Here is a 57,671-nt window from a genome sequence, read left to right on the forward strand (position 1 = left end):
CCGGCCTTAATTTTGCTCAGCAAGGCGGATTTTTTTGCAAACTCCGTTTCGTTGCGCTTTTTTTAAGCGACAGGCGGGTTCGTTTATAGGTCAGTCCCTGCTTTTTCAGGGTATTCGCCAGCGTTTCAAGCGTACAGGGCAGGGAACCATGCCTTGCCTCAACGCACTGGGCTATTCGGGCGAGCGTCAGGGACTCTGCGCTGGCCGCTTCGACCGCAGTGGCAATCATTTCAGGCGTCATAGCGAGATACCGGCCGCCGGCATGGCCCCCTAATAATCCCGCAATCCCGGAATTGTGCCATGTGTGAACCCAGTTGTAGATAACCCGGAGACTGCATCCTATCTCAGCGGTGATCTGGGACGGCTTGACGCCTCTGGCAAGCATGAGCAAACCCGTTCCTCGCGTACGGACGTCCCGGTGTGGGTGATTCAAGGCCAGTTGTTGCAATGTAATTCGTTCAGACTCAGAAAGTGTTATCTTCGATTTCATAAGAACAGGTGGAAAATCGGGTTATCGGGTTATTGATTATAACAGTAATGCAGATAATTTATCTTATTAACTTATTATCTATTATGATATAATTTTCATGGTTAATTTTTAAATCATATCTATAAAATGGATAATTTATACTCTCCATCTTTCAAATTTACTATAGAGTTTGATGGGTAAATATTAGTAAATACGTTCCTCTCTGATACTATAACCAGATGTTCCTGCAGAATGATGCCTGCATGTAATATCATTATAAGTAACAGAGACATATTCCTCTGGTTGTGCTCCGGCATGATTAATATTGTGTGGATATCTTGTTGAGTAATCGACAATAGAAGCCCCTTTTATCAATATGCGATAATATTTTTCTTGGGCACCATTTTGAGAAGTTCTAACAAATTCGAATTCTAATGTCAGTTTCTCATTGTTTGAGATAGCCATTAATATTAAAGGCGAGGATTTGTCTATAGGTTTTATAAAATCTACGGGATGATGTGAAACGTTTTGTGCACGAGTAATGGAACTATTAAATTCAATTACAAATATTTTATCTTCATTACCTATCTGACATTTATTGCCAATTGAGTCGAGAGATGAGCATCCTGCGGAAATCAATCCTTGTTTGTCACCTTTGAGTGTCAAATAAATTAAGTTAGCCATCTAATTTCTCCTTATGTATGTTTTGTAATTTCATCATTATCAAAAACAATTTTTGATGTCTAGGGTTTATTCATTTAAATTTAGGCATTAATCACATAATAATAAAATATTCCATAATTATGGTTTATTGTTTTTTATATAATATTCGCACAGGTTATCTTTTTTATTTCTAAATTAAGTTTATTAATCACTTTGAAGTTTACCATTTTAATGGGTTTGAGATATGTATAACCTCATAAGAGGATGATTTTCGATAATGGTGTTGAAATTTCAACCCATCACGGATTATACTCAAAAGATAAATTTTTATAATTGTGTTTTCTATTCGTATGATGGAGCTTTACAGGAATATCCTTGAATACCGTGTTTGACATAAAAAATGTGATTAGAGGGAAATTATGGAAAGTTGCTCAAGAAATGATGAAGGATGGGTTTATTGCAGAGATAATAAACCGATAAGTGTTGATCAGGCGCTTGAAAAGAGAATCCTTGTATTAAAACGAATTATACGCGCACTTAGAAAAAATGCAGAACTCAGGGAGGCATGTGGTGGTAAGCGATATACTGGTCTGGATGAGTCTATCTATTATGATCAGTGTGGCAGCCTCATGTCTGCTGATGAAATTTTTGAAAAGAATAGTTGGGTAAGAGGCACTGAAGATTTATTTGTTAATAGTTATCATGGTCTTAATAGATTAGATGATACGTATACTGAATATGCTCCATTTAATATAATAGTGCGGTCTGTCAGGGAAAAGATGCTATCAGTTAATCCACTAATTATGAAAGAAAATGCAGAAGCCATTTATCTATTGATGGAAGCATTGAATCCCAATGAGTTTTTATCTGAAGCGGCAGAAATAATATTATCTTCTATTTTGGATGATATTTCAGGCCAAAGAAAAGAGTTATTGGTTGCGATGTTGGTAGGTAAGGGTTTAATAAAAAAACATAGAGGGTTTGAAACGTTTACTGGTATGGTGGAAGAGAGAACAGAAATAGCATTTATTGATTTTGGTATTAAATTTGTTCCTGAGTTAATAAAAAATAGTATGATAAGAAGTATTATTGTAGCTACTATTGTTCATAACATGGTAAATATAATTTCTATTAAAAATAGTTTTTTTCTCAGAAAAGGGAAAGGAATCATTAAGGGTGCAAATGCTGTGGTTTTTTTATTGTCTAATTATGGAATTGTAGAAAAGTTATCTAAATCAGCAAGGAGATTAAAAATAAACTATCCTTGGGTATACCATAAATTAGATGAAGTTAGACTAACATTGTCTTATCATTTTTTTGAAGATATTTTTGATGAAATACTTAGGTTGTCTGAAGTAACAAGTTCTAATTCAACTGATCGTGCTTTTGTAAAATCTATTGAAAATCTGTTGGATAACTATGCAACATAAGGTAATAATATTGTGAGTCGATTATTATTTTTTATTCTTCTTATTTATATAAATTTTTCTGTTACTGCTTGGGCTAAGGATTCAACTTGTAAAGTTGAACCACCAACTCTCCAAGTTTGTTTGAATTCAGCAAGTAAAGGGGATTCTGAAGCTCAATATACAATTGGTTATTTTTATATGAAGGGCATAGAAGTACCCCAAAACTATGCCACAGCTATGAAATGGTTCTTAAATGCTGCCAACCAAGGCCATATTAAGGCATTAAATAGTATTGGTTATTTTTATAGTAATGGCTTTGGTATTAAGCAAGATAAACAAAAGGCTATGGAATGGTATGTGAAAGCAGCCGAGTTGGGAGATTCTAGTGCACAAAATAACTTAGGTATGATTTATGATCTTGGAGAAATTGTTCCGCAAGATTATCAAAAAGCGATGGAATGGTATCTTAAGGCGGCAAAGCAAGGGTTATCAACTGCCCAGAATAATATTGGTTTTTTGTACCGCAATGGTTATGGAGTATCACAAGATTATCAAAAAGCAATGAAATGGTATTTGAAAGCAGCGGAAGGTGTCAGCCCAGCAGCAAGATTCAATATCGGTTACTTATACCAAAATGGGTTAGGTGTTGAAAAAGATGAGCGAAAAGCGCTGGAATGGTACCAAAAAGCGTTAGAAGCCGATCAAAATTTTACTGCCGCAGAATTGGCTGTGAAAAAACTAACGAAAAAACTTAATCAAAGAAAGTAAAAAATTATCATCTGGTTAAGTGAATTTTTTACTTTTTGGTTTCCATGAAAAATGGTGTGATTGCTGCATTAAGGGCGGAGAAATTCTTATATCAGTTAGTATGCGATTTGATTAGAATCTTAATTCAAGCATCATAGATCTCAATAATTACCGTTATAATTAATGTTTATATATAAAATTTAACTAATTTGTTTCATGAATATATTATGGTGAATTTTTTAGTTTAATGAGAGTTTCAGTTTATCAATAGAACAATAACCATTATGCGGTGTTTATAAGTATAAAGTTAGCTAAAGTATAACTATTTTATATTAATAATATGCTATTTCAGAATATTATCTTGCTCAGGATAGTATAGTACACAAATATGAGAATTCGTTTTTTAGTGATGATTGGTTAAATTTCAGACTGGTTGGTGTGCTTGTTATTTGATCTTGAAATCGAAAATTTTGAGTGATTGACAGTAAATAACGATCGAAATAAGCATTTTTAATAGTTTTTATCTATCAATTGTTTCTTATAAATAGTTAATAACAATTTTTACGACGAAATGAGTTAGTGTATCTTGATTCCATTAGTAATAGGGGTTTTATTAATATTGTTCATATAATATATTTCTGTAAGCTAAATTTATTTAATAGCATTTGGCATGGAGGCCGTGTTTATGTTTTTCCTATATATGGATGCTCTCTCCTCTATAGCATTTAATCAACATATTTATAACATAATGGGTGTTTTTTAACCCGAAACACTTTTTTTGGTTATTTTTATACATGTGTGACTGTATAAATTGACGAAAAGAAGAGAAATTATCATTCACCATATTGTCAAACTGATATTGGGAAGAAAATAGAGATAAGTATATCTTTCTTTTCTTTTTCGACCGTTGGTAGTGTATTTATTAAGGATTTTTGATGTTAAAGGATTGCATTTATTAATTTTTAAATAAAGCGTATTAGATTTTTATTGATATTAATTTATTATTTTTAGGGACTTTGATCGAAAGATGTTTTCTTCTCGATGAGTTTTATACATACACATAATATAAATGGAATAACGAAGTGAATTTATTAATGAGATCTGCTGTTATAGTGGTGGTTTGGTGTTCTATGATTGTTTCCGTATTTGCTGCTAGTAATAATGGTAATATTACCTTTACGGGTAAAGTAACTAAAGGAACATGCTCTACTGCTGTAGTGGGTGATAGTGGTAGTGTCAATATGCTTGATGTTGGCGTGGGGGATTTTACAGCCAAAAGCGACGCTAAAGGTGATACAGATTTTAAAATTGAGCTGAAAAATTGTAAGTCATCGGGTAGCTCTTTAGTGAAGGTCGCATTTACTGGTGGTGCAGATAGTGACGATACAAAAGTGCTGAGGAATAACGCAAAGGGTTCTGCCGCAGTTGGTGTCGGCATTGGTATTTATAAGAAATCAGATGGTTCGCAAATCGCAATAGGAAGTGTACCTGTAGATGTTGATACTTTACCGGCTAGAAATACTGCTTTTAATAAAGAATTACCTTTTATTGCTAAATATGTGGCAACAAAAGATATAGCGGATATTAAAGCAGGTTTAGTGACAGCTAATGCGAACTTTACCGTAAGTTACGATTAGTTCCAATTTCTTACGTTTCTATTTATTGCCTTTGTGATATCCCCACCGTGTTTGGTGGGGTATCCCTTATCTTGAATTTGTGTAGGGATATATCGTTATGTCAAAACATTTTTTGATCGGGTTGTTATTTTTTCTGCCTGTTTTCCTTGCTACCCCTGTCCACGCGGGAATATCACTCAGTAGCACTAGGGTGATCTATGAAGCCTCGCAACGTGAAGTCGCCATTTCCGTCATCAATGACAGCAAAGAAAATGTATATCTTATTCAGTCCTGGGTAGATATTTTTACCCCTACGATTGAATCTTCTGGTCAAAAAACACCATTTTTAGTCACACCACCTTTGTTTCGTTTAGATGGTGAACAAGAAAATCGTTTGCGAATTATTCTCATGAATGGCGCATTACCACAGGATCGTGAATCTGTTTTTTGGCTTAATGTTAAGGCTATTCCTGCCCTGAATAAAAATGATACAAGTCGCTTACTGATCTCGCTGAAAAACCGGATAAAACTTTTTTATCGTCCGGCAGGGCTGACCGAACAACGCGCTGCGAAGGCCTATCAACAACTTATTTTTTCCCGGCAAGCAGGACAATTAATGGTGCAGAATCCAACGCCTTTTTATGTCTCTTTTTATGAGATCACGCTTGGGAAAAGTGCCATACCGGAAACCGGCATGATAGCGCCGTTTAGCCGTCGGCAATGGCCGTTGCCTATAGATTCTGGTAATACCGTTACCTGGAGAGCCATCAATGATTATGGTGGTATCACTGATCCCCAATATCAAACATTATCACTTGTGCAATAACTTATCAGTCAGAAGATGTTTAGAGTCATGAGATTGATTATTCTTGCTGTCTATAAGCGGTTAGCGTTGTTGATGGTCATGTTGTTGGGGGTATTGTTGGTGATACCTGTTGCCGGGCATTCCAGTGAACTCTTTGACTTAAATGCCTTGGAAATCCATGATCCGTCTGCTCCACTACCCGATTTAAGTTATTTTTCTGAAAAAGGTGGCAGTGCACCAGGAATATACAGGGTTGTTATCCGCGTCAATGATCAGGATAAGGGTACACAAGATATCCAATTTGTGATGGGAACCGCGAAGAAACTTCAACCTGTTTTATCAGTTCAGCAATTGATTGACTGGGGGGTTAATACATCTGCTTTTCCAAAACTGAATTCGAATGAGCAATTTACTGATTTATCTGATGTTATTCCTTATGCCGACGCATCATTACAATTGAGCCAACAAACTCTGTCGATCACTATTCCTCAGGCAGCAATGGCAGCAGCAGCTCGTGGTGCGATTGATCCATCACTTTGGCAGCAAGGAGAATCAGCATTATGGGCCAGCTATGATCTCAATGGTGTAAATACCTGGGGTAAAAACGATTCTGGTACGAAGAATTTCTATATGAATTTACGTAGTGGATTGAATTGGGGAAGCTGGCGTTTACGGAATTACTCCACCTACTATCGGAACCTTGGCAAAAATAGTGGTGATAAATCATATTGGGAAAATCTGAATACCTCTTTGCAGCGTGATATTCATGCGCTAAAAAGCCAGCTTGTGATTGGTGGGACAAATACACAAGGCGATTTGTTTAGTGGATTTGCTTTTCGCGGTGTCACCTTGATGTCGGATGATAACATGTTGCCGGATAGTCAACGGGGGTTTGCTCCGGTTGTGAGGGGAATCGCAGAAAGTAATGCTCAGGTTACTATTCGTCAAAACGGATATATCATTTATCAGGCAAATGTTCCGCCTGGTGCTTTTGTGATTGATGACCTTTACCCAACCTCTTCTGGGGGAAATTTGGATGTAGCCATTCGGGAAGCTGATGGGCGTGAACGTCACTTTGTTCAACCATTTTCATCAATTCCTGTTATGTTGAGGGAAGGGCACTTCAAATACAATTTTACGCTGGGAAAATATCGTGATTCGCGTGCAGATGCCTATCAGCCAATCTTTACACAGGGCGGGATTTATTATGGTCTGCCATATGCAGCAACCCTGTATGGCGGTATGTTGCTGTCTTCAAATTATCAGGCGTATGCAGTTGGTTTAGGATACAGTCTTGGTCATTGGGGATCGCTGGCGTTTGATATTACGCAGTCACAGGCTGATATTATCCATAAAGGCCAACAACGGGGTTGGGCCTATCGGGTACAGTATGCCAAAGACTTTGAACAGACAGGCACGAATTTTTCACTGACCAGTTATTATTACCCTTCGCCGTATTTTTACGAATTTCAGGACATCAATAACAGAGCGGCATATGATGAACCATTACATCAGAATAAACATAAACTTCAGTTCACATTGAGCCAGGGTTTGTCGGATTATGGCAGTCTCTATTTTTCCGGTTATCTACAGAATGATTGGGGACGCAGAGGCGTTACCCGCAGTTTAAATGTCGGGTACAGTGTCAGTTATGCCGATATCCATTACACCCTGAATTACGTCCAAAATATGAGTTCAGGTGACTCAATGGCCGATAATCAACTGGCATTTAATGTACAGATTCCCCTCGAACGTTGGTTGCCAAATACAAGTAGCTGGGCGACTTATAGCATTAATCATAATCGTCGGGGTGATATCAACCAATCAGTTGGGTTGAGTGGTACCGCCTTAGGTAGATTAAATTACTCCTTACAGCAGAGCCATGATAATCATGAACAGGGCACTAGCGGCAATATAAACCTTAACTATAAAGGCTGTCATGGTGTGTTGTCTGGCGGATATCACTACGGTAATGATTCACAACAGATTAGCTACGGTCTCAGAGGGGGCGTGGTTGCCCATCGTCATGGCCTGACCTGGTCGCAACCGTTGGGGGAAACCATTGCTTTGGTCAAAACGTCTGGAGCTTCTGGCATTAAAGTCACTGGCTATAACGGCGTTGAAACGGATGGACAAGGTCATGCCGTATTGCCTAATGTCAGCCCCTATCACCGTAATCGTATCGCCTTGTCACCGGATTCTTTTGGGGAGGGCGTGGAGATCGGGTCTAATATCCAGACTGTCATTCCAACGCAGGGAGCTGTGGTCGTGGCTGACTTCCAAACACGAATCGGTCGCCGGGTGCTGTTCACCTTGACTTATCAGGGCAAACCCATTCCTTTTGGCGCAATAGTTACCTTGAATGAAAAAAATACACTTCATGCCTTGACTACAAATCACAGTATTGTTGGCAGTGGAGGAGATGTTTATTTCGGCGGGGTTCCAGAACAAGGCCAATTATCTGTTCAATGGGGGAATGGTCAGTTTGAACAATGTAAAACGCGTTTTCATCTGCCTGAAAGTAAAGCAATGGTGATTTCGCTACATGAAGAGTGTCAATGATGGCTATTTTATTTCTGCGTTAACAATATCTTCTGTATTAATAATGGGAAATATAACAATAAATTATAGAATTAATATGAGGAATGGCCGATGAAAATATTTATTTATCCATGGTTATTGTTGGCTTCTGCGTTTTTTTCTTTCGGTAAAGTGTATGCCAGTTGTTCTGGCGGTGATGAAACATTACCCCAAGCTGAAGCATCTATTCCGTTAGATGCTCCTTTTCTTTCGCCAATTGATGAACTGGTTGTAAGAGATTCTATTAAGACAATAACCTGCGAAAATTTGCCGGCAGATATTACAGATATATCTGTCGGTATAAAAGCCTATGGAGTATTTTCAGGAAACACTTTTAAAAACCGTAAAATTTTTAAATTGGGCAATAGTGGTCTTGGATATACCGTCAGAGGTTCACATAATGTTAGAGAAAATCGAAAATATGTCACTGACAAAGAAGTATTTTCTGGTTTAAATACCCGGAAAATTTATTCTGAGAAGGTACAGGTCAATGGTTTTGCTAATTTGAGCCTTGCACTCAAATTCGACTTCTACAAAATTGGCCCAATCAATCCAGGTGATTATACTTCCCAATTATTAGGGGCTATTGTTATCGTACCCAATCGTGGAGGGAAGACCCAAGAGTTTAAATTTACTGCGAGTAAGATAACAGTTAAAGTACGATCGTGTTCCATTAATGATAGTCATATTCAAGTACCATTAGACACGATCACGCAAATGCAGTTACCCAAAGTGGGCTCAACAGCAGCGGAAAAGGCATTTGATATTCCTTTAAATTGTGATGCACGTATTAAAGTTAACATGCGCTTGCAGGCAGGCTCTCAAGGCGTTTATGACGCCCAAAAAGGCATTATCAAACTTAATCCTGATACCAATGTCGCCAGTGGTGTTGGTATTCAAATTTTAGATGGTAAGAAGGCAACTCCTATTCCCCTTGGTAAAAAAATTAAATATATCGAAACCACAACAGAAGGACCTGTCACTATTCCTTTAAAAGCGCGTTATTATCGGTATGGTAACGTTAAAGCAGGGATAGCCAATGCGACAGCCACCTTTACTATGAGCTATGAATAATATTTCAACTTAGATTAAGTTTATTTATTTTCGATCCTAATACAGGGGATGATTTATTTAAATTTGGCATCGCAAAAATAACATGATCTACTATCGAAGGTATAATGAATATGATGTATATAATGTATATAACACGAAATCTTCCCCCGCAGAGTTAGGCTTGTGTCTGTGGAATGTAAATTAATTTTTATCTGTCACTTTTTGAATATAAGTATATATGCAACGCGTAAGAGAAAGTTAAGACAAAAAATTGGATATTAGCATAAAAATTATGCCTTCTTGTGTAGGGAGGAAAGAGATAAATATACAGAAACAGACCTCTTATCAACGCATCACCTAAGAGGTCTGTAGATATTACTGCTTAAAGCAGTATGAAAAAATCAAACGCTAATCTTATGGCCCGATAGCGCTGAATTATGACGTGCTTGCCCATCAGCACCATAAAGAGAAGGACTGTGATGACTTTTCAGAAAAGCAATTGCCTTACTATTCAACTTAATATGCTGATCCAGCAAAAATCCATTGTGTGTATTTAAATCACGGATACGTTCAACCGTCTGGCCGATTTGCTCCCATAATATTGCCAATCTTTCATGGTTAGCATAAGGCTCATTTATTTTCAGCGTTTCGTTTAGTTGCTGGCGCTTTTGTTCTGCGTGATCAAGTGCTGAAAGCAAAAATGCCTTTTGCTCCGTGACTCGATGTAAATGATTCGCTTCAATAAAACCTTCGCTTAATATGCGCTGTTCTTCTGCCATCGTGTGCGAAAGCGAATTTAAATGCGCACTTTGCTGTTCAAGCAAGAGTTGAAGTTCTTCCATTTATGGCTCTTTATGAATTTGATGGTTTATTTATCATATTCCATATTTTCAAGGGCTTCTCTGAATAGGGCATCAGCAATTTTACCGCTGTCCATCGTCAGTGTTCCCTGTGCAATGGCTTCTTTCAATTGTTGTACTTTCTGGATATTAATATCCTGGCTACTTGGCTGGACGAGCTTTTTTTGCGCTTCGCTCAGTTTGACTTGCGTATCGGCGCTTTTTTCTGCGACAGCCACAGTTCTTCGAGTGATCTGAGCCCCTTCATTGGCATTGCGTTGCTGTAAAGCAGCCATAGCCAGTAGAGGTTGAGTGCGTTCAATACTCATAATCGTAATCCTTTAATCAGGCATTATCTATTTGTCTTAGGTAGCAGGCGATATACCGCTGGCATGCCTGTAAAATCATGGTCTGTTGGTTATATCGGCTTGAAGAAATAAAACTTTAGCCATTTATAACATCATTTTTACACTACCATTTTCTTGGGCTTCACCAGTAATAACCTGCCCGGACTCTAAGCGGACACGGATATTATCAAAACTCGCGGCGTTGTTAATCGCTTTTCCTTCGTAACGCACTTGAAAATGGTGCCCATCTACGGTGACGACTACATTTTGTCCAGCTTTAATCGCCCATGGACGCCGAATCATATTGCGTGTGATGAATTGTCCGGCAGGTATGTTGCGGATAGCAATACCATTTTGTATGGCCTTACTGTTACGGATTATGTCGTTTGGCAGCTTATCTAAAGCTCCCGTTTTTGTTTGGAAATCTTTTTCTGTCAGTACGGTATTGCGATTAATCGTTCGCTTAGAAACTAAATAGGGACCAATGACGTTGACGTAGACCTGAATAAATCGGCGTTGCTGACCGCAAGTCACCGGGATAGAAAGATTGCCGCAATTTTTGTTGCCAAGTGACGGCTGTATTTCAGGAAATTCACAAGTCGGCCAATGTTGCTCAGGCGTTTTGATTTCCACCGTGATTTTATGACCTGGTGTGTGATGAATCTGCCTGAAATAATCATTGATCGATTGCGGTAGATTGCTCCCCCAAGCTAAAGACGTACTAAAAAATAAATTAAGGAAAATGGCAAGGAATCCGATAAGTTTTAATGTCGACATGTCATCCCCCTTAACCCTGTTAGCGAACCATGATTTCAAAAAATATTCAGTACCTGTTGGATGTTAATAGTGTAACTCGATTGATTATTCGTTAATGGGATAAATAGCAATTCAATTTGTTTCTATTCTTCGAATCACCTTTTTCTTCTGGGTTTATTCTGTTAGCTGCTTAGAGCTTGTACCCTGCAAATTTCACGAACAGACCCGAGGGAGGAATATGCTCGATAAATTAGATGCCGCCTTTCAATTTCGACAAGAAGCGCTGGCACTCCGCAACCAGCGGCAGGAAATTTTGTCTGCCAACATCGCCAATGCGGATACCCCTGGCTATCAGGCGCGTGATATTGATTTTGCTGCTCAATTGAAGAAGGTAATGGCACATGGTCGTGTAACGGGGAATGGAATTGGGCTAACTCTGACTTCCGATCGACATATTCCCGTTCAGCCTCAAAAACGTCTGGAGATGGATCTGCTGTATCGGGTGCCACACCAGACGGCCATGGATGGAAATACCGTTGACATGGATATGGAACGCAGCAATTTCGCAGATAACAGTCTGAAATATCAGGCTGAACTTACGATGACGAATGCGCAGATCAAAAGCATGATGTCAGTTCTACAGTCACAAGGATAATGGGAATGTCTCTACTCAGTATTTTTGATATTGCCAGCTCTGCGTTGTCCGCTCAGTCTCAGCGACTGAACGTCAGCGCCAGCAATATGGCAAATGCCGATAGCATTGTAGGGCCGGATGGCGAGCCCTATCGCGCTAAGCAGGTAGTATTCCGTGTCGCCGCGCCGGCAGGGCAGGAAATAGGCGGTGTTCGCGTGAGTGACGTGGTGGATGATCCCACGCCTTTCCGTCTTGAATATCAGCCGGGCCACCCATTAGCTGATGAAAAAGGTTATGTACGTATGCCAAATGTGGATGTGGTCGGGGAAATGGTCAATACGATCTCCGCTTCCCGCAGCTATCAGGCGAACGTTGAAGTGCTTAACACCACTAAGTCCATTATGTTGAAAACGTTGACTTTAGGTCAGTAACAGGAATTCCATTATGGCAATTACCGCTTCAATCAATGATTCATTGGATAATACCACCGTAGGCGAACCCGCTTCCGAAATCAAAACAAAATCACAAAACAGCGACGATATTAAAGGCAGCTTCTTGAAATTATTGATCGCGCAGCTCAAAAACCAAGATCCAACCAACCCAATACCAAACAGTGAAGTAACTTCACAGATTGCACAGATCAGTACCGTTGAAGGTATTGAAACACTCAATAAAACGTTGGGATCCATTGTTGGGCAGATGGGTAACAATCAGGCAATGCAAACGACATTGCTGATTGGCCGAGAAGTCATGATACCGGGTGATAAGATTTTAGTCGGTTCCAGTGAAGAAAAAGGCATCAGCATAACGCGGTTTGGCCTTGAACTGAGCCAGCCAGCCGATAGCGTCAAAGTTAAAATTACAGAAAAAAGTGGCGCAATGGTGCAGGAATTGAATCTCGGCCAATTAGGTGCTGGCGTTCATACCTTAGAATGGGATGGTAAAGACGCAGATGGCAAGGAAGTGGAAAGCGGTGCGTATAACTTCACGGTTTCCGCAAGCAACAAAGATGGACAGTTAATGGCAACTTCGCTGACATACGCCGAAGTGCAGGGCGTCATACGGGATAAGGATGGCACTAAATTAGATTTAGGGCTGGCAGCGGATACGGTAACTATGGATAAAGTTCGTCAGATTCTTTAATTAAATGGAGGACATATGTCTTTTTCACAAGCAGTCAGTGGCTTGAATGCCGCAGCGAGTAATTTGGACGTTATTGGTAACAACATCGCAAACTCGGCGACATTTGGCTTTAAATCCAGCTCGACAACCTTTTCGGACGTTTTCGGCGGTTCAGAAATAGGCTTGGGTGTTAAAGTTTCTGGCATGGTTCAGAACTTTAAGGATGGCTCAACCACCACAACTAACCGTCAGTTGGACATGGCAATCACACAGGGTGGTTTTTTCCGCCTGCAAGATTCCAGCGGTAATATTTTCTATTCCCGTAACGGTCAGTTCAAAATGGACGCAAATCGTAATCTGATCAATATGCAGGACATGAAACTGACTGGCTATCCGGCGGTACAAGGTCCCAATGGTCCCGAAATTCAGCAGGGCGGAGCACCGAGGCCAATTTCAATTCCAACTGATATGTTGAATGCGAAAGCAACGACGAAAGTCGAGCTGAAAGCGACTCTGAGATCGATGGATGATGCTAAAACAAAAGGCACATTCGATCCAGAGAAGAGAGATAGCTTTAACCACAGCGCACCCATGTCAGTTTATGACAGTTTGGGTAATAAACATGATCTCAATGTGTTCTTCGTGAAAACAGCAAACAACCAATGGGAAATTCATGTTAATGATAATTCTGTCCCCGGTTCTACCGCTGCAAAATTGGGCGATGTGACATTTGATGGCCATGGTCAAATGGTCGGCACAGGAAACGCATTCACCTTCAATATGCCAGCCCTGCATGGTTCACTTCCTGCTGAAATCACTATCGATTTTAATGGCAGCAAGCAACAGAATATTGACCAGTATTCTACCTCCAATCCGATACAAAATGGTTACGGGGCAGGTCATTTCACTAAGTACAGTGTGGATAATGACGGCAAAATTTATGGTGATTATTCCAATGACCAGAAACAAGTTTTAGGTCAGGTAGTGCTGGCAAACTTCGCCAACCCTGAAGGCTTGGCTGCGCAAGGCGATAACGTTTGGGCAGAATCCGGTGCATCGGGTAGTCCGGTCGTGGGTATCGCAGGCTCTGGTAACTTCGGTAGTCTGATCAGTGGGGCGCTCGAAGCCTCTAACGTGGACATGAGCCAAGAGTTGGTCAATATGATCGTCGCCCAGCGTAACTATCAATCCAACGCCCAAACCATCAAGACGCAGGACCAAATTCTGCAAACGCTGGTCAGTATGCGTTAATAAGCTCAGGCGAATAGTTTTATGGATCACGTCATTTATACCGCTATGGGAGCGGCGCGCCAAACGTTGGAGCATCAGGCTGTCACGGCCAACAATCTGGCCAACGCATCAACCCCGGGCTTCAAGGCTCAGCTTGCTGCATTGCGTGCCGTGCCGATTGAAGGTGAAACCCTGCCGACGCGTACATTGACCGTTGCCTCCACCCCCGGCATGGATAGCCGTCAGGGGCCAATGAATTATACCTCCCGTCCGTTGGATGTGGCTGTTGGACAAGGCGGCTACTTAGCAGTCCAGCTCGAAGATGGGGCAGAAGCCTATACCCGCAACGGTAGCATCCAAATTTCACCTGAAGGGCAACTGATGGTGCAAGGGCGCATGTTGATGGGTGAAAACGGGCCGATTGATATTCCACCGCAGGCTGAATTGACCATTGCGGCTGATGGTGCCATCTCTGCTTTGATTGCCAGTGATCCGCCTACATTGTTGGGCCAGATTGGCAAATTGAAAATCGTCAAACCGGAAGCCGGACAAGTGGTACGCGGTGATGATGGTTTGTTCCACTTAACGCCACAGGCGCGGGAACAGCAGGGTAATGAATTGGCCGCCAGCACGGAAGTGAAAATCATGCCGGGTGTATTGGAAGGCAGTAATGTCAATCCAGTGGAAAGCATGGTGAACATGATCGCCAACGCGCGTCGCTTTGAGATGCAGATGAAAGTCATACACAGTTCCGATGAAAATGCACAGCGGGCTAATCAAATTCTCGCTATGAGTTAATCGGGGAGGATAAATTCATGATCCGATCTTTATGGATTGCCAAGACTGGGCTGGATACTCAGCAAACAAATATGGATGTTATTGCCAACAACCTGGCAAACGTCAGCACCAATGGCTTTAAACGTCAGCGCGCGGTATTTGAAGATTTACTCTATCAAACTGAACGTCAGCCAGGCGCGATGTCGTCTGAACAGACTAACTTGCCATCGGGATTGCAGATTGGTACGGGTGCACGTCCAATAGCAACTGAGCGTTTGCATAGTCAGGGTAACTTGGCGAAGACCGATAACGTCAGAGATGTGGCTATCAAGGGGCAGGGCTTCTTCCAGATCCAGATGCCGGATGGCACAACGGGCTATACCCGTGATGGTTCATTTCAAGTGGACCAAAATGGTCAGTTGGTGACAGCCGGCGGTTTTCAGGTTGTACCTGCAATCATCGTTCCAGACAATGCCACCAAGATGAGTATTGCCCGTGACGGGATCGTCAGTGTGAATGTGCAGGGGCAAAGTGCGCCTCAGCAAGTTGGGCAATTGACACTGACCACGTTCATCAACGAAAGCGGTTTGGAAAGTATCGGTGAGAACCTGTATCTGGAAACCAACAGTTCCGGTGTTCCCGTGGAAAACGCACCGGGTATCAATGGTGCCGGATTGCTCTATCAAGGCTATGTTGAAACCTCTAACGTCAATGTGGCGGAAGAGCTGGTCAATATGATTCAGGTTCAGCGAGCCTACGAAATCAACAGTAAAGCGGTATCAACGTCTGATCAGATGCTGCAAAAACTGTCTCAGTTATAACCTAATCACGAATAGTGGGGGGAATATGTCCCTCCACTATTTCTGCGATAAACTTAAGAGCATAGAAGATGGATACAATGCCCGTTGCCGAAAGCCATGCTAAAAACCATGTAGCTTATGACTCTGCCGGTTTACGGAAAAACCGGGAAAATAAGTGGCGTATCAGCATATCTGTGGCGGTATTAACCTTGTCGGCACTGACATTAGGGGGCTGTGCTTACATACCGCACAAACCGCTGGTGGAAGGGCAGACAACCGCAAAACCCGCCGAAGCACCTGCTCCAATGCCAAATGGTTCCATTTTTCAGGTTGTCCAGCCGGTTTATTACGGTTATCAACCCCTGTTTGAAGACCGTCGTCCACGCAATATCGGTGATACGCTGACTATTATCCTGCAAGAAAACGTCAGTGCGAGCAAAAACTCCTCAGCCAACGCCAGCCGCAATGGTAAAACAGGTTTCGCTGCTGCTTTAACCCCCCGTTTCTTGCAGGGATTGATAGGCGGTGACAAAACCGATTTGGGCATGGAAGGCAATAGCGAGTTTGGCGGCAAAGGAGGGGCAAATGCCAACAATACATTCAAGGGCACGATTACTGTGACTGTGAATAAATTGCTGGCAAACGGCAACCTGCATGTCATAGGGGAAAAACAGATCGCCATCAATCAGGGAACGGAATTTATTCGTTTCTCTGGCGTAGTGAATCCTCGCACTATCACTGGCAACAATACGGTTAGCTCCAACCAAGTTGCAGATGCCCGCATTGAGTATGTTGGTGATGGTTATATCAACGAAGCGCAGCATATGGGCTGGTTGCAACGTTTCTTTATGAATATCTCACCGTTTTAAAAGAGGGTGGTCAGGATGAAAAAATTAGTCGCCAGCCTTTTTACGTTTTTGCTGGTTCTGTTCAATACATTCGCGTCTGCCAGTGCTTTTGCGGAGCGCATCCGCGATCTGACGACCATTGAGGGCGTTAGGGATAACGCGCTGATTGGTTATGGTTTAGTCGTTGGATTGGATGGGACGGGTGACCAAACCATGCAAACGCCTTTCACAACCCAAAGTTTGAGCAATATGCTGTCACAGTTGGGGATTACTGTGCCGTCCGGTACCAATATGCAGCTTAAAAATGTGGCCGCCGTGATGGTGACAGCAAAGCTGCCACCTTTTGCGCGTTCAGGGCAGAACATTGACGTTGTGGTCTCCTCATTGGGTAATGCTAAAAGCTTACGTGGCGGGACATTGCTGATGACGCCCTTGAAAGGGGTGGATAACCAGGTCTATGCGTTGGCTCAGGGAAATATCCTCGTGGGTGGCGCAGGTGTGAGCGCCGGTGGTAACAGCATTAGAATCAATCAGCTTGCAGGTGGGCGTATCTCTAATGGCGCGGTGATTGAGCGAGAATTGCCAACGCAATTCGGCCAGAAAAGCACGTTGAACCTGCAATTGAATGATGATGACTTCGGTTTGGCTCAGCAGATTAGCGATGCGATCAACCGTCTGAAAGGAACAGGAACGGCAACACCGCTGGATTCCCGCACCGTGCAGTTGCGTCTGCCAATAGAAAACAGCGAACAGGTTAAGTTTCTGTCTCAAGTTCAGAACCTGACTATTCGTGTTAATGATGGCGATGCCAAAGTGATTTTCAACTCTCGCACCGGTTCAGTGGTCATGAACCACAATGTGACATTAGATAGCTGTGCGATTGCTCACGGTAGCCTGTCTGTCACTGTTGAACGTCAAACGGTCGTTAATCAGCCTGATACACCATTGGCGGGGGGAAATACCGTCGTGACCCGCAATACGGGCGTTGGCATTCAGGAACAGGGCGGTGCATTGCAAAAAGTCAATGCCAGTGCGAACCTGACTCAAGTTGTACGTGCGTTAAATGCACTGGGTGCAACGCCAACAGATTTAATGTCGATTTTGCAGGCGATGGAGAGCGCAGGCTGTCTGCGTGCAAAATTGGAGATTATCTGATGAATGACTTTCTGACGATGTCTAATGCTGCTTATGATGTTAACTCGCTGCATTCACTGAAAGCTAAACTGTCACAGGAACCACAACAAGGGCTACGGCAAGTAGCCCAACAACTGGAAGGCGTTTTCGTTCAGATGATGCTGAAAAGCATGCGTTCCTCATTGCCGCAAGATGGCATTTTGAGTAGTGAACAGACCCGCTTTTATACTTCGATATACGATCAGCAAATTGCTCAAGACCTTTCCCAAAAGGGACTGGGGTTTGCTGACATGATCGTTAAGCAATTCTCTGACGCTAATAATATGCCGAGTGAATTGGCGGGCGCCACGCCGATGCCACTGGATAATGAAATCCTGCACACATTGCCGAAACAGGCATTGGAGCAATTTATGCGCCGGGCGATGCCTGACCATTCCTCTTCGGCCTTCACCAATGGTTCAGCCCAGTCGAAGCCATTGCCAATGAACAGCGCCAGCTTTGTTTCCATGCTTTCCTTACCGGCCCAGTTAGCAAGCCAGCAAAGCGGTATTCCTCACTTATTGATTATTGCTCAGGCCGCACTGGAGTCAGGTTGGGGGCAACGAGAAATTCTGACCGCAGAAGGCAAGCCGAGTCATAACCTGTTTGGCATCAAAGCGGGGAAACACTGGAAAGGGCCTGTCACCAATATCATGACGACGGAATACATTGATGGTGAACCGAAGAAAATGCAGGACAGCTTCCGTGTGTATGGTTCTTATGTGGAAGCGATAACGGATTACGTCAAGTTGCTGACAGAAAATCCCCGCTACGCCAAAGTCGCGCAATCCACGACGGCAGAGCAGGGCGCGTATTCCTTGCAGGACGCAGGATATGCCACCGATCCCGGTTATGCCAAAAAACTAGTGTCACTGATCCAGCAGTTAAAGAATACCGGCAATCAAATGGCAAAAGCCTATGCCTATAATTTCGATAACCTGTTTTAAATGACAGGTGGCGGAATTAAGCGCATTTCTGCTCAAGGAACAGAGAGATGTGCCGATAACTGTAACAGTGAATGACCTCCTATAGAGGGAGGATTAAAGAAAACGTAAAAGGATCTACACATGTCCAATAGTCTTATGAATACTGCCATGAGTGGTATTAACGCCGCGCAGGTGGCAATGAGTGTAGTGGCTAATAACATTGCCAACTCTAAAAACGCGGACTATAACCGACAGACTACCGTGCTGACACAAAATAATGGAACCATGACGTCGGCGGGCTTTGTCGGCAATGGTGTGGTTGTCAACTCCATCAATCGTGAATACAGTGAATTCATCACTAAACTACACAATGAGGAACAAACGAAACACGCTGCCCTGAAATCTTATAACGAGCAGATCAACAAAATCAACAACTTATTGGCAGATAGAGACACCAGCCTGTCCAACTCAATCGGCGAGTTTTTCAAAAATATGAAAAGGGTTGAGGGGGGGGCGGAAGACAGCGCTGCCAGAACCACTGTGCTGGACACAGCAAAAGTTTTGGTCAGTCGGTTCAAAAGCGCTGGTGACTCTTTGCGTCAGATAGACGGCAGTATCAATGATCAAATTGAACAAAATGTTCGAGATATCAACAACTACGCGGAAGAAATTGCCAAGCTGAACAATGAAATTACGCGTATGCGCGGTATGGGCACGGGTGAACCACTGGCATTGCTGGATAAGCGTGATGAAGCCGTTAACCGCTTAAACCAACTGATCGAAGTCAATGTGGTTCAGCAGGATCGCGGCATTTATAATGTCTCATTCGGTGGCGGTATGACACTGGTATCGGGCAATAAATCCTACCGATTGGAAGCTATTCCTTCCAGTACTGACAGCGGCCGCATCACACTGGGTTACAACAATGGCGTAGCGGGAACCAAAGAGATCGATGAACGCTTTATCTCTCAAGGTGCACTGGGTGGCGCATTACAAGTGCGCAGGGGAGTGGTGGATTCAACGCGCAATGAATTGAACCAACTGGCACTGGTGATGGCGGATCAATTCAATCAGGTACAAAACGGCGGTTTTGATCTGGACGGCGAGAAAGGCGTTGATTTCTTTAGCTTCACTAACCCTGAAGTCGTTGCTAACGGTAAGAATAAAGGTTCGGCTGGATTTACAGTGGAATATGCTGATACCACTAAGGTCAAAGCCAGTAACTACACCCTCAAATTTGAAGGGGGAGACTGGGAAGTTCAGCGTGCCTCTGACAACGCGATGATCCCTGTGAAAAAAAACGGCGATACGCTGGAATTTGACGGTCTGAAAGTCAAAATTGATTCGGCTAAGGCAGAAAATCACGACAACTATATGCTGAAAACGGTCAGCAACGTTGTGACAAGCTTAGAGGTGAATCTGAAAAATACCAACCAATTGGCGACCTCCGATGCCAAAAATTCCGGCCAAAGTAATAACAACAATGCAAAGAAATTCCTTGCATTGCAGGATAAACTTTTAGTTGATGGCAAAGCTTCCTTTGCCGGTGGGTATGCCTCACTGGTCAGTAAAGTAGGCAGCGCGGCGAATAAAGTTCAGGTCGACCTCGAAGCGCAGGGGCATATTGTTAAGCAAATTAATTCAGATCGCCAATCGATTTCCGGCGTCAATATGGACGAAGAATACGGCGAATTGCAACGCTTGCAGCAGTATTATCTGGCAAACGCTCGTGTGATCCAAACCGCAACAACCTTGTTCGATGCGATTTTGAATATTCGTTAATCACCGTTTGGCTGAAGATAAAAAGGAAATGATATTGTGCGTGTAAGTACGAATCAATTATACACTCAAAAAATGAATGGGATCTTTGATGCTCAATCTAAGTGGATGAAATTGAGTGAACAGTTGTCCAGTGGTCATCGGGTAATTAATCCGTCTGATGATCCTTTGGCGGCTTCGCAGAGCATCATGGTTTCTCAATCTGAGTCGAAAAACCAGCAGTTTGCCACAGCTCGCAACTTTGCCAAAAGCACTATCTCCTTACAGACGAGTATCATCGGCGATGTTATACAAACTACCTTCAATGTTACAGGAACATTGGTGGCAGATGCACATAGCGATCAGGATCGTGCATCTTATGCACAGCAGTTGAAAGAACTTAAAAAAGCGTTGCTGAATTTAGGTAACAAGACTGATGGCAATGGTCGTTATATTTTTGCTGGCTATAAAACGGATGTTCCTCCTTTCGTGGAAGATGACAGTGGGAAGGTGAGCTACGTCGGCGGTGATCAAGAAATTACCCAGAAAGTAGATGATAACCGCTCAATGATTATCGCCCATACCGGGAAGCAGGTATTTTTATCTCAGCCTAGCAAACCTATCAAAGAACCTGATAACAAAACCAACAGTGAATCAGATGTTTTTGCTTCCATTGATATGGCAATCAAGGCACTCGAAATCTCGTACAGCACGGCGAGTGAGGACGAGAAGAAAGAAGCTGAGGAATTGATGGATAAAGCTAATCGTGGTATCCGTAATAGCCGGGAAAACTTCTATTCCGTGCAAGCCGTGTTGGGTTCGCAGCTTCAGGAGCTGGATAAATTGGATGCGCTTGGCAGTGAACGTAGTATTGCTAATCAAGCGCATCTGGGAGAATTAGCTGGTGATGATTTGATAGGTATTATCACTGATTACCGACAACAACAAACGGCACTGCAAGCTTCCTTCATAGCGTTTACCGACTTAAAAGGCATGTCTTTGTTTGAGATGCATCGCTAATTAAGATTGGTATGCTATTTTTATTTTAAGCCCTTAGCTTCTTTTCCCGTAACACGGGGGAAGATAAGGGCTTATTTGTTCTCTTTATTTTGTCATTTTTCACTTACTGGCAGTATGTTCATTTCTGTTTTCTTTCTTTCTTTCATTTCCTTTCATGATTCAAGAACTGTTATCGTATTATTTCAATTTGTTGTTATCAGATTTGGCAGTTTCTCTATATTTTCAACATGTCTTCTACATAAGAAACTGATATTTTAAAAAGTCGTAAAGTGTAATTATTAAACAATATTTGTATAGACAATGACTTGTAAATAAATGGCAATATAAAATAGATAAAAAGAATAAAAATTCTAAAATTGTAGTTTATGTCAATGATTTATCCTTTATTTATAATTATGGTGAATGATTCTGGGAAATATGCAGTAATCGACACGATTAAAACCAATTTTTCCCGTAGATTCACGAAGGAAAGATGATCCGTTCCATAAGGCGTAAAATCACTCCCATCCATGCTTAATTTCGGTTTTTTTATTTAGTATATTATTTTATCTTGTGATCGAGATCTTATCTTTGATAGGAAAGAGAAATAATACATTAGCTTTTTTGATATAAACATTCTTGAATGTGCATTGGTGGTTTCTTGTCTAGGGGTAGATCTCATCTTACTATTGATGATAAGAATAAATAAACATGAAAACTATAAGTATACTCTTTTGTATTATCTTTATTTTGTACAGTGCAATATTAATTGGGTGCTTTTCGACGGTTGATCATGACTGGATGATTGGGAAAGAGGGAGTCAATACGGTTTGTGATGTAGTGAATACTTTTGTAGTTAATGACGACAGAACATTAACAGCACCTCTGTGTTTGGTCTTTTTATTACCTGTTATGATTCTTTTTATGATGAAGGGAGTAAAAGGATTTGCGGAGAATAAATTACAGTCGATAGTGTATTTTTTGACAGTGATGTTTTCAATTGGAAATTGGTATTGGATGTTTTTTGGTCGATTTGCAGATTGTCCGTTCCCTCCAAACTGACTATGATGATTATTGGAAGGTAATGGTGTTGAACATTATCTCCCAATAAGAATTATGCAGAATAAGCCATTAATAATTTATTGCCTGTTCCTGCCTTGATTGGAGTGAACGGCATTTTCATCTTGGCGGTTTTTTAGGGGCATCGTTGCTTGATGCTTTTTTAAAGAAAAAATGGGTGGTCAGGCAATTGGACAGCCGGAAATTGGTATTAACAGAATCAGGGAAACGTGGGCTTAAGCAGAAGTTTCGCGTGGAAATAGATAGCGGCATGGTTCCCTATGATGAATATTTTACCCAACGTATATAAATAATGTTTAATGTAAAATGAATTTTAGCTATATTCGTTTTGATATTAATTTAAATTGTTATTATTGTTTTATTTTATGAAGTCAATGTTCTTCTGATTACTGTTTTCTAAAGTTTATTTTTTATTACTCATTTGATTTTATTGTAATTTTTTAGATTACTTAAAATAACAGAGAGATAAGATTTGAAACAGGCTTCTTAACTTTATTTGTTGATTGATACTCGATATCATTGTAATGTTTATGGCGCTAATTCATTGCCCACGTAAAAATGAACATGTTAATTATAAATAAGAAAATTAATGGAATCTCTTTATCAGTCGTTATTTAAGGCATTTTGTTTATAGTTTAAGTGAGGTTATGTTAGCGAATATGAAAAATCATCAGTATTCAATGCAACAAGTTTCTTCTGAACTGATTCATAAGGTTAATAATTACAAATGCAGTAATGACTGTATCAGTCCTGTTTTCGGGTTTTCCAGGCTTTGGATGTTTTTACTAATTTCAACAAATATAGGAATTCATAAATCTGTCATTAAATTTCAATTAAATGATAACTTGAACAATGAGAAAATGGCTTCTGAAAACGAGGAGCGATTAAGTTTATTTCTTTATCGGCTGCATCTTGAAAACAGCGGGTATATAAGCATAATGGCCGCTATCAACTTGGGGAGTCTTATAGAGATGTTTATCCGTAAGTATGGTTTTATGAGTAGCAGAAGTGCTGTTTATTCTTTTTTGTTTATTAAAAATTATATTATATCAAAAATAACTCATCTTATTTCATATGGTTCACTTTATCATAATGACTCTTTAATGAAGGGTATTATCTTTAATTTTGTATCGCGTTATTCTTCATCTTTTATATTCTTCAATCTTAAAGCTGCATCATTGTTAGCGGCTTTACTTCATACCAATCTCACTGTTATCTGTATTCCTGAGGATTCTTCTCCTCTCTGTTGTGACGTAACTCAAAATTTATTAGGGATGGCCCCAACTTAATTTCAATCGAAAAATACTGTCAGTAATAATTATATTAAAAATAACCACAAATGCTATTGGTCATTCTTTAGCACCATAGTGAAAAACTGACAGAAAATTATTTCTCCGGTTGAATGATAAGTTTTGTATTTTTGTCAGTCATTTTATATGTCATTTTTTTGAGGTTCTGAATATTCGTGTCATGGCTTGCAAAAATATGGCACTGAATGTTGTTGAATCGTTATTGGGATCCTTTACGGTTATTAAAATTAAGCTCCTGAAAACTTGATAGTAGATAGACAAAATTGCATCAAGTATAGGCAGAATTTGCTCTTCACCAAAACGAGTATTTAAACCATGAATAAGCTGATTTTTGAGCTGTCTCGGTCACAGCAAGCTGTTTTCAAAATGGAAGCGTTTCATTTGACTGGCTACCCGTTTTATTTGAGTGTTGCGGTACGTTTAAACGGGGATATCTCTCTGGACAGGCTGACTCAGGCCGCTGAAACGACTCAGAATTCAATGGATATATTTCATATTGGATTCGTTAAAGATCATGCGGAAACAGATCACTTGGCAACACAGTGGCATGGCATCCGGCGGCTCACGCCTCACGCGGAAGTCATACAAGTCGATTTTAGCGGTTACCCGGACCCTAGACAGGCTTTCGAAAGTTGGGCAGAGCGCCAGACGTTGATAGAAGAAGATTTATCACTGACACCGGTGCGCGTTTTTGCCGTGCGTTTTCAGCCGGAACAGACAGGGTGGTTTATTAAGGCGCATCATGCAGCTACAGATGGTGAGGGATTGTCAGTACTGATAGAACATCTGATGAGTGCGCTGGAAGAAGAAGAGCCGGATACGGAATATCTCCTATTTTCGGTTAACGCGGAGGGTGAGCGGAATTATGAAAACTCCCGGCGTATGCAAAGAGATGAAGCGTATTGGCGGAGTATTTTCAGTGACAATACCGGTAACGAAACGGAATCAGCTAATGCCGGCAAAATAGCCAGCCGTTATCCGATTGGTGACTATCGCAGACTAACGCCTCGATCCCGGCGTGTACGTTACGAACTGAGCGAAGCTGAAAACGATATGCTGCGCCAGTTTAAAAGTCGTGGCGGCTCCATTTTCAGGCTGTTTTTCGCGGCAGTCGCGTATACACAAATGGTTATTGAGGATGGCAATGGCGCTTTATTGCAGGCACCGATGCTTAACCGCTGGAGTCATGAAGAGAAACGCTCTGCCGCTATGGCAGTGGCACCGGTTTTGATCCCCGTATCTCGTGAAGCGGGGGAGACGGTGACAGATTGTTACCATATGCTTAAGCAGCGTTTGCAAAAAGCGGTTGCTCACTCACGTTATGCGCCAGGCGCCCGATGGAATGAATTTGCATCACAAGATTGGAAACGGATCATTCCCGCTTTCGGGGTTTCCTATCAGACTGGCATTTTCCGGAAAACGGTCTTAGGTGCTGATGTATCAATTGACCATATGCAGGCAGTAGAAGCCCTGTTTGCAACCATTCATATCCATGACCGCTTTGAAGGCGGGAACTTCAAATTTGAAGGTGATTTCCGCAAGATCTGGTCATTAGATCAATGTCACATGTTTCTGAAAACAGTCACTGATTATGCAATGGAAGCTGTCGGCGAAATTTTGGCACAACAAGAAGTCACGCAGACACCATTAAGTGAAAAAGAGCAAGAAACCCGCTCTTGGAAAGAACCTCTGACAAAGCCGATCGGCGTTCATTTATACCATGCGTTTGAACGTTATGCTGATAATCCGTTATTCAGGCAGGGTGCTGATGCCGTGACTTACCGTCAGGGATTGAAATGGATTAACCAGTTCAGGGAACAGTTGCGTGCCATACGAAATGAGCATGATCCGGTACTTATTCTGGGAAGACGGACTCCTGAAACTGTACTCGCTTATCTGGCTTGCCTGATTGAAAATGTGACGGTAGTTCCCGTTTGCCCGACCATGCCTTTAGCCAGGTTATCGACTATTGCCCGTAATTCGGGGGCCTCTCTCTGCATTTATACGGGAACCGACCATCACCTTGCAGAAATGCTTGGCTTGCGTTTGTTACGTGTTTCCTTGGATAAGGCAGGGCTTGATGTTGCATTGAATCCAGTAACATGGACAGAACAGACACATTGTCACCCTGCTTATATTCTCTATACCTCAGGATCGACCGGAGAACCTAAAGGCGTGGTGATTTCCCCGATGGCGCTGGCAGATTATGCCTTGGCGGCTAAGGCGGCTTATGCTGCGCAAACGCCATTTAATGCGCCTTTATTTACCTCCTTTGGTTTTGATTTAACACAGACCGCCATTCTGGTTCCGGTTTTGTCGGGCGGATTTATCCAACCTCATGAACAAGATATCCGTGATAACCCTGAATTGCTGCAAACGTTGCTGGCTGATGAGTCATTGACGGGCGTTAAATGCACGCCATCCCATCTCTCATTACTGATTGAGCACAGCCCGAAAAGAAGTCATCCGCTGACTTTTGTTGTGGGTGGAGAAAATTTGTCCTCTTCTCTGGTGAAGAAAGCACTCGATTATTTTCCTGCGGGGAGCAAAGTCATCAATGAATATGGGCCGACAGAAACAACAGTCGGATGCTGTATCTACTCAGTGAGTAGGGAGGAAAGCTCTCTTGACGGTAGTGACAAGATAAACACTGCGGTTATGCCTATCGGTACGGCGTTGGGTAAAGCAGAGATATCGATAAAAGATTCTTGGGGACAAAATATGCCCCGTGGATTCAGGGGTGAAATCAGTATCAGTGGCCCGGTGCTGGCCACGGGATATCTCAACGACCGAATCCAGACGCAGGAAAAATTTGTGTGCGGTGCTGATGGATTAAGCCGCTGGTATCGTACTGGTGATTTAGGGTTACAGGACGAGCAAGGAATATTTCATTGCCTTGGGCGTATTGACGATGAATTTAAGGTCCGTGGCTACCGGATTCACCCGGCGGAAATAGAGAAAGCGGTGGAAAGTGTACTAACGAGTGTCGGGGAGAACGCTAACTATAGTTGGGAGTTGAAGGCACTGAAACTGGTGGTTGATGAAGCGGATGGGTATGAAACAGTCGCTTTGTGCAGCAGTCAAGCCATACCGCATGACAACCCGGAATTTCAGCGTAGCCTGAAAACGAAAGTTCCTGATGCTTGGTTGCCAACGCTGTACTGTACCGTACAACCCTGGCCGATTAATGCTAATGGTAAAGTTGATATGGCGGCGCTGACCGCCGCAGCTCAGGCTACGTTGATGGCGAGTGGTTCTTCCCTGCCCGGTTCAGCCAATGCACAACGGCAGAATGGGACGGGAACCTATCAACTGCCTGTCTGGTTAAATGCAGCGTTTCTGAAACCAATCTGGCCACAAAACGTCGATCTTACCATTTCATTTCTGGAACAGGGAGGCGACTCGATCAAAGCGATCAGGCTCGTTGCATTGTTAGCCAGAGAAGGGGTTCGGATTGAGGCAAGTGAACTGTTGACGTTGAATTCCTTAGGCTCTGTTCTTGAAAAAGCCTGCGCAGCGGCGTTGGAAAATGGAGTCACTGATTCGGTGATATCAGAAGAGCTTAAAGCAAGCTGGATTAAGCACTTACCCAGTATCGGCTGGTTCCGGCAACAATGTTTTAAACATGGCAATCGATTGCAACAAGGCATGGTGCTTGAGTTGAAATCTTCGCTCTCGGCTGAAGAAATAAATGCGGCCGTCTCAATGGTTAAAGCAAAGCATAAAATTTTTGCTTTGAGGGCAAATCAAGATTTGAGTGAGTTTTACTTTGCATCTCCAGAACCGGAAGTGTATGACTGCGGTACAGTGACAGAAGACGAGATTCTGGCGCCGGGTGAACACCTTGAAAACCGATTGAATAAATTGCAAAGCAGGGTTTGTCTGGCGAAACAACCTAGCGTGCATTCGGTCGTATTTGATCCGGTTTCACACAAAAATTATCTGATTTGGGTTTGTCATCACCTTATTTGCGATGTGCATTCATGGATTTTCTTATTGGATGAGTTAGAGCAAGCTATCAATGGCTCTTCATTCCAGCATGCGAACGCAGAGGGAACGACCCACGAGCAAGGCGCATTCCTTTGGGGTAAATGGTTGGCAGAACACGTTCCTGAGGTGGATTATGTGCCTTATGACGATACCTTCCATCACCCCTCTGTGACTCCGGTGACTTTGGCGCTGTCAATTTGCAGTCATGATTTGCGATTGATGGAGCAACGCTTTAAGGCTGAGCGTTCACAATTGATCGCTGCTGCTTTGATGGACGTTATGCAGGATAACGAAATATTGCCTCCGCAGCTTGTCATCCTGTTTGAAAACCACGGGCGTTTATTCTCTGAAGCAGGCATTCCCGCAACTTGGAACGCAGAAATGGCGAATGCGGTAGGTTGGTTTACCGGCTTTAATCAGTTGACCCTTAACGTTTCATCAGAGCAATCATACCAACTTTCCCAGGCTGCTTTTTTGCGAAAATTAAAATCGGGTTTCTATGAAGATAAGCCGAGCTGGAAAGCACAATTAGGGCTGAATAATCCGGGAAAACGGCCACACATGTGCATCAACGACATTGGCTTGGGATTAGAAGGGCGCGGAACATGGGGGCATTTCGATCTGGTTCAGTCCTTGTCGGGAGGTTTCCGGCATCCTGACGAAAAGAGTGTGGCCGACTTTGACATACTTATTCGTGATTGTCGTGAGTCTGGCTCTGTTTTAGTTGAATTGAGGTTGGGTATTCCCAACGCTAATGGTGATGATGCGCAGCATTACTTGGCACAATTAAACGAAAAACTATTATTAAGCGAAAAACTATTATTGAGCGAAAATCAGCGACTAACCGAAAAGCCATTCATACCTGCCGATTTTCCTCTTTGTCAACTTTCACAATCGGAGCTTGATCTCATTATTAAGGGAGCCTCAGCATGAGAACCGCTATCGATTCAGCGAATACAGTATTCAACGATAATTATATTGAAGAACTGCTACAAGTGACGCCTCAAGCGAATGGGTTACTGTTTCACGCATTAAAAGACGGAAACAGCGCTTATCACATTGGTGTGGCATTCAGCTTGAAGGTGGATGCCGATAAAGAAACCCTCCTTGAAGTATGGCAGCAGATACAGCAGTCACAGCCCGCTCTCAGGTCGGTTTTTGTCTGGGAAGGCATTCGCGTTCCCCATCAGGTTATTTATTCTTTGCCCCGAATTCCGTTCGAATATATCCGTGTTGACCCGACAGCTCCAGTCCCGTCAATTAAACAGCGTTGCCTTGATTGGCTGGCACATTCTAAAGCCACGCCTTTTGCGTTGAACAAAGAAGTGTTTCGCATTGTTGGCTTCCACGATATTAAGGCGGGAACGGTAAGCCTGGCCTTCTCTTTTCACCATATTCTGATGGATGGCTGGAGTAGTTCGCTGTTGATTTCCCTCTGGTTGCAGGGATTACGTCAGCAAAAAATTGTTCCTCTGGATGCACGTATCTATTCACAACAACTCTGGCAAGGATTAAGCCAGGAAGCGTTGATGTCCAGTCGCGAATATTGGCGAGAGGTGTTTCAACATTTGCCTGATGGAGAGTCTTCTGCAACAACCAAGCTCTTGGCTGAACCCCTGTTCCGGGCCATTGGTCATGATGCGGCTGAGAAAGCAATAAATGAAAAAATCGTCGTAAATAGCTTATGGAGCGAAGAACGTAAAGCGGCTATAGAATCACTTTGCCGCCGCGCGGGGGTAACGCCGGCCAGTTTTATTTATCTATGCTGGGCATTGACGCTGGCTAAATTCACCTTCCAGAAAACCATTACGTTGGGTTGTACATTTTCCGGCAGAGGCGGAGCGTTGACGCAAGACATTGACCGTCAGCCCTTAGGTCTGTTTATCAATACCGTACCACTTATCCTTACGCTTGAAGGTGAATGGAATGTAGAAGCTGCTTTGCGTTCTGTTTTTCAAGCGCTACAACAGGCGCAACAATATGAAAAAACGCCACCTTTATTGATCCGCGAGGAGGCGGGAATACGTGAAGAACTCTATGACTCCATTGTGGTTTTTGATAACTATCCCATTGATGCCACATTGAAAGATGCCAGTTGTGGTGCCTTCGTGACGGATTTATACAGCGAAGAAACGACGCATTTCGGTTTGACATTAACCGTTTCTGGCGTGGAACAATGGTTAGTCGAACTCAGTGCCGGAGAGGTTTTCACGGGGGCATCTGATGCAGTAAAAATGGCGTTTAATGGGTTTGAATCGTTGGTGGAAGATCTGATTAATCACACCACAGATACCTTGATTGAAGATCTCATCTTAAAACTTAATGCAGAGAGAGCAGAAGAACTCTCTTTGCGCATTGGGGAGATCAACGAACAGACGCCGGATATCAACTCATTGCTGACACGTATTTATCAGCGTCTTAGCGAATCACCTCAAGAAATCAGCCTGATCCATGGACAAAATAACATCAGCAATCGTGAGTTATTGAAAGGAGTGAGTGTCGTACAAGAACAGTTACGGTTATCGGGTTTTATTCCGGGAGACAGAGTTGCTGTCCATCTTGAAAAAGGATTGTTATCGACTCAGGCAATACTCGCAATATTATTCAGCGGTGGCAGTTACTTCTATGTCAATCCGAAAGATCCACTGCAACGTAAAGAGATCCTGTTAACGTTGGCAGATTGCAGCATTGTTTTATGTGACGCTTCCTTTAATAAAGAACTAGGTTTTAACAAAGAACTAGGCGCAGGGAGCGGACGTTATTTGCTGCTGGATATTGAGGAAAAGATTTTACAGCCATCTACGGCGGAGCCGACGCTATGGACTCACCGACGGCCTGAAGATGAGTTTTACTTTATATTCACGTCGGGAACGACAGGCACGCCTAAAGGAATTGCGATCCGTAATGAATCGGTTGCAAACCTGCTGGATTGGTTTATTAAAGAGACGGTGCTGACAGCCGCTGACAGAGTGCTTGGTCTGACCGATCTGAATTTCGATCCTAGTGTAGAAGATTTATTGGGTAGTTTTGTTGTTGGCGCCACGCTGATCTATCCATCGCCGAATGTGTTACTGGAGAGGCTGGCGTTCATTGGACTGTTGCAGTCTGAATCTATCACCTTAATCAATTTTATTCCCGGAGCCATTGCGCAGCTTATTCAGGACGCGCCATTCTTGCCTGCCATGAGATTATGGATATTCGGGGGTGAAGAATTACCTAAACGTCTTCGGGATGATTTGTTGCAGCAAGGATACGCCGTTAGCAACCATTATGGTCCCAGTGAGACGACGGTGGATTGTCTCAACGCGAAACAATCTCTTACTGCGGATGTTGCCATCGGTTGGCCAATTCAAAATGTTATTGCCTATTGCGCTGATATATTTGGCAAACCATTGCCTGCCGGTGTTCGTGGTGAGCTTTGGGTGGGAGGCAAGGCGGTTGCCCGTGGTTACACGACTAACCCCGTTGAGACGGCGAAGTATTTTGTTAAATCTAAGTACTTGGATCAATACAGTAAGCATCCTTTTTATCGCACTGGCGACATGGTTACTTTTTCCAGTGAATCAGGTTTTCGCTATCTGGGGCGGATTGATGATCAGGTGAAGGTGAACGGTATTCGCATTGAACCAAGCGAATTAGAGCGTGTTGTTGAAACATTAGATACGATTAAAGCCAGTTGTTTGCTGCCCGCAATAGAATCGAAGGGAAAGCGCCAGTGGCATCTGTTTGTTGATAGCCATGAACCTCCTGCGATATTGGAGTCCAGGGTACGAGAACATATCCGGCGTAATTTCCCGGAATCGTGGTTACCTTCACTTATTGTGGTTGTCGATGGGTTTGAACGTACCATTACCGGCAAGATCAATCGCCGGAGCTTACAGGAATATGCTGCGCAACAACGGCAAACAAAACCGATGGAAAATCATGTGCCATCGGCAGATCCGGTGGTAGCGAAAGTGCAGGCGGTTTGGAAAGCGGTGCTGGAAAGCCAGATGATTGATACAAACATCAATTTCTTTGATGCTGGTGGTAATTCGATAAAGATAATTGCACTCCAATCCCAGTTGCAACAAGCGTTCAATCAGGAGGTCCGTGTCACTGTCTTATTTGAGCATCCGACGATTGCCTCTTTCTCAAACTGGATTAAACAGAGCCAGTTGTCACCTGAACAGGTGAACTCAGACAAACAATCATCCCAGGAGCATATGTTGTCGTCATTCCAATCCGGTAAGAGCAGATTAGCGGACAGGCGACGCAAAGCAAAAGGCAGTACAGGAGAACCTGTTTAATGAATGACGATGTATTTTATATGCTCATAATAAATATTAATTATCAGATAGGAAATAATGATAGTTATTTGTGGCTTTAGTATTTCTTTTATTTCTTATTAATTGATAAAGTATATTGCACATGTATTTCTAGTGTTAATTTTCCGAAATTAACATAAGGATTACTTTGTGATAAATAAATTATTGCCTAAATCAACTCTATTTTTAAATCAAATGGAGTTGATTGTGCTGTCAAAATTTTTTGTAGAAAAATATGAATATTACATTGGTTTTAAGGCCGTGACTTAAGGGCGGTAGCGTACCTAAATAACACTTATGAAATCGGGTATTATATATTTTGTTTTTATCTTTTCCGACAAGCTGATTTTTAATCACAAAAAGTGGGGGTAATCGTTGAAAATATCAATTATTGGTGCCGGTGTTATGGGATTAGACACTGCAATAACATGTGCTGCATATGGGCATAATATACTACTTATAGATATATCCTCAGAGGTTCTGGTAAATCTTGCTTCGCGAATTTCAAGTGAATTCCGTTTATATCGGATGCTTAAACCTGAATTTAAATCTCTGGATATATCAGAATTGAAAGCGCGGATTCAATTTACGTCATCTTATGAAGAGATTGAAAATTGTGACTGGGTAATTGAAAATGTCAACGAAGAGTGGGCGATTAAACAAGATGTTTATAAAAAAATAGCGCCATACATTAAGCCTGAAACTTATGTTGCTGCAAACACAAGTTGTATATCCATCACAAAAATTGCAGCAGCGTTACCTTTTCCTCAAAAAGTACTTGGTCTCCACTTTATGAATCCTGTGCCTATAAAGAAATGTGTAGAAGTGATTAAAGGTTTTCATACTTCCGAACAAACATTGACTGAGGCAAAAAAATTCTTACACAGCATTGAGAAAAATCCTGTGGTTGTAGAAGACTTTCCCGGATTTGTGTCTAATCGGCTTTCTCACTTATTCATGAACGAAGCGGCATTTCTCGTACAGGATAATCTCGCCAGCCCACAAGATATTGATCGCATCTTTAAAGAAGGTTACGGACATGCTATGGGGCCATTAGAAACCGCAGACCTGATTGGGCTGGATACAGTCGTTAACTCGTTGCAGGTTCTCTATGAAAGTTATCAGGACCCGAAATACCGTTGCTGCCCTCTGCTAAAGAAAATGGTTGAGGCGGGAAATCTTGGTAGAAAAAGTGGTAAAGGCTTTTTTAATTATAAAAACAGCAATTATAAAAACGCGGAATATTAATGATGGATGACTTAGCAAATAAGCCAGTAAACAGTGACATACCGGTAAAATGTATTATCTGGGATTTAGATAATACCTTATGGGATGGGATTCTTTCTGAAGGGGATGATCTTAAGTTAAAGCCCGGAATAGAAAAAATCATCAACCAATTTGACCAAATGGGTATTTTGCAGTCAATAGCAAGCAGGAATGAAGCGTCTGATGCTTTGGAAATGCTGAGTAAGTTTAATTTAAGGCACTATTTTATTTATCCTCAAATTCATTGGGGGGCTAAGTCTTCCTCGATTGAAAACATTCAGAAAAGTTTAAATATCTCAGCGGATACATTTATTTTTGTTGATGATCAGATTTTAGAAAGGGATGAAGTTAACGCTAAATTCCCGGAAGTCACGTGTATTGATGCGTTGGAATATCAATCAATACTGCATTTGCCGCGAATTGCCAACATGGAAATATCGGATGATGCAAAATTAAGAAGGCAGCGTTATCAAGAAGATATTCTGCGTAAAGAGGAGGAAGATGAATTTATTGGTACATCAGAAGAATTCCTCAGCCAACTCAATATGAAGTTTTATATCGCCAAAGCCAAACAAGAAGATCTCCTTCGGGCTGAGGAGCTGACACAACGGACTAATCAGCTTAACTCAACGGGCATAACTTACAGTAGAGAAAAATTAAATGAATTAATTCACTCGGATGATTATGGCGTATTTGTTTTTGAATTAGTGGATAAATATGGCTCTTACGGGAAGATAGGTCTGGCATTAGTACACTATAAAGAAAAGACTGATTATATTAAATTATTGTTAATGTCCTGTAGAACGCTTTCCCGTGGAGTGGGAAGCATAGCATTGACCTATATTATGCAGCAGGCAAAAGCAAAAGGGCATAAATTGTATGCTGAATTCAGACGTACACCTCGTAACCGGCAAATGTTTGTGACTTACCAATTCTCAGGGTTTAAAGAAATAGAAAAAATCGCTGATGAGACGATGCTTTTTGAAAATGCGTTAGAGCAAGTACCTGACTTCCCTTACTATGTTGATGTCATTATAAATTAATAGGATATGATAATGAAAGATCTGGACACAATTGCCAAAGAAATTCGTGAATTTATTGAAAATAATATCTCTGTATTTGATGATGATGTTGAGTTGTTGGACGATACCAATATATTTACAAGTGGTTTGGTTAATTCACTTTTTGCCATGCGTTTACTTTGTTTTATCGAAGAGAAATGTTCTATAACCGTACCGGATGAATATATAGAACGTGAAAATTTTGTTTCAATCAATTCAATGCTGAACTTAATTAATAAAATAAGAGAGTAAAATTTATATGATAGGACATGAAATTCATTCTTTGGTGGAAGCTGCGAAGAAATTTTCAGATAACGTATTAAGACCCGCCGCAACTTTAATTGATAAGCAGGGTAAAGTGCCCGATGAAATTATCACTGAGATGGGAGCACAGGGATTTTTAGGCGCGATGTTACCCAAAGAATATGGCGGGCAAGGGATGGATCCTCTTTCTTATGGTTATTTGACTGAGGAAATCGGTAAAGGATGTAATTCAACGCGCGCTCTATTAACTGTTCACACAAGCTTAGTGGGTGAAACGATTGCAAAACTAGGAAGCCAAGCGCAAAAAGAAAAATATTTACCGCCAATGGCGAAAGGTGAAAAAATCGCCTGTTTTGCCTTATCAGAACCGGAAGCTGGCTCTGATGCTAATGCCATCAGAACAAAGTATGAAGTCACAGAAGATGGGTTCAGGATTAACGGCAGCAAAAAATGGATTACTTATTCAGGGATTGCGGATTTATTTCTCGTATTTGCCCGTTGCGAAGAAAAAGTGAGTGCATTCATTGTTGAGTTTGGGGTGAAAGGATTAACGAGAAAACCAATGCCGGACCTGATGGCAAGCCGTGGTGCTTATTTATCAGAACTTTATTTTGATGATGTAGAAATACCAAAAGAGAGTTTAGTCGGGCGTGAGGGAGAAGGGTTTAGCTTTGTCGCTAATACAGCCCTCTATTTTGGCCGCTACAGTATCGCCTGGGCGGGTGTTGCTATTGCCCATGCCGCGTTGGAAGAGATGGTGACTTATGCGCGTAAGCGAAAACAATTTGGTCAAAAAATCGCACAGCATCAACTCATTCAAGGCATCATTGCTGATTCAGCTACGGCATTTTATGCCGCAAAAGCCACTTGTGAAAAGATTGGCTATTTAAGGAATCAGGGGGATCACAATGCCATTATGGAAACGAATATAGCGAAATATAATAGTTCGGCAGTCGCTATGTTGGTTGCCAATAACGCCGTTCAGGTTCTCGGAGGAAATGGGCTATCCAGCCGATATCCGGCAGAAAGGTTATATCGTGAAGCCAAAGTTCTGGAAATTATTGAAGGAACTAATCAAATTCAGCAAATGATAATCTCGCAACACGCCTTGCGTAGTTTTTATAGAAAAGACTCGATTATTGAGTGACATCTATAAAAGTACGAATCTATCAGCAAATCCCGAAAATTAAAAATCAGAGATATAAACTAATCCGGGGAAATCTGAATACTGAAATTCGTAATGAATTTGAAGCCTTGAACCAATATGTCATTTTCTTCTTTATAGAAATGATTAATTATTTAAATTGAAGAAGCCAACTCTTTTCATTAACAAATGATTATAATAAAGGTTAATTATGGTAAATAATCTTACTGGTCTTGAAGTTGCCATAGTTGGAATGGCAGGTCAGTTCCCTGGTGCAGATAACGTACATGATTTTTGGGAAATGCTCCGTGATGGAAAAGAAGGTATTAGCAGATTCACGCAAGAAATATTAGAAAATAATGGTGTATCGGCTGAAGAATACTTACATGAAAATTATGTTCCTGCCAAAGGCGTAATCAATAATCCATATCATTTTGCCGCTGATTATTTTGCAATTAATTACTCAGATGCAGAAAAAATGGACCCGCAAACGCGTTTGATGATTGAAACCTGTTGGCAGGCACTTAACCATGCGGGTATTGATGCCAAAAATTATCCGGGAGAAATTGGTGTTTACGCAGGAGCAGGTAATCAGTGGTCATGGTTTAAATCATTAAATACGGAATTCAGTTCTGCGGCGGAACAGTTCCATGTCGCCACATTAAATGACTCGGCATTTTGCTCCCGTATTTCCTATTTACTGAATTTACGCGGCCCGTCAGTCACGATACAAACAGCATGTTCAACTTCATTAGTTGCCGTGCATACAGCGTGTCAGGCTCTGCAAGCCGGAGAATGTGAGGTTGCTTTAGCGGGCGGTGTCAGCGTAACGCATCCACATCAATCTGGCTATATGTATCAGGAAGGGATGATAAATAGCGCAGACGGCAAAACACGGGTATTTGATGAACTCGCGGGTGGTACGGTATTCAGTAATGGCGTTGGCGTTGTTGTACTAAAAAGATTGAGTGATGCGATAGAAGATAACGATAGAATTTATGCCGTTATCAAAGGCAGTGCAATTAATAATGACGGCAGTGACAAAATAAGTTTTACTGCCCCTAGTACTCTGGGGCAGCAAAATGTTATTCAGGCTGCCTTAGATGTCGCAGAAGTTGATCCTGACAGCATTAGCTATATAGAGACACACGGGACAGGAACTTTATTGGGAGATCCGATTGAAATTGCTGCCTTGAAAGCCGTTTTTAACGGTTCACAATCTTGTGCTATAGGCTCTGTCAAATCAAATGTGGGGCATTGTGATACCGCCGCAGGGATAATATCACTGATAAAACTCGCACTATGTGTCTATTTTAAAACGTTAGTGCCATCCATTAATTTTGAGAAAGCGAATAAAAAATTAGAATTAGAAAAAACCCCTTTTCATGTTAACACGCAAACAAAAAACTGGCTCAGTAAAACGGATGAACTCATCACTGCGGGCGTCAGTGCCTTTGGCGTTGGTGGAACTAATGCGCATCTTGTTCTCCAGGAATTTTGGGAGCCAATCGAACCCATTTCGACAGAACACTTAAATTATGAAGTACTTCCAAATCGAATTGAGTTTAAACCTTTAATAAGACCAGATACTTCCCATTATCTGACCGATGAGCAGGAAGAGAGTGTTACTTTTGCAGAAAAAATCGATATTAAATCTCTGTCTAAAAATATACTGGATATTTTTAAAGTCTATTTTTCAAATAAGAAAATTTCGCAAGAAGATAATTTCTTTGATATCGGTGCCAGCTCTTTAGATATCGTTCAGCTACACGAAAAGATCAATAACCATTACGCAATAAAATTATCGATTAATGATTTTTATCGCTATACAACCTGCCAGAAACTTTCCGAAAAAATACACAGTTTAATCAGTGAAGCCCCCCCTAAGATCATAAATAAGTCGAAAAAGGCAGCAAGAGGAAAAGCATCAGGCAGCGAAAAAAGAGTATTTAATGATTATCCGGCACATGCCATTGCCGTCGTTGGCATGAGCGGCCGATTCCCCGGAAGTCATAACATACAGGAATATTGGAAAAATATACTGTCTGGCAAAGAAGGTATTTCTTTCTTTACGGATGATGAATTGATCGATGCAGGATTTCCTGAACATATTTTCAAGAATAAGCATTATATCAGGGCAAAAGGCATAATTGAGCACTCATTGGATTTTGATAAAGACGCTTTTGGCTATACAGCACGTGAATCACAATATATGGATCCACAATTCCGTTTGCTGCATGAAATAACGTGGCAAGTGCTGGATGATGCGGGATATGGTAACCCAAAATATCGCCCTGTCACGGGGCTGTTCGCCTCTTCCGGCTCTAATTACGCATGGTTGGATTTGGTAAAAGATGAAGTGCAAGACACCACAGAACAATTTGGTATTGGGTTGTTAAATGACCGGGAATTTCTCACCACCAGGATCGCTTACAAATTGAACCTTACCGGGCCGGCTGTGACCGTTCAGAGTGCGTGTTCCAGCTCTGCGTTAGCCATAACGCTTGCGTGTCAGAGTCTGCGGGTCAATCAGTGTGATTTGGCACTGGCCGGAGGTGTTTCCGTCACCGTGCCGATAAAAAGTGGCTACATGTATGTCAATGGAATGGTGAATAGCGCAGATGGTCATTGCCGCCCGTTTTCTGAAGATGCCAGTGGGACTGTTTTCAGCGATGGCATTGGCATGGTTGCTTTAAAAAGGTTGGAAGATGCAATCGAAAATAATGATCATATTTATGGCGTTATCGTTGGTTATGGTGTTAACAATGATGGTCATGAAAAAGCAGGATTTACCGCCCCGAATGCAAACGGGCAGTCTGCCTGTATCAAACAATCTTTAGAAATGGCGGGCATTTCTGCCAATGACGTTGAATACCTGGAAGCGCATGGAACGGCAACACTGGTTGGAGATGAAGTTGAATTAGAAGGCATCAAAGATGCTTTAAACGTCACCAGCGACAATCCCAAAACTTGTCATATTGGCAGCGTTAAATCGAACATTGGTCACACCGATAGCGCCGCAGGTGTTGCAGGGGTTATTAAGGCACTGTTGGCGTTGAAAAATAAGAAGATCCCACCCACTTGCCATACTGAAACAGCACATCATTTATCGTTGGAAGGTACACGGTTCCGTTTGATCAATACCGCCACTGATTGGGAAGATAACAATAATATCAGGACCGCAGGTGTCAGTTCGTTTGGCATTGGCGGAACCAATGTGCATATGACCGTCCAATCAATCTCAGATCAAGCCAGCAACGAGCGGGATCGCGCAGAACTCATCACGCTTTCAAGCAAAAGCAGAGAAGGGGTGATTAAAACGGCAGAAGCCCTGAGCCGGTTTTTGAGTACAGATGTTCATACGAAGGCGCTTTCTGATATTGCTTATACACTCCAAGTTGGAAGAGGAGAATATGAATATCGCACCTCGTTTGTTGCAGGAAATACAGAGGAACTCAACGCCGCATTATCTGGTGTTAAAGAGATAAACACGATCGCGGAAATTTCCTCTGATCACATACCGGGTATTGTATTGATGTTCCCCGGTCAGGGTGCTCAATATATCAATATGGCAAGGGACTTATACAATGAGCTGAATATTTTCAGAATGCAGCTTGATGAGTGTCATGAATATCTATTAGAGCATTTTGGAATAAATTTACTCGCATTACTTTATGATGAGAAGAGTCAGGAGAGTGCAGAAAAACTCCGTAACACTCAATTTACCCAACCGGTTATTTTCGCCGTATCTTATTCTCTTGCCAGAACCTTGGAGGCACTGGGAATAGAAATTAACGCAATGATTGGCCATAGCATTGGTGAATACGTTGCAGCAGCAATGGCAGGCGTCATGACATTGGATGAGGCCCTGAAACTCGTTGCTGTCAGGGGCCTTATCATGCAGGAATGTGAGCCCGGAGCGATGCTGAGTGTTTCAGCGGGCAGAAAAGATATTGAGCCTTATTTGACAGATGAAGTCACGTTAGCAACGGTAAACTCATCGAGTGCCTGTGTTATCGCGGGGCCGCAGGTTGAAGTTGAGAAAGTTCAGCAGGATTTACTTGCACAAAATTACCGTACCCGATTACTGGAAACCTCTCACGCCTTTCATACCTCAATGATGACGCCTGCGGTAGAGAAATTTAAACAGGCTTTGAGGGAGATAAAGTGGAAAAAGCCCAATAAAGCCTACATATCAAATGTAACGGGCCAATGGATCACGGCAGAACAAGCAAATTCTGTCGATTATTGGGTTTCGCACTTGTGTCAAACAGTCGAATTTCATCAAGGTATTCTGACGTGTTTGGAACAGCCTGAGCTGAATACCTTTATTGAAGTCGGGCCGGGCAGAACATTGTCTACGTTTGTTAAACAGATTGTTACGACGAATCCGGATATCTCTGTGATTAATGTGATGCGTCATCCATTAGAAGAGGAAAACGACAGAGTTTATTTATTAAAATTACTTGGACAACTCTGGATGAAAGGCCAATCTGTTAATTGGCCGGTCATTTATCAAGATCTGAATCCGAAACGAGTGAGTTTACCCGGTTATCAATTTATTTCAGAAAATATGGCGCTTGGAAACTCCGGCGCCAGTTTGAATTATTCAGAAAAAGTATCTGAAACTCGAATCCCCAAAAATAACATCTCAGAATGGCTCTATGGTGAAATATGGCAGGATGCTCTCTTACCAAATAAATCGAGCCAATCTGATGTGAAAATGGCGCTCTGTTTTGTGCCGGATATCGAGTGGTGCGAACCTCTTTGTCGTCATATGAATATTGACGAAAAAGCAGTAAGGTTTGTGTTATCAGGTGATAATTACACCACTGCGAACAATGTTATTACATTGTCAGCAGGGGAAGCCAGCCATTTCGAAAGGCTGTTTAATGAATTAAAAGAGAATCAATTACAACCTGATTCGATAATATTTGCCTGGCCTTTATCGGGAAGCCAAGAAGTAAAAAACACATGGTTTTCTGCCATTACCCTGATTCAGGCATGGACAACAGTTGGAAATATGTCTGATTTCCGTTTGTTGCTGGTTAATACAGAACAACCTGAATCCAATATGCTCAATGGCTTAGTAAAAGTCATTACGCAAGAAGTCAGCAAATGTTATCCCAGATTAATACAAATCGACCCGACAGAATCGATTGAAAAAACCTGTGAGATATTAACTGAAGAATTATTAGCAACTGATGAGCGCTTTATTGTTCGCCGGACAAAAGAGGGTTGTTCAAAACAAGCCTATGAGCGTCTTGCAGTAAATCCACTGAAAGAGCACTCGCTCCTTAAACCGCAGGGTATATACCTCATTACCGGAGGATTGGGGGATTTAGGGCTTTTATTTGCAGAATATCTCCTGAAAGAATATCAGGCGACAGTGATACTCGCCGGACGAAGGGAATTACCTGATCAGCATGAATGGAAACAAGCCATTAAATCGCACTCGCCATCCTTCGAAATATTGCAGCGGCTCGATAAACTTTCCGATCTTGGTACAGGAAACTTAGCTTATTATGCTGCCAATGTCGCTGATAAGTCTGCAATGCAATGTTTATTAGCGACGATCGCTGAACAATATGGAGAATTAAATGGCATCATCTGTGCGGCGGGTGTCACGGAAGGAAACTCATTCCAGGGCATTAACAGAATAACGCTGGACGCCTGTTTACCACAATTAGAAACCAAAGTTGAGGCTTATAAGATTCTGGCAGAATTAACAGAAAATCAGCCGCTGGATTTCTGCCTGCTTTGTTCTTCAATTGCCGCGATACTGGGAGGATTGAGTTTTTCTGCATATAGTTCTGTCAGTGCGTTTGCTGATTCTTTTGCGCAACAGCAAAACAAGAAAGGTAAGCCCTGGATTAGTGTTAACTGGGATGGATGGGTTTTCGAACGTAATGATGCGGGTGATGCACTGGGCTCCTCATTGAGTCAGCTTTTAATCGAACCTGATGAAGGGATTAAAATTTTAGAGCGTGTTTTACAATCACCATTAAGAGGGCAAGTTATTGTTTCCACCGGTGATTTAGATAAACGCTTTGAACAATGGGTTGGTACTCATTTAAAAACGTTCGATATTAATAAAGCCAATAAATCCCAACGAAAAACAATTTCCAAAGCCCAAATCGTAGAAACTATCCTTTCGGTGTGGAAAGACTTTTTAAAAGTAGCACATATTAACCGTGAAGATAATTTCTTTGAATTAGGTGCTAACTCATTGGATCTGGTTCAAGTCAATAAAAGATTAACGGATGCACTCAATATCGATATTTCCGTTGTTGACATGTTTAGTTATCCCACTTCTGATCTATTAGCTGACTATATAACCAATCAGTTTGGAACAGTCAGTACCGATAACGTTCAGGATGAAAGCATTGAAGATAGCTATGACAGTTCTTATGCAACTGAAGGCAGGGTTAAATCGGAAGCGATATTTGATAAACACATTGCGATTATCGGCGTAGCCGGAAAATTCCCGGGTGCTGAGGATATTCATGAATTTTGGGATAACTTATGCTACGGAAAAGAATCAATCAGCACAATGAGTAAGGAAGAGCTCATTGAAGAAGGCATTGATTCAGCACTATTAGACAACCCGAATTATATTCGTGCCAAAGGTATTATGCCTCATTCGGGTGAGTTTGATGCTGAATTCTTTGGCTATACTCCTTACGAAGCGCGTCAAATGGATCCGCAAGTACGGGCGATGCACACTTGCAGTTGGCAGGCATTGCAGGATGCGGGAATATCGGCAAAAAACAATAAGCTAAAAATCGGCTTATATGCGGCTGCATCAGGGAATTTACAATGGTTAGCGCAGGCAATGGCAACGGCGGAAGGCAGTGCCGGTCAATATAGCGCTATGGTGGTTGCAGACAAAGATTATATGTCAACGAGCGTGTCATATAAATTAAACTTGTCCGGGCCAAGTATGGTTATCTCAACGGCCTGTTCTTCATCGCTTGTTGCCGTTAGTGAAGCCGTTAAATCACTGCGTGCAGGAGAATGTGATGTCGCTCTGGCAGGCGGTGTTTCAATTACTTTGCCAATCAAAGCGGGCTATTTATTTGAAGAGGGTATGATTTACTCTAAGGATGGAAAATGCCGGCCATTTGATATTCAGGCAAACGGGACGGTATTCAGTGATGGCGTTGGCATGGTGGTTCTGAAACCACTAAAACAAGCAATAGCAGACAAGGATAATATTTATGCGACTATTATCGGCAGTGCAATTAACAATGATGGGGGCATGAAAGTCGGTTACACTGCGCCAAGCACAAAAGGTCAGATTGACGTTATTCAGGCTGCATTACGAGATGCAAATGTATCATCAGAAAGTATCAACTTTATAGAAACACATGGTACGGGAACGAATTTGGGTGATCCCATTGAGTTCAATGCACTGAAACAGGCTTTTTCAACGGATAAAAAGAACTATTGCAGAATTGGCAGTGTGAAATCAAATATAGGCCATCTGAATTTTGCTTCTGGAATCACTGGACTGATTAAGGCTGCATTATCCATCAAATATAGAGTGCTGCCACCCACGATAAATTTCGCCCGTCTCAATAAAGAAATGGATATTACGAACAGCCCATTTATCATTAATAACCAATATACGGAATTACGTGATAATAAAAATCCAATCAGGGCAGGCGTCAGTTCTTTTGGTCTGGGTGGAACGAATGTGCATATTGTACTGGAAGAGTTTCAGGCTGATCAGCGCAAATCGTCCAGACAAAACGTCAATAATCGATTGCCATTAATCTTGTCAGCACCGGATGAGAAATCATTGCAATCCTATAAAAAACAGTTAAAGCAGGCGATTCAGAGCGATAACCAACAACTGAATGTGAGTGATATCGTTTATAGTCTGATGCTAAGGGAGCCAATGGCATCACAATTTGTTGCGACAGTAAACAATCGTGATGAATTGATTCAGGCGCTGTCTTCAACAGAAAAAGATAATATTAATCTATCACTTGGTATTAAGAGAAAAGTGGTATTTTTATTCCCTGGTCAAGGTGTTCAATATAGGGCTATGGGGCAAGATCTTTACAACAACAATGTGTTATTTAAACAATGGTGTGATAAAGGATTTTTAATCGCGAAAGATTATTGCGCAACTGACTTGAAAGCACTGCTTATTAATGACTCTCAGGATGAACATGTTTACGAAACGGAATTTGTCCAACCGTTGCTGTTTATTATTGAATATGCGCTGGCACAAGTTCTGAAATCTTATGATATTACCCCCGATGTAATGATAGGTCATAGTTTGGGGGAATACGTGGCAGCGACACTGGCCGGAGTATTCTCATACGAAGATGCGGTTAGAATTATCTGCATTCGCGGTCAATGTATGCAGTCGACAGCAGCGGCGGCAATGCTTGCGGTAATGTCTTCATCAGAGAAAGTGAAAGAAATATTAACTGAGGATATTGAAATTGCCTTAGACAACAGTAGTGAGCTTTGTGTTGTCGCGGGATCTGATGATGGAATAACTCAATTAGAAGAAGTATGTCGCGGGTTATTAATTAAAGCGAAACGTCTGGAAATTAAAAGAGCGTTCCATACCTGTTATATGGATCCTGTTCTGGAAAAATATAGTCAGGCTCTCGGAGAAATCACACTTAATAAGCCTCAAATTAGTTTTATATCGAATGTAACGGGTACGTGGGTTGATAACAACAAAGTTATAGCAAGTGACTATTGGGTTAATCATATTCGCCAACCTGTACTCTTTAAACAATCTATTGCGACGATCTTAGAAAATGAAAATTGCCTGTTTATAGAAGTCGGGCCAGGAAGTGGACTTTCTACTTTCGTTCAGAATCACTCAGATTATGGCGTAAATCATGCTTGTATCGCGTGGCAAAGCCATAAAACCAGAGATATGAGTCATCATAATGAGCTGATAGAAAAATTAGCCCTGATCTCCTTACATGGTATTGATGTGAATTGGCAGCAGGAGATCAATGTTCAGCAACCTGAATTGATTCATCTTCCCCCAACACCGATACGCGGAAAAGCATACCCGACAGATATAAAAAGGTTGCAGGCATTGTTTTCTGGCAATTCCCCTCATGCTGTTGAAAAAGAGGAAAGAAAAGAAGAGCACGCTAAAGTGACCAACACAATCAAAGCGGCCAATACAAATATCAACTTGCTGGTCCAGGAACGAGATAGAGTTATCACCGAATTAGGTTCTATTTGGAAACGCATTCTTGGTATTGATAGCGTTGAAAACAGTGATGACTTTATTTCTCTGGGCGGGAGTTCTCTCTCCGCAGTGCAAGTGGTTGCAAAAGCGAAGGCAATCAATCTACCGATTAACATGAATATGTTGTTGTCGGGCCAGACTTTGGCTGAGATAAGCAAGATATTAGATAATGGCCTCAAGATTGAATATAAGGGTTGGAAATTCAATGAGCATTTTTCACCTGAATTATATCCAACGTATGCCAGTTGCTTATATTCAGCAGTCAGAGAAAAACTGAAACATGAACATCATCTAAACTGCGATGATGCCATTATGCAGGTTTCAGATGGCAGCCACTTAATTGGCATTGTATTACAACAGGCTGAAAATAAGGTTAAATTATCTAATCAGGAGGTTAACTTTGGTAATATGCTTGGCTGGCCTTCGTTAGAAGAAAATTATGCCTTCTCTTATGCTAAGAAATTCTTCGAAGATTACGAATCCTATCAGAGCTACTGTGAAAAAGAGCTATCTCTTGGAAATGTCGTCATTGTAACCGGAAGTGACTACTATCTGCCTTTTTCACCTTCATACGGTTTATCAGAGGCGGAGTATATAACAAGGCCGCTATTCCAGGATATCGTGCTGGAAGACGAGACAATCCCACATGTTTTTGTGCTGGTTGGAAAGACCGATTTAGGGTATCAAATATATGATGGAAGCTTCCAATATTTTGGGGAGATCAGCGCACAGGAATTTGAGAAGACGGTTGTTGGGTTTAGAGGTTTAGATTTTATGGAGTCACATGAAGTCTTCAATAAATCCCGGCCTTATTTAGTCATTACCGTAAATTGCACTGGTGATTTTCCTGATAGCCGTGGACAGAAGGAACTCATTTTAAATAATCTGATTAATGATTTTAGAAGAAAAGAAGAGATAAAATATAATGAAAATGAGTTTTCTTGTTATATAGGTCTGGCCGCGATAGAAAAAATTATTGAAACCCCAGAGCTATTAACGAACAGTACTGCTAAGGATTTGGAGGAAATATTCACACGTTGGAATAATCAAATTAATTCATTAAGGCGTTTTTTAATTCTTGTAAGACCAGAACATGCCAAACAATTCGAAAGCGCATTCTCTTTTATTAATGGAAGAATGAACGAGTTGATTGCATCGTGTCAGGATAATGACCATGACAATAATAGGTTAAATGACTTGAATCTCATAAAATCGGAATTGGATTCCGTCATTGATATCCTCGGTTAATAAAGTGGCTTAATAACTCCTTCACCTTTCAGGTTGTTTTTTTAGTGAAGTGTACCATTCCGGTCACATAGTCAGCTATGTGACCGGAAGTAATGACACCATGTAACCCGGAATGTATTGGAATAGTCGTGACGAATTAAATTTTACAAAATAAAATATCAGGGGCTTTATTGGATGAAAATCAGATTGCTTGTTATTTTTTTTAGCATCATATTCATGACCGCTTCTTTTGCCAAAAGTGAACCAAACAACCATCTTGAACCAAACAATCATCTTGAACCAAACAATCATACTGAATTAAAAAAGCAACTTATTGATTATATGGAGGTGGGTAAGATACCAGGTTTGTCACTGGTCATTATTGATAAGCACAACAAAACCCACCTAATAACTTTAGGCAAACAGAACGAAAAACAAAATGGAGACATTAAGCAGGAAACAGTATTTGAATTGGGATCGACGAGTAAAGCTTTTACTGGGTTAATCGCGGCACAACTCATTGAAGAAGGAAAAATAAAACAAGAAACAACCGTTTCTTCTGTCCTGCCTTCGCTCTCATTTTATTATGATAATCAGCCGATAGAGGTCAGCTTTATTCAATTGCTGAATCATTCATCGGGGATTCCATTTTCAAGTGTTGATTTTATTTATGGTGGTAACAGCAGCGATTCTCTGGAGAATATGATTAATCGTATTAAACGGATAGATCTTCATAACAATCCCGGAACGCTTTATTCCTATGCAACGATTAATTATGATATTGCAGCCAGAATGATGGAAGTGGTAACACAGCAACCCTATTCTGAGCTATTAAAGAAATATGTGTTAACCCCGCTGAAAATGAATGATACCTCAGTTGATGCTATGGTTAACCATAAAGCAACAGGCTATCAGATAAGCTATCTTGCCCCCAGACCATACGATGCACCGTTCTTCATTTCTAATGTTCCTGCCGGATATATTCAGACTAACGCAGTTGATATGGCGAAGTGGCTACGTTTTCTTCTTAAGGATAACGATTCACCATTAAGCAAATATAAAAAGCGTATATTTGAGCCCAATACGCAATTATCGACAAATGAGGGTAAAGATGTTCATTATGCGCTAGGATGGTCTATAAATAACGATAAGATATATCATACTGGAATGAACCCAAATTTCTCCAGTTTTATTGGAATGAATACTAAAGCTAACGTCGCTGTTGCTGTTATGGCGAATGTTAACAGTAATGTCACATTTACTATTGGTGAACAAATTTTAAAGCAACTGTCATCGGGAGATGGGACAATAAACCTGACCTCTGCCAATGATGTTGAACTGTTTGATACATTTGATAGAGTATTTTTAGCATCAGGTGTTTTACTTTTCCTGTTTTTGCTAATAATAATATTCAGCATTTATCGTAATAATATAACTAAAAAGAGCAGGCACTTGTCTGGGGCAAAGAAAGTCATCGTGATAATCTCAATCTTAGCCTGTTTGAGTTTGACGCTGTTAAGTTTCGTTTTTCCCGCCGTTTTATTAAATATGTCTTGGAATTCATTGATTATCTGGATGCCAATGAGTTTTATACTAATGTCAATATTGTTAATTTTGACTTTAATCATGAGCCTGATTCATTTACTCATCATATTTTTTCGCCATATATCCTATGCTAAAAACCAAAATAAATAGGAGCATGTTAATGACTAATTTGTAATGGGTTTGTTTGCGTTCCTTAGCGGGTGAATTATACCGTGATATACGTATTTTGACAGATTATTTCAATAATGCCTTTGTCTCCAATAAAACATAGAGCCGGAGATCAGGTTGTTTAAATTATCTATATAAAATTAGGTTGTTAATATATGACGAATTCCTTTGATATAGCTATCGTTGGTATGGCTTGTAATTTTCCTGATGCAACTACACCACAAATGTTTTGGCAGAATCTTATTTCAGGAAAAGAAAGTATAAAAAAATTTACTGATGAAGAGTTGATAAAGAACGGGTACAGCAAAGAAGAGATCAATGATCCTAATTTTGTCCCCGCTAAAGCGATACTCAATGATTACAAGTCCTTTGATAACAATGTATTTGGTTATCTCAAAGACGAAGTTGATAAAATGGATCCGCAATGCCGGTTATTACACGAATGCTGCTGGCATGCCCTGGAAGATGCTGCGTATATTCCCGGCGATAATAAAGACAGAATAGGTTTATTTGCGGGTGCTTCGATCAATTTGCCGTGGATTTCTAATCAGCTAAAACAGAAGCTGACTCCGGCTGAAATCTTTGATGCGGTGAATTGGAGCCTGCCGGAATCTATCATTACCCGGATAGCTTATCGATTAGGTTTAAATGGGCCGGTGATGTCTGTGCATACCGCCTGCTCAACTTCTTTGGTTGCCATTCATACCGCCTGCCAGTCAATATTAAGTGGAGATTGTGATCTGGCATTGGCTGGTGGGGTTTCCATTTCATTACCCCAGGAATCAGGCTATACATACCAGCGGGGAATGATCCGCTCGGCTGATGGGCACTGTCGTCCATTTGATGCGCATTCGAATGGTACTGTGGGTGGCAATGGAGTGGGAATTCTGCTTCTGAAACTTCTTGATCGTGCTTTAGAAGATAATGATCAAATCCATGCGATTATAAAAGGGTCATCAGTTAATAATGACGGGCAACGTAAAGTGGGGTTCACGGCACCAAGTATAGAAGGGCAAGCAGAGGTTATTGCCAGTGCGCATATGTTGGCTGGTGTGGAACCCGAAGATATCAGTTACATAGAATGTCATGGAACAGCTACTGAAATTGGTGATCCCATTGAAGTGACCGCATTGGCACGTGTATTCCAAAATTCCCATCATGTTTGTTGGTTGGGTGCGGTAAAAAGTAATATTGGTCATTTAGATGAAGCCGCCGGTGTTGCAGGCGTCATCAAAACTATTATGTCATTGAAGAATAAACAATTAGCCCCCACACTGCATTACAATAAGCCGAATGATAAGCTGCATATAGATGAAACACCGTTTAAAGTTGTAGCCAGCCCTATGGATTGGACAGTACCGATGGGGAAAAAAAGAATAGCAGGTGTCAGTTCTTTTGGTATTGGGGGAACGAATGCGCATATCGTGATTGCGGAAGCTGATCAGCAAGAAGAAGTACAAGATGACGGACAGCCGAATGTATTTTTAATTTCAGCAGAAACGCCCGCAGCGCTACAAAATAATCAACAGAATTTGCTGAATACACTTAAAGGCGCTAAATCGTACCGCTTGAATGATATTGCGTATGTTTTGCAGGAAGGAAGGAAACACTACCGTTATCGTAAAGCGTTTATTGGGGCGACATATCAGGAGTTATGTTCAGCTCTGGAAAGAGAGACAACGAACCCCGTAAAAGCAAAAGATTCAGAACAGAATATTGTGTTTATGTTTCCCGGGCAGGGAGCACAATATTCAAATATGGCACTGTCACTTTATGAAAACCACTTATTATTCCGTTCAATAGTTGACTCATGTCTGCTTTTGGCTTCTGAGTATCTTGGTGAGTCTCTGCGAGACAAATGGTTTAATTATGGCGATGGTGATTTTCTTAGCAAAACACAATATGCACAGCCGGCCATTTTTATTATCGAATATGCGCTTGCCAAGTGTTTAATTGATATAGACATCAAACCCTCAATGCTCATCGGTTATAGTTTTGGGGAGCTGGTTGCTGCAACTATTGCTGACGTTTTTACATTAGAAGACGCATTAAAGTTTGTTATAAAACGCGGGCAACTCATGCAAAGTTTGCCTACTGGCGCTATGCTGAGTATCCCACTGCCTGCATCAGAGGTATTGCCGCTTTGTCCTGATCACATTGTGATTGCAATAGATAATAAAGATTCTTGCGTCGTTTCATCTGATGAACAATCCATCGAAGAGTTTTCCCAGATATTAAAGAAAAAACGTATTCTGACGACCCCCATCAAATCTAAACATGCAGCACATTCCCCCGCAATGACGAAAATAAAGGAGGAATTACTGCAAATACTTTCTGGCTTTACGTTAAGTACGCCGAAAACAGCAATCATGTCCTCTGTGACGGGTAAAATACTTTCTGCCGGAGAAGTCACATCAATTCACTATTGGGCTGAACAAGCGGAAAGAACCGTGTGTTTTGTTCAGGGAATGGAAAATATCCTTAATACCAGTAATCATTATGTGTTGATTGAAGTGGGAGTGGGAAGAGATCTCGTTAATTTAATTCGCCGGTATATGACACCAGAATCTGCGCAATCAATCATACAATTGCTCCCGGAAGATAATAAAGCTGACAGTCATCCTTACTTATTTTGGGCTGGATTAGGGAAGATATGGCAACAAGGCGTTAAAATTCAATGGGACAAAATACGCACATCACCGGATTGCAAACGTATTTCATTGCCCGGTTATGCTTTTGACCGAAGTACTTACTGGCCTGAAAATGCGAATTTCTTACATCTGTTTTCTGGCAATGAAAGTATAGAAACGAGTCAGGCGCCTGTTATCAAGAATGAAAATATATCAGATTGGTTTTATCAATCTGTCTGGCAACAGGATATTTTAAGAAACCTGAAGCAAGAGAAAAACGTTAAGACAGCGCTTTTATTCAAGTTAGGGGATAATTCTGAGCAAAGTACCCTTTACAAACAAGCATTAATCAATCATTACCACAAAGTTATTCAAGTTAGGCTTGGTCAGCAATGTAAATTGGAAATTGGCGCTCCAAGTACCATTCGTGGTCTCAACAGTGAAGATCATGCAAATTTCTTCAAATTGATTAACAATAACCAGATTTCAATTGAAGACATTATTATTGATTGTACCGATGTAAACCTGACGGTTAATGAACAATTGGCTTCGGTACTTTATTTACTCAAATCACATCGCGCATTTTGCAATATAAATCATTTAAAGGATATTACCTTACTTATCCAGAATGCCCGTGAAGTTTGTAATGAACCTGATATTGATCCGAATGCGGCTGCGATGCTGGTTATCAGCACGATTATCCGACAAGAATTCCATGAAGTATCTTGCCGGGCTATCGATGTTGGTTATGTTAATGACTGCTCTGCTGAGATGCTAATACGCGAAATTGAAGAAGGCGGAAATAAAACGGTTATCTACAGAAATAACCGGAGATGGACTGAAACTTTCTTACCGTCTATCCCCTTTGTGGAGGATGACATTTCCCGTTTGAAAAAAGAGGGGGTGTATTTACTCATCGGTGGGCGTGGTTTTATTGGTCACACATTCTCCCAATACCTTGCTACAGAATATAACGCTAATTTGGTTATTTCTTCACGCGCCAAATATGAACATGACCAGAAGTGGCAATCCGTTGCCGATGCTGCAAAAAACCTAGAGTTTGTTCAAGTTGATGCGAGTGATCATGACGCCATGAAAAAACTTATCCATGATTTGGTTGCCAAATATGGCCGTATTGATGGGGTATTCTACTTGGCGGGGTTAAGCGATGACATGTCGTTTAGATCAATAAGCGAAACGGATATAGGGTATATTGATAGCCATCTCGTTCCTAAGCAAAAAGGGATAACGGTATTAGAACAAGTTTTGGAACCGGTTGATTATGACTTTTGCCTGATCGTTTCTTCTTTGGCGCCTATTCTCGGCGGTGTCGGATTTTTTGCATATGCGGCCGCCAGTGCCTATTTAGATGCGTTTGTATTACGCCATAACCGAAGAAACAGAAAAACATGGGCGTTAATCAACTGGGATGGATGGGAATTAGCAGAGAAAGAAAAAATTAACGCGGGAGTGGGCAGTAGCCTGTCACACTTGCTTGTGACGAGAAGTGAGGGAATTTCTTTATTAGAAAAAGTACTCAGGTATCGGGAAGAACAAGCCCTTGTGATCTCAACGGCGGATATCAATGCACGTATTGCCCAATGGTCGTCTCCTGCTATCCACGATAATGAGACAGCCATTCAACATGGGAATTATGCAGCAAGACCTGATTTAGATTCTGAATATATTTTACCAAAGAGTGATATTGAGAAAAAACTAGTCTCAGTTTGGCAAGATTTTCTGGGAATTGAACCGATTGGCTTAAAAGATGATTTCTTTGAACTGGGCGGTAATTCACTTAAAGCGATAACTTTATTATCAAGGATTCACAAAAATTGCAAAATAGATGTCTCATTAACACATTTCTTTAAGAATCCGACGATCGAAGACATTGTTATTTTATCTGCTTCACAGGCAGAATCAGAGTATCAAATGATATTGCCAGCAGAAGTTCAAGAAACCTACCCGCTATCACCCGGACAGCGGCGGCTTTATCTGCAACAGATTATGGATAAAAATTCAGTTGCTTATAACGAAACAGCCGCATTTAACATTGTTGGCAAATTAGACAGGGACAAGTTTAACAAAACACTTCAATTATTATTTAAACGACAGGATTCACTGAGAGCATCATTTATTCTTTGTGAAGGCGAACCAAGACAAAAATATCATGATGACATTGAAATAAATATAGAATATTTAAAGCTTGACTCATCCAATATGAGTGATGATGAAGTGAAAATTAAGGTTAACAGCCTTATTAAGCCATTTAAATTAGACGAGCCACCTTTAATAAGAGTGACCCTGATTGAAGTTCGGGAAGGGCACTACATATTCTTCTTGGATTTACACCATATTATTTCGGATGGGCTTTCTCAAGATATTTTTGTAAGAGACTTTTTGGATCTTTACCAGGATAAGGAGCTGAAACCATTAGAAATACAATATAAAGACTATACGGTTTGGCAACAAAGAATGGTAAATGATAGTGGTATGTTGGAACAGAAGGCGTTTTGGTTATCAACGTTAAAAAATGTACCGGAGCTTAAATTACCAATAGATTATGCCCGAACAAACGAGGTGGGTAATATAGGTGGCCGGATAGGTTTTGTGATTGATAAGGCATTGAGTGATCAATTTGATGCGTTGGCAGAACGCGAAAATATCACAAAATTTATGCTTTTCATTTCGTCTTATGCGCTTTTGATGAAAGAGATATCCGGACAAGATGAATTTGCAGTAGGTACACCAATATTGGGACGACCGCAAAGTGAACTGCAAGATATCATTGGTATGTTCGTAAACTTGTTGCCGATTGTCTTTGAGTGTAGCGGTGAATTACCCTTTAAGCACTTTGTCAAAAAGGTCGCTGAAAGAACGATAGCCTCATTTGAGAATGCTGATTTTCAGTTTGAAAATATGGTGAAGGAGCTTAATATTAAGCCAAGATTAAATAGAACACCGATTTTTGATACTGTATTTTCCTATATGAATATTGGAATGGCCGATTTTGTATTACCTGAAGTTAAATTCTCTCGTTATGATCTCCATCAGGAGAATACCCGATTTGATATTACCTTTTTTGTTAAGGAAAATTACTCAGGTTATGAATTCAATATTGAATACAAAAAGGATCTCTTTAAAGAGAAAACAATGGAGTATTTCAAATATCGATATATTACATTGTTAAATAATATTGTCGCTTATCCTGATAAAGACATTCAATTTATATTGAATGCAAGCAATGAAAGTCATCACGATGAAGTGACGGAGAGTGATTTGCTGGACTTTAATTTTTAGCTTGAAGAATGAAGGGGATAATTCCCTGTTAAATTGTATATTACACGTGGCTGCCCTTAAGACTTCCCATTTTTTGAAAGAGAAAAATCCGGGTATTAGAAGGGCAGTTTAATTCATTAGCTTATTTATAGAGTGAGTATGTTAGATAAAATTCATTTAAATACGCCAATAAATGCGAAATTGAGATTATACCTTTTGCATCATGCGGGGGGATCTCACATGTTTTACAGGGCATGGCAACGGGAATTACCTGATTGGATAGAGTTTATTGCGATAGAACTTCCTGGCCGTGGGTTGAGCTTTGGCAAAGCATGCCTGGAATCTATAGAAGATATTTTAGAGGCGTTATTACCTGTGATTAAGACCGATAAACCATTTGCGTTTTTCGGGCATAGTATGGGGGCATTAATTACTTATGAATTGACTTTAAAATTGCAAGCGCGCTGTATATACCCATTATGGATTGGCCTGTCTGCATTTAAACCGCCTCATATAAAAAGAGCAGAGTTAGTCCATCGCGCCTTAATGACGGAAAATCAGTTTTTAGATTATTTAAAAACATTAGGGGATATCAGTGGCTTAACGGAAGATAAACATGCGATGAAAATCATGCTTGAAATAATCAGGAAAGATTTTAAAGCAATTGATGATTTTAACATGAGTGAATCAAAGATTGATAATAAAACCGCAGTGGGTTTGTTTTATGGCAAAGAAGATTCAGAGGTGACATATGAAATGATGAAAGGTTGGCCGGACTATATTTCAGGCCGATGTACAACCTATGGGTTCCGGGGCGGGCACTTTTATTTACAAGAAGTTAAAAGTGAAGTCATCAATAAAATAGCACTTGAAATAAATGAAATTATATAGGAAATAAAATGAAATATGTCATTATTTGGACATTGATTTTTCATCAGAAATGGAATGCACTTACGCGGAATGAACGGAAAAAATTGCAAAATGAATATTTGCCAGAGATATTAAAAAAATACAGTTCATCAATTAGCCTGAGAACGATAGATACTGAGGGTTTTACCGCAGAGTTTCAGGATTTTGTTATTATAGAAACAGAAAGTTTAAGTGACTATTATTGTCTGTTGCAGGATATGAGAAATACACAAGTCTTCTCTGAAGGATATTTGAGTATCTCTAAAGTTTTCATGGGCATTGAAAATGCTCATGAGGTTTATAACGATGATTGATTTTGGCTAACTTGATGGGTTTTAAATACATTCTTTGAAAAACGCCAATGGGAACGTTAATTAGGCCAGCTAATTTATGAGATCAATTGAGTCAACACTCAAATGATGGGATATCTATATGATGAATGTAAAAAATGAATTAAATACAAACATTGATAAAGAATATTTTTGGAAGAGAATAATTAATGATCATGAGCCATCAGAGTTTGAAAAATCTCTGATATTCAATCATGATAGCGTGAACCGACAAAAAATAGTGTTTTCACGTGAAGCATCACAAAATATCTTATCTATGGCGAATGGCTCAGATAAACGATTAAGTGCTTTACTGATATCACTGATGGGTTTTGCTCAGTCAATGATGCAGAGAAGCCAAAGTTCTTTAATTTTAACCACAAGTTATCTCGATGATGGTGAAGAGTCCCAGATAATATGTGTTCCGGCAAAATATTCACCTGAACAATCTTTGGCAAAACTGATAAAGACAGTATCAAAAAATATACAGAATTTATTACAGTATAGATTAGGTTCATTTCACGAAATTTGTGAACAACCTAAATTTTTCACATCGTGTATTCTTTTGAAAAATTGCCAGACGGTGAATAAAGAAATTTATGATCTTTCTGTTTCTCAAGTATTTTTTGAACATGATGATGAAATAATAAGTTGTGAAGTTCATTCACCTTATCATGTTAATTATTACGCCGAAATTATTAAAATGGTTGTGTTGTTGAGCCAGCAGATTCGTTCCCAGAAGGCGCTCAGTACACTCAAATTATCTGAAGAGTCGGGTGTATATGCCCATCATTTTACACCTGAAATTGACAGTCACTCTACTATTCATTCTTTATTTGCAGAACGAGTAAAACAGCATCCTTTGCGCACAGCGATTACAGATGAGCATTGTGTTCTCAGTTATATCGAGTTAGATAAATTAAGCTCAATGTTTGCCGCTACATTGTTAAACCAGGGTATTAAACAATATGATACCGTCGGTATTCATATGAATCGTTCATGTGCTGCCATTGTTGCTATGCTGGCTGTTTTAAAAACGGGGGCTAAATATTGTCCGCTTGATATAAATTGGCCTGCTTCCCGAAAGAAACATGTCAAAGATACCGCCTCAATTAAGCATGTCATTGTTTCTGATAAAACGAGCTGTGAGCTTGAAGATTGTCAGAACATTGCTTATGTATCGCCTGATAGTGATATCAATATTGATATCGGTGAACAGTTTCATATAACGTCAGACGATTCTGCTTATGTTATTTTTACGTCTGGTTCAACAGGCGCGCCAAAAGGTGTTGAAGTTTCGCATGCTGCTGTCATAAATCTGGTTTTAGGTTTACATGACAGAGTTTATCAACATTATCAGGGCACTCTGAATGTAGCCATGATGTCTGCACTGAGTTTTGACGCCTCAGTACAACAACTGTATCCGGCATTGTTACTCGGCCACACTCTTCATATGGTGCCTGAGTCCGTCAGGCGGGATGGAAAAAGAGTGGTTGAATTCTGGGGTAAGAATGCTATCCAGATTGCAGATTGTACGCCGACACATTTACGTATGATCCGAACACAATTCGCTGAACATTCAATTCATTGTACGGTCAATCATCTTATGATTGGTGGTGAATTGTTGGAAAAACATAACTGGTATAATTTTGCCAAATGTTGGGAGTCGGTTCCTAATGCTTCTAATGCTTACGGCCCGACAGAGTGTTGTGTGCAATCCACTTCTTTTGAATTTAACGAGAAGAGTGAAATTCAAACACCGACAATTCCCATTGGTTTTCCGATGCCGGGTGAAGAGATTATATTGATTGACGACTTTTTAAGACGGTTACCTGAAGGCGCCATCGGTGAAATTGCCATTGCCGGAAAGGGGCTTGCAAAAGGCTACATAAATCATCCGGAGTTAACCGCGGAAAAGTTTATTACTATCGAAGGTAAAAAATATTATAGAACCGGTGATCTTGCCCGATATTCAGGAGAGAATGGCTTAATTTATCTTGGCCGATCCGATAATCAGGTCAAAATTAATGGTTATAGAATTGAATTAGGGGAAATAGAAGTCATTACTCAAAAAACGATTAATGAACAAATCAATGGGCTTGAATCCGGTTCGAAAGCGATTTGTGATGTTTTTGTTATGGTTAATTCCCAAGACTCAGACAATAAATTTTTAGTGGCTTATATATATACCAATATTGAATTTAACGAAGAGGTTTTGAAGAAAGCCTTGGCTGAACGTTTGCCGGGTTACATGGTTCCGAGTTATTTCATTAAGGTTGAAGAGTTTCCGCAAAATAACAGCGGTAAAATCGATGTGGCGAGATTGCCAGATCCCAGAAGTACCGCAAGAAACATTGAGATGAAACCTTGTAGTAG

37 protein-coding genes (1 of these 37 running past the window's edge) are annotated in these 57,671 nt (G+C 41.1%); 32 read left to right on the forward strand and 5 right to left on the reverse strand.

Going from position 1 to position 57,671, the window contains the following annotated elements; genetic code table 11:
* Window positions 1-16 precede the first annotated feature (16 nt).
* Together Xenpb_RS10810 and Xenpb_RS10815 are read right to left on the reverse strand one after the other, a co-directional pair.
* Entirely contained in the window at window positions 17-490 is a 474-nt protein-coding gene (locus Xenpb_RS10810; protein ID WP_187654328.1) for a helix-turn-helix domain-containing protein, read from the reverse strand.
* Window positions 491-673: 183 nt separating this feature from the next.
* Complete coding sequence (locus Xenpb_RS10815; protein ID WP_187654329.1) at window positions 674-1,153, reverse strand: Hcp family type VI secretion system effector; 480 nt, start codon at window positions 1,151-1,153, stop codon at window positions 674-676.
* Between the two features lie 398 nt (window positions 1,154-1,551).
* On the opposite strand from Xenpb_RS10815, the gene Xenpb_RS10820 reads away from it, so the two are divergent.
* The 6 genes from Xenpb_RS10820 (at window position 1,552) to Xenpb_RS10845 (ending at window position 9,363) form a co-directional block, all read left to right on the forward strand.
* Window positions 1,552-2,562, forward strand: a complete 1,011-nt coding sequence (locus tag Xenpb_RS10820; protein WP_187654330.1) for a hypothetical protein — start codon at window positions 1,552-1,554, stop codon at window positions 2,560-2,562.
* Between the two features lie 12 nt (window positions 2,563-2,574).
* Entirely contained in the window at window positions 2,575-3,309 is a 735-nt protein-coding gene (locus Xenpb_RS10825) for a tetratricopeptide repeat protein (RefSeq protein WP_187654331.1), read from the forward strand.
* Between the two features lie 1,061 nt (window positions 3,310-4,370).
* Window positions 4,371-4,925, forward strand: a complete 555-nt coding sequence (locus Xenpb_RS10830) for a fimbrial protein (RefSeq protein ID WP_187654332.1) — start codon at window positions 4,371-4,373, stop codon at window positions 4,923-4,925.
* 97 nt (window positions 4,926-5,022) lie between these two features.
* Window positions 5,023-5,730, forward strand: coding sequence for a molecular chaperone (locus tag Xenpb_RS10835; RefSeq protein ID WP_187654333.1), 708 nt, complete (start codon window positions 5,023-5,025; stop codon window positions 5,728-5,730).
* Window positions 5,731-5,757: 27 nt separating this feature from the next.
* Entirely contained in the window at window positions 5,758-8,271 is a 2,514-nt protein-coding gene (locus tag Xenpb_RS10840; RefSeq protein WP_187654334.1) for a fimbria/pilus outer membrane usher protein, read from the forward strand.
* Window positions 8,272-8,361: 90 nt separating this feature from the next.
* Complete coding sequence (locus Xenpb_RS10845) at window positions 8,362-9,363, forward strand: fimbrial protein (RefSeq protein WP_187654335.1); 1,002 nt, start codon at window positions 8,362-8,364, stop codon at window positions 9,361-9,363.
* Window positions 9,364-9,743: 380 nt separating this feature from the next.
* On the opposite strand, the gene Xenpb_RS10850 is transcribed toward Xenpb_RS10845, so the two are convergent.
* The 3 genes from Xenpb_RS10850 to flgA all read right to left on the reverse strand — a co-directional run bounded on the left by Xenpb_RS10850 (window position 9,744) and on the right by flgA (window position 11,305).
* Window positions 9,744-10,184, reverse strand: coding sequence for a flagella synthesis protein FlgN (locus tag Xenpb_RS10850; protein WP_187654336.1), 441 nt, complete (start codon window positions 10,182-10,184; stop codon window positions 9,744-9,746).
* Window positions 10,185-10,210: 26 nt separating this feature from the next.
* Complete coding sequence (flgM, locus tag Xenpb_RS10855) at window positions 10,211-10,510, reverse strand: flagellar biosynthesis anti-sigma factor FlgM (RefSeq protein WP_099114478.1); 300 nt, start codon at window positions 10,508-10,510, stop codon at window positions 10,211-10,213.
* 123 nt (window positions 10,511-10,633) lie between these two features.
* Window positions 10,634-11,305 (reverse strand): flagellar basal body P-ring formation chaperone FlgA, encoded by a 672-nt coding sequence (flgA, locus tag Xenpb_RS10860; protein WP_187654337.1) that lies wholly within the window; start codon window positions 11,303-11,305, stop codon window positions 10,634-10,636.
* Between the two features lie 217 nt (window positions 11,306-11,522).
* On the opposite strand from flgA, the gene flgB reads away from it, so the two are divergent.
* From flgB to Xenpb_RS10985, 26 genes are all read left to right on the forward strand, one after another.
* Window positions 11,523-11,939, forward strand: coding sequence for a flagellar basal body rod protein FlgB (gene flgB / locus Xenpb_RS10865; RefSeq protein ID WP_187654338.1), 417 nt, complete (start codon window positions 11,523-11,525; stop codon window positions 11,937-11,939).
* Window positions 11,940-11,944: 5 nt separating this feature from the next.
* A complete protein-coding gene (gene flgC / locus Xenpb_RS10870; RefSeq protein WP_187654339.1) occupies window positions 11,945-12,349 on the forward strand; it encodes a flagellar basal body rod protein FlgC in 405 nt (134 codons plus the stop codon).
* A 13-nt stretch (window positions 12,350-12,362) separates the two neighbouring features.
* Complete coding sequence (locus Xenpb_RS10875; protein ID WP_187654340.1) at window positions 12,363-13,061, forward strand: flagellar hook assembly protein FlgD; 699 nt, start codon at window positions 12,363-12,365, stop codon at window positions 13,059-13,061.
* Window positions 13,062-13,076: 15 nt separating this feature from the next.
* Window positions 13,077-14,291 carry a flagellar hook protein FlgE gene (gene flgE, locus Xenpb_RS10880; protein WP_187654341.1) on the forward strand — a complete coding sequence of 405 codons (1,215 nt, stop codon included), beginning with the start codon at window positions 13,077-13,079 and terminating at the stop codon, window positions 14,289-14,291.
* A 21-nt stretch (window positions 14,292-14,312) separates the two neighbouring features.
* Entirely contained in the window at window positions 14,313-15,068 is a 756-nt protein-coding gene (locus tag Xenpb_RS10885) for a flagellar basal body rod protein FlgF (RefSeq protein WP_187654342.1), read from the forward strand.
* 17 nt (window positions 15,069-15,085) lie between these two features.
* Window positions 15,086-15,868 (forward strand): flagellar basal-body rod protein FlgG, encoded by a 783-nt coding sequence (gene flgG / locus Xenpb_RS10890; protein ID WP_187654343.1) that lies wholly within the window; start codon window positions 15,086-15,088, stop codon window positions 15,866-15,868.
* Window positions 15,869-15,936: 68 nt separating this feature from the next.
* The gene (locus Xenpb_RS10895) at window positions 15,937-16,716 is read left to right on the forward strand and encodes a flagellar basal body L-ring protein FlgH (RefSeq protein WP_222942952.1); all 780 of its coding nucleotides are present in this window, start codon (window positions 15,937-15,939) and stop codon (window positions 16,714-16,716) included.
* Window positions 16,717-16,731: 15 nt separating this feature from the next.
* Complete coding sequence (locus tag Xenpb_RS10900; protein ID WP_187654344.1) at window positions 16,732-17,850, forward strand: flagellar basal body P-ring protein FlgI; 1,119 nt, start codon at window positions 16,732-16,734, stop codon at window positions 17,848-17,850.
* Window positions 17,847-18,815: a flagellar assembly peptidoglycan hydrolase FlgJ gene (gene flgJ / locus Xenpb_RS10905; RefSeq protein WP_255523118.1), complete on the forward strand. Its 969-nt coding sequence runs from the start codon at window positions 17,847-17,849 to the stop codon at window positions 18,813-18,815. The genes Xenpb_RS10900 and flgJ overlap by 4 nt, the downstream gene beginning before the upstream one ends.
* Before the next feature lie 120 nt (window positions 18,816-18,935).
* Window positions 18,936-20,576, forward strand: a complete 1,641-nt coding sequence (gene flgK / locus Xenpb_RS10910; RefSeq protein ID WP_187654346.1) for a flagellar hook-associated protein FlgK — start codon at window positions 18,936-18,938, stop codon at window positions 20,574-20,576.
* Window positions 20,577-20,612: 36 nt separating this feature from the next.
* On the forward strand, window positions 20,613-21,572 hold the full coding sequence (gene flgL, locus Xenpb_RS10915; protein WP_187654347.1) for a flagellar hook-associated protein FlgL: 960 nt from the start codon (window positions 20,613-20,615) through the stop codon (window positions 21,570-21,572).
* A gap of 690 nt (window positions 21,573-22,262) precedes the next feature.
* A complete protein-coding gene (locus Xenpb_RS20465) occupies window positions 22,263-22,613 on the forward strand; it encodes a DUF2645 family protein (RefSeq protein ID WP_187654348.1) in 351 nt (116 codons plus the stop codon).
* Window positions 22,614-22,758: 145 nt separating this feature from the next.
* The gene (locus Xenpb_RS10925) at window positions 22,759-22,920 is read left to right on the forward strand and encodes a hypothetical protein (RefSeq protein WP_187654349.1); all 162 of its coding nucleotides are present in this window, start codon (window positions 22,759-22,761) and stop codon (window positions 22,918-22,920) included.
* Window positions 22,921-23,278: 358 nt separating this feature from the next.
* A complete protein-coding gene (locus Xenpb_RS10930; RefSeq protein WP_187654350.1) occupies window positions 23,279-23,920 on the forward strand; it encodes a hypothetical protein in 642 nt (213 codons plus the stop codon).
* Window positions 23,921-24,256: 336 nt separating this feature from the next.
* Window positions 24,257-28,864: an AMP-binding protein gene (locus Xenpb_RS20025; protein ID WP_255523112.1), complete on the forward strand. Its 4,608-nt coding sequence runs from the start codon at window positions 24,257-24,259 to the stop codon at window positions 28,862-28,864.
* Window positions 28,861-32,220, forward strand: a complete 3,360-nt coding sequence (locus tag Xenpb_RS20030) for an AMP-binding protein (protein WP_255523113.1) — start codon at window positions 28,861-28,863, stop codon at window positions 32,218-32,220. The genes Xenpb_RS20025 and Xenpb_RS20030 overlap by 4 nt, the downstream gene beginning before the upstream one ends.
* A 393-nt stretch (window positions 32,221-32,613) precedes the next feature.
* Window positions 32,614-33,486, forward strand: coding sequence for a 3-hydroxyacyl-CoA dehydrogenase family protein (locus Xenpb_RS10940; RefSeq protein ID WP_187654351.1), 873 nt, complete (start codon window positions 32,614-32,616; stop codon window positions 33,484-33,486).
* Window positions 33,486-34,547: an HAD family hydrolase gene (locus Xenpb_RS10945; RefSeq protein ID WP_187654352.1), complete on the forward strand. Its 1,062-nt coding sequence runs from the start codon at window positions 33,486-33,488 to the stop codon at window positions 34,545-34,547. The genes Xenpb_RS10940 and Xenpb_RS10945 overlap by 1 nt, the downstream gene beginning before the upstream one ends.
* A 12-nt stretch (window positions 34,548-34,559) precedes the next feature.
* Complete coding sequence (locus tag Xenpb_RS10950) at window positions 34,560-34,817, forward strand: acyl carrier protein (protein ID WP_187654353.1); 258 nt, start codon at window positions 34,560-34,562, stop codon at window positions 34,815-34,817.
* Window positions 34,818-34,824: 7 nt separating this feature from the next.
* On the forward strand, window positions 34,825-35,976 hold the full coding sequence (locus Xenpb_RS10955) for an acyl-CoA dehydrogenase family protein (protein ID WP_187654354.1): 1,152 nt from the start codon (window positions 34,825-34,827) through the stop codon (window positions 35,974-35,976).
* Between the two features lie 208 nt (window positions 35,977-36,184).
* A complete protein-coding gene (locus tag Xenpb_RS10960; RefSeq protein WP_187654355.1) occupies window positions 36,185-46,456 on the forward strand; it encodes a type I polyketide synthase in 10,272 nt (3,423 codons plus the stop codon).
* A gap of 174 nt (window positions 46,457-46,630) precedes the next feature.
* The gene (locus tag Xenpb_RS10965; protein ID WP_187654356.1) at window positions 46,631-48,130 is read left to right on the forward strand and encodes a serine hydrolase; all 1,500 of its coding nucleotides are present in this window, start codon (window positions 46,631-46,633) and stop codon (window positions 48,128-48,130) included.
* A gap of 173 nt (window positions 48,131-48,303) precedes the next feature.
* Window positions 48,304-54,078: a type I polyketide synthase gene (locus Xenpb_RS10970; RefSeq protein ID WP_187654357.1), complete on the forward strand. Its 5,775-nt coding sequence runs from the start codon at window positions 48,304-48,306 to the stop codon at window positions 54,076-54,078.
* A gap of 138 nt (window positions 54,079-54,216) precedes the next feature.
* Window positions 54,217-54,948, forward strand: coding sequence for a thioesterase II family protein (locus Xenpb_RS10975; RefSeq protein ID WP_187654358.1), 732 nt, complete (start codon window positions 54,217-54,219; stop codon window positions 54,946-54,948).
* Window positions 54,949-54,956: 8 nt separating this feature from the next.
* A complete protein-coding gene (locus Xenpb_RS10980) occupies window positions 54,957-55,280 on the forward strand; it encodes a darcynin family protein (protein WP_187654359.1) in 324 nt (107 codons plus the stop codon).
* A 118-nt stretch (window positions 55,281-55,398) separates the two neighbouring features.
* On the forward strand, window positions 55,399-57,671 hold the 5' portion of the coding sequence (locus Xenpb_RS10985; protein WP_255523114.1) for a non-ribosomal peptide synthetase. Its footprint extends 301 nt past the window's final position; only the first 2,273 of its 2,574 coding nucleotides appear in the window; the start codon lies at window positions 55,399-55,401; its stop codon lies beyond the right edge, outside the window.

The sequence above is a fragment of the Xenorhabdus sp. PB62.4 genome (assembly GCF_014467285.1).
Taxonomy (GTDB): Bacteria; Pseudomonadota; Gammaproteobacteria; order Enterobacterales; family Enterobacteriaceae; genus Xenorhabdus.

What these genes read in the sequence shown, in the direction of transcription:
- flgM (WP_099114478.1), bottom strand. Translation starts at nt 10,510, where the DNA reads ATGAGTATTGAACGCACTCAACCTCTACTGGCTATGGCTGCTTTACAG.
- flgG (WP_187654343.1), top strand. Translation starts at nt 15,086, where the DNA reads ATGATCCGATCTTTATGGATTGCCAAGACTGGGCTGGATACTCAGCAA.
- flgK (WP_187654346.1), top strand. Translation starts at nt 18,936, where the DNA reads ATGTCCAATAGTCTTATGAATACTGCCATGAGTGGTATTAACGCCGCG.
- Xenpb_RS10810 (WP_187654328.1), bottom strand. Translation starts at nt 490, where the DNA reads ATGAAATCGAAGATAACACTTTCTGAGTCTGAACGAATTACATTGCAA.
- Xenpb_RS20025 (WP_255523112.1), top strand. Translation starts at nt 24,257, where the DNA reads ATGAATAAGCTGATTTTTGAGCTGTCTCGGTCACAGCAAGCTGTTTTC.
- Xenpb_RS10815 (WP_187654329.1), bottom strand. Translation starts at nt 1,153, where the DNA reads ATGGCTAACTTAATTTATTTGACACTCAAAGGTGACAAACAAGGATTG.
- Xenpb_RS10975 (WP_187654358.1), top strand. Translation starts at nt 54,217, where the DNA reads ATGTTAGATAAAATTCATTTAAATACGCCAATAAATGCGAAATTGAGA.
- Xenpb_RS10895 (WP_222942952.1), top strand. Translation starts at nt 15,937, where the DNA reads ATGGATACAATGCCCGTTGCCGAAAGCCATGCTAAAAACCATGTAGCT.
- Xenpb_RS10950 (WP_187654353.1), top strand. Translation starts at nt 34,560, where the DNA reads ATGAAAGATCTGGACACAATTGCCAAAGAAATTCGTGAATTTATTGAA.
- flgA (WP_187654337.1), bottom strand. Translation starts at nt 11,305, where the DNA reads ATGTCGACATTAAAACTTATCGGATTCCTTGCCATTTTCCTTAATTTA.
- Xenpb_RS10820 (WP_187654330.1), top strand. Translation starts at nt 1,552, where the DNA reads ATGGAAAGTTGCTCAAGAAATGATGAAGGATGGGTTTATTGCAGAGAT.
- flgC (WP_187654339.1), top strand. Translation starts at nt 11,945, where the DNA reads ATGTCTCTACTCAGTATTTTTGATATTGCCAGCTCTGCGTTGTCCGCT.
- Xenpb_RS10845 (WP_187654335.1), top strand. Translation starts at nt 8,362, where the DNA reads ATGAAAATATTTATTTATCCATGGTTATTGTTGGCTTCTGCGTTTTTT.
- flgB (WP_187654338.1), top strand. Translation starts at nt 11,523, where the DNA reads ATGCTCGATAAATTAGATGCCGCCTTTCAATTTCGACAAGAAGCGCTG.
- Xenpb_RS10980 (WP_187654359.1), top strand. Translation starts at nt 54,957, where the DNA reads ATGAAATATGTCATTATTTGGACATTGATTTTTCATCAGAAATGGAAT.
- Xenpb_RS20465 (WP_187654348.1), top strand. Translation starts at nt 22,263, where the DNA reads ATGAAAACTATAAGTATACTCTTTTGTATTATCTTTATTTTGTACAGT.
- Xenpb_RS10875 (WP_187654340.1), top strand. Translation starts at nt 12,363, where the DNA reads ATGGCAATTACCGCTTCAATCAATGATTCATTGGATAATACCACCGTA.
- Xenpb_RS10965 (WP_187654356.1), top strand. Translation starts at nt 46,631, where the DNA reads ATGAAAATCAGATTGCTTGTTATTTTTTTTAGCATCATATTCATGACC.
- Xenpb_RS10930 (WP_187654350.1), top strand. Translation starts at nt 23,279, where the DNA reads ATGTTAGCGAATATGAAAAATCATCAGTATTCAATGCAACAAGTTTCT.
- Xenpb_RS10885 (WP_187654342.1), top strand. Translation starts at nt 14,313, where the DNA reads ATGGATCACGTCATTTATACCGCTATGGGAGCGGCGCGCCAAACGTTG.
- Xenpb_RS10835 (WP_187654333.1), top strand. Translation starts at nt 5,023, where the DNA reads ATGTCAAAACATTTTTTGATCGGGTTGTTATTTTTTCTGCCTGTTTTC.
- Xenpb_RS10960 (WP_187654355.1), top strand. Translation starts at nt 36,185, where the DNA reads ATGGTAAATAATCTTACTGGTCTTGAAGTTGCCATAGTTGGAATGGCA.
- flgE (WP_187654341.1), top strand. Translation starts at nt 13,077, where the DNA reads ATGTCTTTTTCACAAGCAGTCAGTGGCTTGAATGCCGCAGCGAGTAAT.
- Xenpb_RS10850 (WP_187654336.1), bottom strand. Translation starts at nt 10,184, where the DNA reads ATGGAAGAACTTCAACTCTTGCTTGAACAGCAAAGTGCGCATTTAAAT.
- Xenpb_RS20030 (WP_255523113.1), top strand. Translation starts at nt 28,861, where the DNA reads ATGAGAACCGCTATCGATTCAGCGAATACAGTATTCAACGATAATTAT.
- Xenpb_RS10900 (WP_187654344.1), top strand. Translation starts at nt 16,732, where the DNA reads ATGAAAAAATTAGTCGCCAGCCTTTTTACGTTTTTGCTGGTTCTGTTC.
- Xenpb_RS10840 (WP_187654334.1), top strand. Translation starts at nt 5,758, where the DNA reads ATGAGATTGATTATTCTTGCTGTCTATAAGCGGTTAGCGTTGTTGATG.
- Xenpb_RS10955 (WP_187654354.1), top strand. Translation starts at nt 34,825, where the DNA reads ATGATAGGACATGAAATTCATTCTTTGGTGGAAGCTGCGAAGAAATTT.
- Xenpb_RS10970 (WP_187654357.1), top strand. Translation starts at nt 48,304, where the DNA reads ATGACGAATTCCTTTGATATAGCTATCGTTGGTATGGCTTGTAATTTT.
- Xenpb_RS10945 (WP_187654352.1), top strand. Translation starts at nt 33,486, where the DNA reads ATGATGGATGACTTAGCAAATAAGCCAGTAAACAGTGACATACCGGTA.